We start from the raw sequence: 57671 nt of genomic DNA on the forward strand, positions 1-57671 counted from the left end.
GTTGGAAGACTGCCAAATGATTGACATCATTGCATCGTATATACCCAACGAGCAGTATCTGGCGCACTACTGGCGTGGGGCTGTCAAGGTGAATCTGGATGCGTTTTATGCGCCATGGCTTTTTCGCAATCCTTGGACGAAATGGCTAAAAGGAAAGCGTGTCGTGGTGGTTCACCCATTTGTGGAGAGCATCAGGCACCAATATGAGAATAACCGCGAGCGGCTGTTCACCAACCCCGAGGTGCTGCCCGAGTTCAAGGAGCTTATCTGCATCAAGGCCGTACAGACGCTGGCAGGGGAGCCATCTCAGTTCAGAGATTGGTTTGAGGCCTTGCACTACATGGAGGACGAGATTGACCGATGCGAATACGATGCGGCCATCATCGGATGTGGTGCCTACGGCATGAGCCTGGCAGCGCATGTGAAGCGCCGGGGAAAGGTGGCACTCCACCTCGCAGGATGGACGCAGATGCTCTTTGGAGTTTACGGCGAACGGTGGATTTCCCAGCAGCCTAAGTACAGCAGTGTGATCAACGAATATTGGATACGTCCGAACAACAACGAGAGAATCAAGAACGGCTCCAAGGTTGATAACGGATGTTATTGGTAAGAACACGCTTTGAGGAATGGCAGAATCGCTGAAAGATAAGACGGTAAAGGGCTTAGGCTGGTCGGCACTGGATAATGCCGCACGCTATGGCATGCAGTTCGCGGTGGGCATTGTGCTGGCCAGACTGCTGTCGCCCGATGACTATGGGCTGTTAGGACTCGTGGGCATTGTCACCGTGGTATGCACGGCCCTTGTCAATGGTGGCTTCACCACGGCCTTGATACGCAAGAAGGATGCCACCGACGATGACTACAACACCGTATTTATCTGCAACCTCGCGATGAGCGTGCTGCTCTACGGGGTTACATTCCTCTGTGCGCCCCTGATAGCCGGCTTTTTCGAGCGCGAAGAGCTGACGGTCTTGGTGCGCGTAGCTTCCATAGGACTGATTATCGGAGCTTTGGGCATGGTGCCGCAGACACGCCTGACCAAACGCATCGACTTCAAGACACAGACAAAGATTACGATTGCTGCCACTGCGTTGAGCGGCATTGTAGGCATCGGCATGGCACTGACGGGCTTCGGTGTCTGGGCACTGGTAGCCCAGCAACTCACTTCACAAGCCGTGACCACCATGTTGCTACATATATATAATAGGTGGTTGCCCAAACTGCGCTTCTCTATGGATAGTTTCCACGACCTTTTTGGCTTCGGGTGGAAAATGATGGTGAGTGTATTGCTTGATGCAGTGTGGAAAGAGCTGCACCAGGTGGTGGTGGGAAAATTCTACAGCCCTGCAACGTTAGGGCAATATACCCGAGCAAAGCACTATGCCGGGCTGTGCTCGTCGAACCTGACAAGCGTAGTAGAACGAGTCACCTATCCTGTGCTGAGCAGTATTCAGGACGATAAGGAACGTATGACATCTGCCTACCGCCGCATCATCCGTATGAGTATGTTCATCACCAGCGTAGCCTTGTTCGCTCTCGGTGCTGTCAGCGAACCGCTCATCTACTGTATGATAGGACCCAAATGGCATGAGGCCTCCACCTATCTGCCGATTATCTGCATCAATTACAGCCTCTATCCGCTCCATGCCATCAACCTGAACATGCTACAGGTGCAGGGGCGCAGCGACCTGTTCCTCGGACTCGAGGTCATTAAGAAAATCATCCTCTTGGTGCCCCTGTTCATCGGCGCTTTCGTAGGCATCATGCCCATGCTCTTGACCAACACCGTGATTGGCATCATAGCCTACTTCCTCAACTCTCATTACTCAGGTCGTATGTTAGGCTACAGTTCTTGGATGCAGTTGTGCGATATTGCCCCCTCCTACGCTTTGGCTATAGCCATCGCCCTGCCGGTCTGGTTCCTGAAGTTCCTTCCACTGAGCTACTGGATTGTGCTTCCCATTCAGATTGCTGTAGGGGCGACAGTGTTCTTCACCTACTGCAAGCTGTTCAAGATGAACGAATATAAAGAGATAAAGGATATACTGAAGAAGAGATAGTATAATGGCACAAGCTCAAATTATAGATAACAAAGTAACTACTCCCCTCTCCAACCGGAGAGGGGCAGGGGGTGAGGCTTCCTTTAAGGTGTCTGTGTGGTGCAACACTTACAACCAGGCATCCTATATCAAGGATACCATGGATGGCTTTTGCATGCAGCAGACGAGCTTTCCGTTCGTCTGCCTCATCATGGACGATGCCAGCACGGACGGGGAGCCAGAGGTCATCAAACAATACCTGAACGACCACTTTGACACAGAGTGGACAAAGGAAACCGAAGACTACCACCTGACACTGGCTCGCCATCAGGAGAACAGGAACTGCTACTTTGCAGTTTATCTGCTGAAATACAATCATTATAGTATTAAGAAGCTAAGACTGAAATATTATCGGGAAGTGACTGATGAGATAGACTATGTCGCCCTATGTGAGGGTGATGACTATTGGACCGACGCGCATAAACTGCAAAAGCAGGCGGATGCCTTGGATGCCAATCCCCAGGCGACATTGGTCTATACCAACTTTCAGGCCATTGATGGTGAAGGGAATCCGATAAGCAGACCATTTATAAAAGATTATCCTGGCCGTTCCCATTCCGGTGACAATCTGCCTACGCTGCTCCGTTACGGCAACTACATCATGGTGCTCACCAGCATGTACCGCTATAAGGTATGGAAATCAGAATCCTTCGCCAACTGTCCCATAAAGATGGATTTTGCCCTTACATTGAGTGCCGCCATGATGGGTGACTTCATCTGGTTGCCGGAACAAACGGGCTGCTACCGTATATTGGAGAGCGGAATCATACTAACAGGGCGGAGGAAAGGCGATGACTGGGGGGAGGATATCTACCGCTACTATGCCGGGTTTGTGATGAATGGGCAATGCAAGCCGCTGTCATTAGGCCAGCACATTCATTACACGATTCTTATCCTCATAATGGCGCTTAACAAAAAGGATGTTCAGCTTATAAATAACACGCTGAAATCCAATTGGCTGTCTTGTCTTTTGCTGCCAGTGGCTTATGTAAGACTGAAGTATGAGAGGTTGAAAATCAGAATCAATAAAATTGTAAAGTAATGAGGATAGTTGCTATCATAGTCACACTGGTGTGCTGTGGCCTGATGTTCTACGTGAAGCGAGAATGGAAGGCGGCCATGCTCATCATGGGGGCTATGACGCTGACGCTGGTAAATATACCCGTTATCCCTTTGCACAAGGCTAACTTACTGCTGCAAGTGGCTTTCCTGCTGTCAGAATGGAGAGATATGCCGCGACATTTCAACAGATTGCGAAATACGCCCTGCCTATGGATTCCACTCCTGATAGTTAGTTTCTCGGCACTGTTGGCAGCATTGACAAGCCCTTATACAAGCATAAAAGAAACGATTGAGTACGAACTCCTGTTCAAATACTTTGCCATCGCTTATGCCTTCTGGGCTGTCAGAAAAGAAAAATCACTAAAGCCTATATTGCAGGTTTCATTGTATTGCCTGATTGTGCTGACTTTTTTTGGCGTGCTCAATTATATAGACAAGAATGCCATTTTTGTCAATGCCTTGACCGAAGGCCAGACAACAAGATATGGGGATGTCGCTTTGGGTGATATTTATACGGAAAGTGACCGGTTCAGGGTTCAGTCGATGTTTAATTATGCCTTTGATTATGGCTATATGTGCGCTGCCATATTGTTGCTTCATTTACATGGATGGTACCGGCACTTGGAAAGCAAGAGGGATTTTATTATCGCCATTGCATGTTGTTCAATAGGAATATTGATATGTGGATGTCGCACAGTATGGGTGAGTGCAGTATTGTCAATTGCATGTTACTATATGTGGGCTTTCCAACTAAACAGGAATGTGGTGTATGGCATTATTGCCATGATGCTCATGGTAATATCATATCATACCATTCCTGCGGTGGAGGAAAAAGTCAACCAGGTGACAGACTTTTTCGCAGAAAACAGTGAGGTAAGTGGAAGTTCTTTCCAATTGCGAATGTCCCAATACATGACTGTAGCTATCCACATAGAAGGACATGAATGGTTAGGGCAGGGGAAAGGATATTGGGAATATATATACACTGAGGATCAAGAGTCAGTCCGCGATCTCTATGGCGTGGAAAGTGTTATCCTGCAGACTTTGCTTGAACGAGGCATCATCGGTCTGTTTTTATGGGCGGCTTTCTATACCGCGATTTTCCTCTATTTCTGGAGGAATCGTAAAAGACGGAAGAAACTGACAGGCTTGGGAGTGTCTATCCTTTCTCTGTACCTGTTTTACTCAATAGGTACGGGAGAGTTAGGATCTGTTTATCCCACGATGCTGCTGCTTGGCATAACCATGAAGATGATAGAGTCTAAAGAGCGTAGGCTCAAGCTGAAAGCCATATTACGGAGAATGACGAGACGTAGGAAGCTGACTCGCAGGCAACAACTTATTGTGATTCTGAAAGCAATGAGTAGATGAGTGAACGAGTATCTGACATGACCCACCGACTTGCCATCATCATTTCTGCCTATAAGGTCAATCATTACTGTCAAATTTGAAGTTAAAGAAACCGTCTTTGCATGATTTGCACGTTGAAAAGTGCAAAAAACAACTAATCCTGCACTTTTTCCAGTGAAATTTTATATCTTTGCACTGTTTCATTAAAAGAGAATGCAATGAATGTCCAATTAACCCAGTTTATGCAAAGTCAGGTGGCGCACGTGCCGACAAGCTTCCACCGTTATCTCTTCACCCATATCAACTGGCACCGCCAGATGTTCGCACTGGTAGGGCCGCGTGGAATTGGCAAGAGCACCATGTTCTTGCAGTACATCAAGGAGCACCAGGGGGGAGAAAAGCTGTTTTATGTGTCGGCAGACCATACATATTTCTCTAACCACACATTGACAGAACTGGCTGATGAGTTCGTGCGTGAGGGCGGCCAACAACTCTTCATCGATGAGATACACAAGTATCCCGGGTGGTCGCGTGAGTTGAAACAGATTTACGACGGTCATCCCGATTTGCGTGTGGGCATCACTGGGTCTTCCGTCCTTGACATCACGAAAGGAGAAGCTGACCTTAGCCGTCGCGTGCTAATATACACCTTGCAGGGGCTTTCATTTCGTGAGTATCTACAGCTGTTCCACCAAATAGAGACGCCGATATGCTCATTAGACCAGATTCTGCAAGGACAGGCTGGCATAGAGGGTGTCAACCATCCACTACCATTGTTCTATGACTATTTGCAGCACGGCTATTATCCCTTTGGGAACGACCCAGACTTTCAAGGTCTCATCAACCAAGTGGTGGGTCAGACAATGGAAACCGACATTCCACAGTATGCCAATATGAGTCCTTCGACTGGTCACAAACTGAAGAAACTGCTTGCCATCATTGCTCAGAGTGTGCCATTCAAACCTGTTATGGACAAGTTGGCAACGATGGTGGGAACCAGCCGCAATTTGCTGCCTGACTATTTCCTTTATATGGAGAAAGCCGGCATGATAGGTCAGCTTCGCGACACGACAGGTGGCATCCGAGGGTTGGGGAAGGTGGAGAAATTATATATCGACAATCCGAATTTGGCATACGTTCTGGGAAGTGAAAACACTGACGTGGGCAACATTCGGGAAACGTTCTTCTATAACCAGATGCGCGTAAACCACGACGTGATTTCTTCCACCATCAGCGATTTTGAGATTAATGGCATGACCTTTGAAGTTGGTGGCAGGAATAAAGGGAAACGCCAAATTGCCGATGCGGCAAAAGGATATGTAGTGCGCGATGATATAGAATATGCTGCCGGCAACATCATCCCCTTATGGACTTTTGGACTGAACTATTGAGCATTGATCATTGAAGTGAAGAGACTTGCGATTATCATACCAGCCTATAAGGCTACTTTTCTGCCTGCTGCGCTCGATTCGATAACGGCGCAAACATGCAAGGACTTCACCTTGTATGTGGGTGATGACTGTAGCCCTGAGCCTATAGGCAGTATCGTGGAGCAATACAAAGACAAAGTAAATCTGGTTTATCAGCGGTTTGACACCAATTTAGGAGGCAAAGACCTTGTTGCTCAATGGGAGCGGTGCATCGCCATGAGCAAGGAAGAGCCTTATATTTGGCTCTTCAGCGATGACGATGTGATGGAGCCGAATTGTGTGGAGGAACTGTTGCGGCAGATAGAGAAGACGGAGGAATATTATGATGTCTATCACTTCAATGTGGATATAATAAACGAGCGTGGAGCGTTTAAAAAGCGGAAACAAGACTATCCGGCAGTGCTTCCGGCCTATCGTTTCTACCGTGGCAAGAATTCAGGGCGGTTGACAGCTTTTGTCGTGGAGAATGTGTTCTCACGAAAAGTCTATGAACAAATGGACGGTTTCCCGAAATATGATTTGGCATGGGGCAGCGATGTGGTAGCGTGGATTGTGTTCTCTGGCAGAAAGGGTATGTGTACTGTGCCCAATGCAAGAGTATGTTGGCGGCAAAGTTCACAGAATATCACCCCCGACTATTCACGCCAAATAGCAGAACGTAAATTGAGAGCTCAGATGGCACTCCTGAACTGGGCTTATCAGTATTTTGCAGAGAAAACGGATATCTACGCCACAAACAGAGCGTTCTTTATCCTCTTTATACATTATAACAGAAGATTTGTCAGCAAGGAAAGCATCAAGGAAGCCTTTGACACTTTCTTTGCCGCACACGGGCGCCACTGGGACAGGCCGCTGATCTATTTCTTCGCCTTCCTTATTGACGGGATTTACTTCCGAATCAGGAAATGGTCTGTATGGCTCTATGGAGATACTAAGGAGTGAAAAATGAAGATTATATATTATAGTTCCCCTTTTTATGCCGATTGCGATTTCCCGTTGATAGGGGAATTGCAACGCAGAGGCCATGACGTGAGATACTACATCTCTATTGCATCTTTTAGCAAGCGGTCAACACTCATTGACCTGAAAGAGTTGTATCCGCATACAGGCATCTATCCCGCAACGGAAATATACCCGGAGTTCAATGACTTCTGTAACATACTCGACCTTTCGCATGTTTACGTCGTCAATCAAAGGCACAAGCAGAAATTTCATCCTGTCAACTTACTTTTGATGGTGAGATTGGTCATCCATTTTTTGATGCAGAAGCCGGATGTCATTCATTTAACCCAACAGCCTTGCTTGACACAGAAATTATTATATCTGATAAAGAATAAGTTGGTGTTGACCGTTCATGATCCTTTCAGGCATTCAGGTTTTACAAACAAAATGACGGAGAGGGATAGAAGAATGGCCTTTAGGCTTATCCCAAAACTCGTCTTACTCAACAATAGGCAGTCTTCAGCATTCGCATCCTATTATCATGTCCCTAATAACCATATATATATCAACAAACTGGGGATGTACAGCAGCATACTGTATGTTGACCCACTGCCATTCCAGAGCGATAGGCCGTTCATCCTCTTTTTCGGACAGATTGTGGAATACAAGGGCGTAGAATACCTCTTGGAGGCCATGAAGATTGTGCATAGCCGCTATCCTGAACTCATGTTGGTGGTAGCCGGCGGTGGGAAATATTATTTTGACATTGAGCCATACAAGAAGCTGGACTATGTGAGAATCATCAATCACTATATAGGTACCAGGGAGTTAGCAGGCATGCTTCGGGCTTGCGAATTTGGCGTTTGTCCATACAAGGATGCGACGCAAAGCGGTGTTATTCAAACAGCCTTCACATTAGGTGTACCAATGGTTGTAACCAATGTGGGAGCGCTTGCAGTTTCTGTTCAACACAACATCACAGGGCTTGTTGTTAATCCTTGTGATGTGAACGATTTGGCAAATGGCATCATGGACTTATATTCAAACAAGGAAAAACGGAATACGATGAGAACTCATATCAAGGAAATATGGATGAAGGATATGGGTTGGGAGACGATTGCAGATGACTATCTGAAATGTTATGAAAATCCTTGAAGTTGTATTTAACCTTCGTCCTGGTGGCGCAGAACGTTTTGCCGTTGACCTGACAAACGAACTTTCGAAGGCCAATGAAGTCACTCTGATGGCACTGAAAGATGATTCTGTCGAGCCAGAACGAGATCTGTTTTATGCTTCCGATTTGGCCGCCCGAGTTACATACAAAAATGTCGGGATTGGCAAAGGCTATTCTGTACATACAGTCGTCAAGATCCACAAAGCGATAAAAAAGGAGAAGGCGGACATCGTTCACCTGCACGGCGATAAAATGCCACACTATTGCATTCTGGCCATCTTCCTTCTCCATCGGAAAATGAAGTTTTATCAAACCATTCATAGCGATATTCATAACGGATACGATTCTCTGTTCTACCGCTTTCTTGTCAAAACGTTTGGCTATCAACAGAGAATGGGTTTTATAGCACTGAGCGAAACCAATTACCGCGACATGATAGATGTTTATCCTAAGATCAAAGGAGCATGCATTCCCAATGGCAGGGCGCCTATAGTGCCCACGGACAGATTTGATGAAACGAGAGAGGAAATGGCTTCCTATAAAAGCGCAGCAGACAGTCGTATCTATCTTCATGTGGCACGATGCAATCTAGTAAAGAACCAGAGGCTTTTGGTAGAGGCTTTTGGCAAATTCGTGGAAAAGGGTTACCATGCAGATTTAGTCATCATCGGTCCCGGTTTTGAGAACAAATTAGGGGAATCCATACGGGCAAAGGCCGGGACTCATGTGCATTTTATAGGAACGCGCAAGAATGTGGGTGATTACATGCTCCATGCAGATGTGTTCTGCTTGTCATCGGATTATGAGGGTATGCCTATCACCCTGTTGGAGGCAAGCCTTGTGGGCCTGCCCATCGTGTCGACACCCGTTTGTGGCGCGGTGGATGTCGTTGAGAACAAAGTGAATGGTGTATTGAGCGAAGGGCACACAGTCGGGCAATACTTGGATGCTTTGGAATATTCGTATCAGCATTTATGTGAATTGCGACAGAATTCGCTCAAGATGAAAGATGACAGTGCTTATACGATAGAGAATTGTGCAAGAAAATATATGGATTTCTTCAATCGGTAATACTATTTAAAGTTTTTCAAAAATGTGGTTACACTCGATATTGAGAACAAACAGATTCGTCAGAGGTATTTATTTCCTTTATAGAGACTATTTCGGCAGTTGTAAGCGCAGCCGTTTCGGCTATATTGCCGATGACGTCACATTGATGCCTCCACTAAGAATCGACAACCCGAAGAACGTGTTCCTCTATGGTGACAACGGATTGCGAAATGCCGATATTATGGTCACAAATGCACGGTTCATCATGAAGCCACACTCCGGGGCAGCTGAAGGCCTGCGCGTAACGACAGGAAACCACGCCATGATAGTTGGCAGGTTTTACCGCACGATTACTGAAGAGGAGAAACCAAAAGGCTACGACAAAGACGTGATTGTGGAGTCGGATGTCTGGATAGGACGGAATGTAACCCTTCTTAGTGGCATTACCATCGGGAGGGGTGCCATTATTGGAGCTGGCGCTGTAGTCAACAAAGATGTTCCTCCCTACTGCATCACTGGCGGTGTACCGGCCAAGCCCATCAAGTTCAAATGGACAATCGAACAGATTATGGAACACGAATTAGCCTTATACCCTGAAGATGAGAGGTATTCAAAAGAAGAACTGGAATCAATTTTTGCAAATACAACACTGAAAAAAAATCAATAGGCAAATGGATGTTATCATCGTCTCACCTTCACTTGACCCAACGAAGAATGTTAGCGGTTTGTCCGCTGTGACGCGATTTATCATAGAGAACAACCCACATCACAACTATGTGCATTTTGAATTAGGACGGAAGGATGTCGAAAAGGGCGGCATTTATAGGGTAAATCCTATCATACGAAAATATAAAGACTGGAAGTGCCTCCTAAAGACCTACCCCGATGCTATCGTACATTATAACTTCCCATTGGAGAAACTTGGTATCACACGAGATACACCCTTTATGCGTGCGGCACTCAAGAATGGGAACAGGATGATTATTCACATTCATGGTGGCGCTTATCTTACATCCGAGAGCGTCCCATTCCCTTTCCGACAGATGTTGAAATACGTATTTTCCTGGAATGTGCCTTTCATTACACTGAGTGAGATGGAAGCAGAGGTTCTAAGAAAGAGATTCCATGCAAAACACGTGGTGTCACTGCCGAACTGCGTAGACCTGAAAGATGCCCAGACTTTTAAACGCAAATATAAAGATCATTCAACTCCTCTTACCTTGGGCTATCTTGGCCGTATCACCGAGACAAAAGGCATGGACTATCTCTTGCAGGCTTGTTGCCTGTTAAAAGAACGCCATATTCCGTTTTGTCTGAAAATCGCAGGAGCGGAAGAGTATGAAGGACAATATCTGCCGCAGTTCAGCAACCTGCTCGGAAATCAGTTTGTGTATGCTGGAATAGTCGGTGGAGAGAGCAAGAACGCCTTCCTGAAAGACCTTGATGTGCTTGTTATGCCCACCTTCTTCGAGGGACTACCAATGTCCCTGCTCGAATGTATGAGCTATGGAGTGGTTCCTGTCATTACGCCTGTTGGTAGTATTCCGACTGTTGTGACAGAATGGCAAAATGGACTATTCATCAAAGTAAAAGACACACAATCCATCGTGGATGCGATTACTTACCTGCATACCCACAGAGACAATTTAGAACAGATGAGTAAATCATCTCGTAACTACATACACGAGCACTTTAGCCCTGATTCCTATATAGACAAGCTCAATAATATTTATGACCTTTAACCTTCATGCTTATGTTACTTCAACTCAAGACGCTCGACATAATCTGCACAATGCCGGAACTTGACAGGATTCCTGCCGGGAAAATACTTATCAACACCATCAATGTCCACTCTTATAATACGGCTCAAGAAGACAAGGCGTTTGCTGAGGCACTCAGTAAGGGGGATTATCTGATTCCTGATGGTGCTCACCTCGTCAAAGCCTGCCGATGGTTGAAGGCGAAGAGCCAACCCGCCCTGCGCATTGCAGGATGGGACCTTTTCATCTTTGAAATGGAAAGGCTTGAAGGTAGATGTAAGAGGGAGAACGTAAGGGGTAAGGTGATGTTTCTTGGTTCAAGTGAAGAAGTGCTGGCCTTGATTCGGAAACGGGCGGCTGTCGATTATCCGCATCTGGACATTATAACCTTTTCACCACCCTTTAAGCCTGAGTTCTCGGATGAGGAGAATCAGGCGATGATTGGGGCCGTCAATCGTGCTGACCCAGACCTGCTCTGGATAGGCATGACAGCTCCAAAACAGGAGAAATGGGCATATCAACATTGGGACGAACTAAATATCCACTGCCATTGCGGAACTGTCGGTGCCGTGTTCGAATTCTATGCCGGCACCCAAAAACGCGCTCCCCTTTCGTGGCAAAGAAATTCCTTGGAATGGCTCCACCGACTGATTATGGAACCGAGAAGAATGTGGCGACGATATATCATCGGCGCCGTAAAGTTCCTTTATTATATAAGTAAAGAATTTATTAACGATTAAAAATCATATCATTATGTCAGACAAAGTAGAAATTGATTTGGAAGACCTCGACGACCTGAAAGACCTTATAGGCGACGAGAGAAAAGGAGCGAGTTTTAGCTTCCAGAAAGTATTTGCCCACGTGGTGCTGAACTGGCAGTGGTATGTGCTTTCTTTAGTGATCTGCATGAGTACTGCCTACATCTATTTGCGCTATGCCCAACCCATCTATCAGGTGTCGGCCAGGATGTTGGTAAAGGATGAGAACAAGAATTCGAGGACTTCGGTCAGGCAGATTCTTCCGAACATGGAAGATTTCGGTATCATGAACAACTCCAGCGGTTTCGATAATGAGTTAGAGATACTGCAGTCGCCGGTAACGGTGCTTGATGCCGTGAAGCGCCTGAAACTCTATACGGAGTATCGGCTCGATGGGCACATACAGAAACAGCTGCTCTATGCCAACCAGCCGGTCAGCGTAGATATCGACCCAATGTCACTCGACTCGTTGGACTACTATATGCTGGAGGGCATCCGTTCCATACAGATGGCTATCACAAAGAAAGGAGAGGGCTATCATGCCGACATTGGGCTGGTTTACAATGGGAAAGTCATGAAGGAGTACGGTGAAGACATAGATTCGCTTGGCACATCAGTCAAGACAGATTACGGTACAATCTCTTTCATGAGCAACCCAAAGTATAATACATACAAAGAAGACCGTTTCAATAAGGGATTCGCGCTCCATGTCACTATACGTCCGCCCATGGTGGTGGCACTCGGATATATGGGACGGATGGGCGTGGCACCGACATCGAAGGAAACCTCGATTGCTTCCATTGTTGTCAACGACGAGAACGTCAAACGTGGCATCGACTTTATCAATATGCTTGTGCTGTGCTATAACGACCAGGCCAATATTGACAAAAACGAAGTGGCAAGGAAGACGGAGGAGTTCATCAACCAACGCTTAGAGAAGATTGATGCTGAACTGGGAACGACGGAGAACTCTTTGGAGAACTACAAAAAACGCAACGCAGTGACCCAATTAGAGGCGGATGCAGCACAGTCACTGCAGCTCTCAGCTCAGTATGCAGCCCGTCTGGCAGACATCAACACACAACTGCAACTGCTCGACTATCTGCGACAATATGTTGACAACTCCGAAAACCGCTATAAACTGATACCGGCCAATATCGGCATGGACGACAGGGCATCAACGCAACTGATAGCCGACTACAACAAAACTGTACAGGAGCGCAACCGACTGATGCGAAGTGCCAGTGAGCAGTCGCCACAGGTGCAGTCGCTTACCAAGACACTTGACGACATGGAGATTTCTATCCGTCAGGCTTTCGCACAGGCCCGCCATTCCGCCGAACTGCAACGCAGCTCCATCCAGGGGCAGTATGGCAAGTACCAAAGTCGCATCGGCAGCACGCCGGAGCAGGAACGTGTGCTCAACCAGATTGGCCGTCAGCAGGAAGTGCGCTCAGGGCTCTATTTACTGCTGCTACAGAAGCGTGAGGAAAACAGCATTTCACTCGCAGCTACGGCTGACAAGGGAAAGCTCATAGCCATGCCTCTGTACATGGGACAGGTAAGCCCTCGGAAGGGCATGATTCTTGGAACAGCCTTCATTATAGGTCTGCTCATCCCGTTTGTCATCTTGTTTGTCATAGAATTGCTACGCTACCGCATAGAGGGCCGCGAGGATGTCGCCTCGCTGACCAAGGTGCCTATTGTAGCTGATGTACCCATAGCTAGCGAAAGTGTGAAGACTGCTGCGGGTATCGTGGTACAGGCCGACAAGAACAGTCAGATTGACGAGGTGTTCCGAGCACTGCGCACCAATGTGCAGTTTATGATGGCAGAGAACGAAAAAATCATCCTCTTCACCTCGAGCATCTCTGGCGAAGGCAAGACGTTCCTCGCTGCCAACCTCGCTGTGTCGTTTGCACTGCTCGGCAAGAGGGTGATGCTTGTGGGATGCGACATACGTAAGCCTGCACTCGGACGCCTGTTTGGTATGTCAAACTTAAAACAGGGCCTCACCAACCTGCTCAGGTCAGAGCATGTCACTGCAGAACTCCTGCACAACGAATCATGCAACTCTGGAGTGCACCCTGGGCTTGACCTCCTGCTGTCGGGTCCTATTCCTCCGAATCCTACGGAGCTATTGAGCAGAAAGACTCTGAAGGAGGTGCTCGACCTGCTCAGCGAGGAGTACGACTATATCATTCTCGATACTGCTCCCGTAGGACTGGTTACCGACACCCTGTTACTGGCCCACTATGCCAATGTTTGCTGCTTCGTCTGCCGTGCTGACTATACGCCAAAGGCGAATGTCTCACTGCTCGACTCTCTGGCTCAGGAAGAAAAACTACCCAATGCCTGCGTAGTTCTTAATGGAGTCGACATGTCGAAGAGGAAGTACGGTTACTATTATGGCTACGGCCGTTACGGAAAATATGGCCGTTACGGAAAATATGGTCGCTATGGCTATGGCAGTTATGGTTACGGCAACTATGCATCCTCCCATTACGGCGACAAAAATGATGGCAGTATAAAGAGATGACCATTTAGAGATATGGAGCCAAGACGCATGTGGCGACGCTATTTGATAGGCAACCCGCTGTTTCTGTGGAATATAATGAGAGAAAAATTTAATGGTGACCGATGACCTCAATTAGGAATTTTGTCATTCTGTTGCGTTGTGGTATGGGACTGAAGACCAAAGAGGGTCAGCGGCCTATGCCGGATGTTGACGGCGAACAAGAGTGGCAACAGATGATGAGGATAGCCAAGAAACAGGCCGTACAAGGCGTGGTTGAGCGTGGCATACGTATGATGCCGGAAGAGCAACGCCCACCGCGAAAGATAAACATGGCTGCCATGATGTTGAGTGATAAGATTGCAATGCTCAACAGAAGGGTTGACACAGCATGCGTCAAGGTAGCTGCCATGATGGAGGAGGCTGGGTTGCCTTGTTGCATACTGAAAGGGCAGGGCATAGCCCTTACCTATCCAGACCCGACAGCTCGTGTGCCGGGTGACATCGATGTGTGGGTGATGGCTCCGCCAAAGCAGGTAATAGCCTTTGCACGAAAGGCTCAGCCCGATGCCTTTGCGTGCTATCACCATGTGGAGTATGTGAAATGCGACGGCATAGAGGTAGAACTGCACTATCGGCCGGCATTCCTCAATAATCTCATTTACAACAGACGACTGCAGCAGTGGTTTCTTAGCGAGGCAGCCACACAGCGGGAACACCGTGTGGAACTGCTAAATGGCGCTGGAGTGGTGAGCGTACCAACCAATGCCTTTAACCGCATATTTCTGATGGTACATATCATGAACCATGTGATACACGAGGGTATTGGCATGCGACAGATGATGGACTACTATTTCCTGTTGAGGCAGGGCTTCACAGAAGAAGAACGGCAGCATGACGTGCAATTGCTGCGACAGTTTGGCCTTTATGATATAACGGCTGCAGTCATGTTTGTGATGAGGCAACTGTTCGCCATGCCAAAGCGATATTTGCTTGTTCCGCCAGACGAGCAGCGCGGCATTTTCCTGATGAACGAGATTCTCTATGGAGGAAACTTCGGTCAGTATGATCCGCAGTCAATACAGGCAAACACACCATGGAGAAAGAACATGCTGCGATTGAAGCGAGACTGGAGACTGCTGAAAATATTTCCCTCCGAGTGCCTTTGGGAACCAATATTCCGTTGGTGGCATTTCTTTTGGCGCCAACTGCACCGTAGAATTAATTCTTAATTCACAATTCACAATTCATAATTCTTCGACGAGCGAAGCGACAAAGCCGAGCACACAATTGCCTTCCCTTGGCGATATGAGTATCGTGGGCCCACGGCCTCACATGCTGGCTCATACTGAACAATACGACAAGCTGATAGGTAAGTACATGGTGCGCCACTTTGTCAAGCCTGGCATCACAGGCTGGGCTCAGGTAACCGGTTTTCGCGGTGAGACCCGTGAACAGTTTGCGCAATATAGGCCCTGTGCGCTTCCACAAAATGTGATGTAAACATTACTTTAGCTATACTCTAGCCATACTCAAAGCTGCTTCTAGCCATACTCTAAGCATACTCTAGGCATACTCAAACAGTATGGCACGAGTATGGCTAAAGTGAGAGTAAACGCTCAGAAATGCGATTTTGATGACAGGAACCTATCCCCGTGTCTCCATAGAGAGATAAGAGAAAGATAAAAGATGAACAAGATACAACGTCAAAAGGCTTGGGAATGTGGTTTGCCAGCCTATTTGCAGCACGATTTGGATGCGTACAAGGAAGGGCTCCGTTCAGGTAGCACGTTGATTGACTGCCTGTGGTGCGAGTTATATGGCAGCATCAATGGTGCAGAAATCGACGACCAGGCTATTTCTCACGCCCCTGCAACGGCAGTTCTACATACAGTATCTCACACGTCGATGCCAGATCATGTTTCAATAACATTTGACAAAGAAACACCAAACACCAAGAGTGTCAGATGGAGCGGTGGAGAAAGGAATAATGATGACAGCAAGTTAATACAATCATAATGTCGCAGAAGAATCTTAAAAAGAAAGCTGCCGCAGGCATGATTTGGACGGCGTTGCAGAAATATTCTACAATGATTATCCGTTTTATCTCCGGCATCATCTTGGCGCGCCTGCTCACACCATTTGACTATGGTTGCATCGGTATGCTGATGATATTTATGGTGTTGGCCGAAGCATTTATCGATGGTGGCTTTGGTTCCGCCCTGATACAGAAGAAGCGTCCTACACAAGAGGACTATAGTACCATCTTTTGGTTCAATGTCGGCATGTCAGTGCTGCTTTATGCCGTCCTGTATGTCAGTGCCCCTGCTATTGCGCGATTCTACGATATTTCGCTCCTATGTGATGTTCTTCGAGTGCAGGGTGTGATATTGTTTATTTATGCCTTCAACGTCATCCAAAAGAACCAGTTGCGCAAGAAACTGAACTTCAAAGTTTTGTCCATCGTAACCGTTACAACGTCCATTTCTGCCCTGATTATAACCATTCTCATGGCCTATCATGGCTTCGGCGTCTGGGCGTTGGTAACCCAGAATATTATTACTGCCGCCATTCCTGCCCTCATATTCTGGTTTTACATCAAGTGGAGGCCCATTTGGACTTTTTCTGTCAAGTCATTTCGGGAACTGTTTAGTTTTGGCATCTATATGTTCCTGACCCATTTGGTCAACCGTTTCGGGCAACAATTGCAGGGGCTGCTGATTGGCAAGTTTTACAATGCATCCACTATGGGCTATTATTCCAAGGCAGACGGAACTGAAAGACTGGCCTCCACTTCCATCAGTGGAGTTATGACCCAAGTGACTTATCCGCTTTACGCCGAAGCACAGGATGAAAAGGAAAAACTGACCAACATGATTTGTCGCATTACGATGACACTCTCTTATGTTACATTTCCATTGATGTTCATTCTTTTGCTTTGCGCTAAACCTATCTTCGTCTTTCTTTATTCCGACCGATGGCTACAAAGTGTCCCGTATTTTCAAGTATTGTGTATAGCAGGGCTGGCTGGTTGTTTGCAGTCTGTCAATTTGCAATCCATTGCTGCTATTGGAAAAAGCAAAGAGATGTTTCTATGGACGATATTTAAGCGAATTGTTGGCATAGGAATAGTTGTGTCTGGATTGGTATGTTTTGGCATGAAAGGGCTTTTGGCGGGTGTTGTTTTTAATTATTGGTTCTCTTGGTTTGTCAATATCAGTCTGGTCTCAAAATATATTGGATACAAATGGTACAAGCAGATTGTGGACATCTTACCCGTCACGATAGTTTCATTATTTGCTGCATTAGTCAGTTTTGGCGTTGGCTATCTGTTGCATTTGGACATGTATCCCGATGGCATCGTAAAATTCACCATCTATGTGATTATTTATTTAGGTTGGTCTTTTGTATTTAAGCCGGAAGCATACACCTATTTCCTAACTATTATTCCATCAAAGCTTAAAATCTGGAAGAAGAAAGTCTAAAATACGATGAAAATAGCTTTAATCAAAGAAACCAAGAATCCTGTGGATAATCGCGTGGCACTTACTCCAAAGCAAGTGGCAGAATTGAACAAACTGTATCCTCAGCACAGAATTGTAGTTCAGTCCAGTGCTATCCGTGCTTTTTCTGATGACGAATATCGTGCAGAAGGTGTCCAGGTGCAGGACGATATCAGCGATGCTGACATCCTTGTTGGCATCAAAGAAGCTAAGATAGACACACTGATACCTGACAAGCATTATTTTTTCTTTGGTCATATAGCTAAAATGCAGGAATATAATCGCCCGTTGCTTCAGGCTATGTTGGCTAAGAACCTCACTTTCTCTGACTATGAATATCTTGTAGATGAGAATGGTGAGCGTGTTTGTGCCTTCGGTTGGTGGGCTGGTGTAGTCGGTGTATATTACACCTTGCGAGGCTATTTTCTCCATGATGGTCGTCATTCACTACCCCAACCAGACCGTAAGTTCACATTGACTCAGATGCGGACTATATTAGCAACAGCACAGTTGCCAAAGGTGAAGATTCTGATTACAGGAAATGGACGAGTGGCTCAGGGCGCTACATACGTGATGCGCGAATGCCGTGCTCAGGAACTGACCTACGAGCAGTTTATGAGTGATGAGCCAGTAAACACGCTATCTTTTTACCGAGCATCTGTCAATGAACTAGTAAAACGGAAAGACGGAAAACCATTCAACCGTGGTGATTTCCGCAGCAATCCTGAGAATTATGAGAGCGATTTTATAAAATTTGCTAAGCATACTGACATCTTAATTTCTTGTCATTTCTGGGATCCTAAGGCTCCCGTTTATTTGGAGCAGGAAGATTTTCAGAAATATGATCTTCCTATCAAGATGATTGGCGACATCACCTGTGACATTTGTGGAAGTATAAAGTCTACTATCAGACCGACTACCCATGCCGAGTCGTATTATGACTTCAATCCCGTTACTTATAAGGAGGAGTTGCCCTTCTCGTCTAAGAATCATATTACGGTTATGGCTGTTGACACTTGTCCCAATGCTCTGGCAATCGATGCCAGTGAGTATTTCGGTGAGATGTTGACAGAATACGTATTCAAGCCCTTGCTTAGTGGAGTGCATTCCGATGTGATTAGCCGCTCAACGATTTTGAAAAACGGGCAACTGACTCCGAGATTTGACTATCTGAAAGAATTTGCTGAAAACTGATTATAGGGGGCTGAAAATTTAAAATTTTAAGAAATTGTATAAAACGGTATTCAAATACTTGAAAAGGTCTCGTGGATGTTTGTCCATGATTTGGCATAGATCTGAATATGTTAATCATGTTTCCTATTATCCGGAATGCACGCATAAAACATCTTTTCAGATTTTGAAGGATCAGTCGCATTATAAATGGAAATACGGATATGTTGAAGCTTCAAACAGTCATGGATAAAGATGGTAATACCATTTGGCCCTGGGGTTAGAATCGGACGAGAAGGAAGTATTGTTGATAATTGGGCTTTTGGAGGAGTCTTTGTTGGAATTGATGCAAAAACTGGAAGGCTGATGGATAAGAGCATTCTTAAACCTAAATCAATTGGGTGGGATATTGCCATTACGCCACAAGGCCCTATGGTTATTGAGGGAAATGACAGATGGGAAATCACTTTGATTCAAGCCGTCCATGGAGGAATGGGTTATTTAATGAAGTTTTAAATAAGTAGTCTAAACATAAGCATTTTATGGTTCGAATAATAATCAATGCTGATGATTTCGGAAAAAGTCCGGGACGAAATCAAGCTATTAATGACTCCTTTGCACAAGGTATGATTCGTTCTGCCGGACTGATTGTTACAGGAAAATATCTACCTGAGGCCATAGAACTTGCTAAAGCGGGGAAGTATATGGACAAGTTGCACCTCCATTTCAACTTATCTGCCAACCAACTGCAAGAAGGTTCCGAAGATGCTCCCCTGACTGAGGCGATGAGAAAAGACCCATTTTTCTGCAAAAATCAGAAGTTTTTGAAGTATCATGGATTGCCAAAAGAACTTACCAGCATCAGAAAATGGAGGCTAGTCTATGATGAGTTGGTTGCACAGTATAAGAAATTCAATGAAGTTACTGAAGGAAAGGCTGACTATAAGCATGTGGACTTTCATTTATGGTATAATCTGACATGGTCGGTAGCCGTTGCCTTAAACCTTTTTACACGAAAATACAAGATTGAGTCCGTTCGATATTGGGGATTACATCAAATGAACAAACGAAGATTCAAAATTTATAGATTTTTAAGTTGGAATCATTTAGTAAAATCTATACCAGCGACAAATATCGATTATTTCCTCTCAAAAAGAGATTCCTTTAAGCAGTATAATGTCGTTGAATTATATTGTCATCCGAATTATAAGGATGGTGTATTCTTAGATGACAGTCCATCTTATCTCAAGCACGATCGTCAGCCAATGATGAAGCAGATCCAAATGCTAAAAGAGTTAGGTAGTGTTGAATTCTTGTCGTGGGAGGATATCATTTAAAGATAGATAATTGATGAATAAGCAAATTAGAATTTTTTTTGCAGGAGATTTCTGTTCCAAGCCATCCACATCAAAGATTACGGTTTCGGACGAATTGAAAAGTCTGATACAGTCGTGTGACTTGAAGGTTGTGAACTTTGAAGTCCCACTTAAGCCAAATGTGGAATTACCGCCTCAGAAAAGGGAACGGTTCTTCCAAAACGATGATGCACCAAATTTTCTACGTAGTTTAGGCTTTAATCTTTTCCAATTAGCAAATAATCATGCTTTTGACTGGGGTGAGAATGGGTTCAAGAAAACAAAAGATGCATTAGAGAACCAATCGTTTGGCGCAGGAACATACGAGGAAGCATATAGAATCAAGGTCTGTGAGACAAACGGATTAAAGATAGGATTTCTGTCGTTGTCGTTCGCAGCCTATACAGGTGTGTTTAATAATGTGATGAACCACGAAGGGTTGGGTTGTGCTTATATCTATGATTTGAAAGTGAACCATGTCATCATAGAAGCGAAAAACGAAGTGGATTATTTGTTTGTTCTGCCTCATGATGGTATTGAATATATCGATATTCCATTGCCAGAAACCATTGCTCGCTATCGTGACTTTATAGACTATGGCGCAGATGGTGTGATAGGCACTCATCCGCATTGTCCGCAAGGTTGGGAAACATATAAAGATAAGCCCATCTTCTATAGCCTTGGCAATTTTCTATTCAACAGCAAAGAAAACTACGAGTTCAGAGCAAACCGCCCTCATTGGTACGAAGGACTTTGTGTGTTGATGACCATTGAAAAGAATAGCATCAAATGGGAAGTGTTGAACACTCGCAATGTTGACAATGTCAGACTCATAATAGACTCTGATAAAGAGAGGATTGAACATAATAGACAATTGTGCCGTTATCTTGCTGATAAAGATGCGTATGACAACTATCTAAACAAGATATGTACGACACTCGGTCAAAAAGAACTGTCTATCATTGATAGAGTGTTTCATCCCCAAACCCTAAAGGAATGCTCAGGATTGTTGTTGAAATATTGGATAAGCAAGCTAAAAGGAAAGGATATTATAAACGATTATAGGTTGCTACGCTTACTTACGCATGATGCAAGAAGAGACTTACTTATGCAGACTTTACATCGAAATAACAGCAAATAAACATGTTTGAAAAACTAAAAAGAAAACTCGCCAAGAAACGTGAGATGAAGAAGTGGGAGGTGCGTATCACCAAGAACTTCAAAGACCTGAAGAATCGCCGCAAGCTTACTAAGGAACAGATAAAGGAGGTGGACGATTTTTACATCAGTATGATAGGAAGAAAAGTACCTCTTTATTGCCATGAGTACTTTTATTCACGTACAGGGGTATTTACAAAAGAATATATCCCTAACAATTTCTATCATTGCGAATTGGTTCCAAGAGCAAATGTTCATAAGCTTCAAGGGGCTTTTGGCGACAAGAATATGTGCGACTTTTTATTTCCTGGTGAGAATATCGCTCATTCCATCCTCAAAAACATGAACGGCTACTACTTTTTTGAGGGACAGCCCGTATCCGAAGAAGAAGCTGTAAGACTTTGTGGGAACTTGGAGAAAGTAATCATCAAACCGTCGCGCGAATCGCATGGTAGTGGTGTGCAGATGTTTTCGTCTAAGGATGGTATTACGGATATAAAAGGAAAAACCGTCCCCCAGCTTTTTAAAGAGTATAAACAGAATTTTCTGGTACAGGAGTGGGTTCGCCAGCATGAAAAGATGGCCGCATTGAATCCAACATCAGTCAATACCATTCGAGTCTTGTCCTACCGCTCAGGGATGGAAGTGCTAATCATTTATTCCGTTGTGCGCATTGGCCGCAGTGGGGCTATAGTTGATAACCAGTGTGCAGGAGGTATTAGCACCACTATTTCAAAAGATGGAAAGCTTGGTAAGGAGGCCTTCGGCGGCTATACCGAGGATAACATTGTCAAGACCGATACAGGTATAACGTTGGATGGCTACCAGCTTCCCTCGTACGATAAGGCAATTGAATTTGTTAAACGCCTCCATTTAAAGCTGCCTTTCTTCAATATCGTTGGATGGGATGTGGCCATTCAGGAAGATGGAGCCCCCGTGCTTATTGAATTTAACACTAATCCAGGCTTGAGCCAATCGGCGTTTAAGTCTGGTATGGGCGAATATACTGAAAGAATAATCCGTGAGTTATGGCCAAGACCTAACACTTGGTTCCCAGATTGACTTTTTTTATTATGTCATTTATTATGTCAGATAGATTTCAAATAATTGAAAAGCCCGAATGGGTGTCGTGGGACGAAATCCATGAGGTGGTATGGGAAGCTCACGCAAATAATAGAGAGAAAGGTATTATCATGTCATACCCTTCACTTTCTGGTGAAGAAATAAAAAAAAGGATAGAGAATAATGGCAAAATGTATGTTGCAATAGATGGGCAAAATGTAATAGGTACTTTAGCATTAATAATAAAAAAAGGGAACAAATGGTATAATAAGGGATCTTATGGTTATCTCTGTTTTGGGGCAGTACTTCCCAATTATAGCGGTAAAGGAATATATCGTTCATTGTATAAAGTCGCAGAGACTACTGCTATAAATATGGGAATTTTCGTTATTACGAGAGATACAAATGAGAAAAATGCCAGAATGCTAAAAATATCAAAGCAAGAAGGTTATCATTTTGTTGAATGCAAAGCATACAAAGATCATTTCAATATAGTCCGTGCTAAATGGTTAGATGGTTGTCCTTATTCCTCATGGTATATCAAAATGAGGTTTCTTCTGTCAAAATTCAAGCAGAAAACTCGTTATAAAATGGTTCCAGGAAAGGGACGGGTAAAGCGTTTTGGAATATAATCAGAATGAGACAAAAGGTTGTCATCATAGGCCACAGCTATTCTTCGCGACTGAGCATCATCCGTTCTGTAGCGCAAATCGGCTGTGAAGTGAGTGTCATTGTGATGACGGGTTCTAAACGAGACGGGAAAACACTCAATAATAAAAAGCCCATTGACTGCTACAGCAAATACGTCAGCCACGTCTATTATTGTCTGCGAAAGGATAAGGAGGAGCTAATTAGAATACTATTAGAACATTGTACAGATTCTCAGCAAAAGGTCGTGTTGTTTCCCGACAGTGATGATACCGTAGCTACTATTGACAACTATCGAAATCGCTTGGCTGAACACTTCTGTTTCCCTCACATTTGCAATGGTTCTGGCTCTATTGCATACTGGATGGATAAGATTCACCAGAAGGACATGGCTCGAAGCGTGGGACTGAACATCGCTGACGGCATAGTGATTAACATCAAAGATGGAGAATACGTCATTCCCGATTGCGTAGCTTACCCTTGCTATACGAAACCGTTGGCCACGATGAATGGAGGGAAAGGTGGCATGCATCGTTGTGACAATGAAACTGAACTGAAAAAAGCGCTCAACGAATATATTACGACAAGGACCAGAACAGGTAATGTGTTAGTTGAAGAATACAAAGAGATAGAAACTGAATATGCACTACTTGGCTTCTCCAATGGGAAGGAGGTCGTGATACCCGGTATGATGCTACTTTTGGTTATCTCAAAGAAGAACAAAGGTATAGCGCTTCAAGGTAAGGTGATGCCTGTTAATGGTTTTGAAGAGGTAATATATAAATTCAAGCAGTTGGTTCTTAGCATTGGTTTCGTAGGCGTTTTCGACATCGATTTCTACAAAAGTGGCAATCTGATATACTTCTGCGAAATGAATCTCCGTTTTGGCGGTTCTGGCTATGCCATTACAAAGATGGGATGTAACCTGCCAGCGATGATGGTACAATATTTTTCTGGTGGGGATATGGACAGCTGGACAAATCATATTACGGGCGAAGCCATCTATACTAATGAACGAATGTGTTTGGACGATTGGACGAACGGATATATTACTTTGGATGACTATCAGCGATACATGAAGACAGCAGATATTCACTTCATTCAAGATGATGATGACCCACAACCCCAGAAAGCATACCAAAGGACATATTTCTCACGTAGATTGTCTATGCTTGTCAAAAAATATTTAAGCTCTTTTAATAGCAACAGGATATGCAGAGAGTTATTGTCATAGGGCATGGTTATAGCATCAGGTTAAGTGTTATAAGATCAGTTGCCTCCCTTGGCTGTGAGGTGACAATCATACATATTGGGGCTCCGACAAAGCCTATTGATGGCTATAGTAAGTATGTAAATGACATTTTGTACTTCAATCGGCAAGAAGGGACGGAAGGCTTGGTCAAGCTTCTTTTGGAGAAATGTACGGTGGAGGGGCAGAAGCCCATCATTTTCCCAACGAGTGACTTCTCTGCCCTGGCCATTGATGATGATGAGATCAAAAAACATTTTGCTGTTCCATACATCATCAATAATAATTCTCAATTCTCAATTCTCGATTCTCAATTATCTATCGCCTATTGGATGGACAAGGCTCATCAGAAAGCATTGGCGCTATCCGTAGGGCTAAACACCGCAGGCTCAGTGGTCGCAGAAAGAGGACGGGAGGGGTTCCAGATTCCAGATGGCATCAAATATCCGTGTTTTACCAAACCTGTGTCATCCTTTGGAGCTGGAAAGAAATGCCAGCGGCGTTGTAATAATCCTGAGGAGTTAAAGGCTGTTCTTGCAATCGCTGATAAGAATGACATCACAAAGGTTCTCGTAGAAGATTTTATTGACATAAGCCATGAATATGCCGTCCTTGGATATTCCGATGGAACGATTGTTATCATACCTGGCATTATTAAATTTCTTAAAGAAAGTAAGAGACATAGAGGTGTGGCTTTGGCTGGCGAGGTGTTGCCCACAGCTGGCTTTGAGGACTTGATTGGCAAGTTTGCCGAGTTCATCCGCCAGATGGGATTCGTAGGTGTCTTCGATATAGATTTCCTCGAGAGCAATGGCGTATTCTATTTTGATGAGATGAACCTTCGTATTGGCGGTTCTGGTATGGCCATCTTGAAAGCTGGTGTCAATCTGCCAGCCATGTTTGTGAAAGCGATGTGTGGAGATAGTACGGACGGCATGGCGCAAGCGGTCACTCATACTGCCACATTTGTGAATGAGAAGATGGCCTTGGATGATTTTGCTGAAGGATGTATATCGTTCCGTGAATACAGTAGGCTGCTTGCCACAGCAGATATTCTCTTTATCAAAGATGAATCAGATGCTGCTCCTTATCAGGAGTATGAGAAACAATTTAGAGAACAATTATTTAGCTATAAAAGAATAGCGAAACGAGTGCTTCAATTATTTTGAGAAATGGGAAAAACAATTTTGACAGTTGGTGTCTATGATATGCTCCACATTGGCCACATACTCCTGTTCAAGCGGGCCAAGGAATTGGGCGATCGCCTTGTCGTGGCAGTACAGGATGGTGAATATATACAGAAATACAAGCCTGGCACACCGATGGTTTATACCACAGAAGAGCGTATGTATATGGTCAGTACCATCCGTTATGTCGATGAGGTGGTTCTATACAGAGATGTGGACAAGGACCTGCCAAACTTTAAATTTGACGTATTTGCAAAAGGACCCGACCAGACACATGCAGGTTTCCAGCGGGCTGTTGAATGGTGCAAAGAGAACGGCAAGGAAGTCGTGGTAATCCCGCGTACGGAAGGTATCTCTTCCACACTGCTGCGCGAATACTCTAAAACGCGTTAGAATGATATATAGACCACGGTAGAGAAGAATTACAATTAAAACATTGACAAATGAAAGAAATAGAAAAAGAAGCATATAAAAGAATCCCTTTTGAGATTCTCATTCATTTTGCTGACTTCTGCGAAAAGAACAATATAAGATACAGTCTGGCCTACGGCACATTGCTTGGGGCAATCAGACATAAGGGGTTCATTCCTTGGGATGACGATATTGATGTTATCATGCCAAGGTCCGACTATGAACGATTCAAGACATTGTATCATTCAGAGCGTTACCCCTTCTCTGATATAACCATAAACAAGTATCATGCCACGGGTATGGGAAAGATATATGATTCTCAGACCTTCTTCTATTTCAATAAGATTAAACGAAGTTACGGTCTGTTTGTCGATGTTTTTGTCGTCGACAATTTCCCAATTAATGTGAAGGAAAGATTAAGATGGCAAAAGTGGACGCGATTCTTCATTTCTCTCAATGCCATAAAGCAGGCAGATCTGAAAGGTATGCTTCATACCAGAAAGTCCTTTTTAGGAAAGGCAAGGATTCTCTTGTATAAGATGCTACCCATTCCCAAATTATTCATTCAGAAAAGGATTTCCTTCCTGTCACAGAAATACAACGCTTCCCCCACTGGTCTTGTAGGAATCACCATGTCATGCGACAATCCCTTCGATACCTATCCTGCCAACTTTTTCGAAGAATATGTTGATGTAGAATTCGAAGGACGTACTTTTAAGGCAATTCGGCAGTATGACAAATGGCTCCGGATATGCTATGGCGATTATATGCAGTTGCCGCCTGTTGAGAAAAGGATTGGCAGACATCATATAACAGCTTATTATAAATAGCTACACTATTCGAATTAAATGATAGGTACACGATAAAACTTTATAGGCATGATAGAAATAATAAGAGTAGCCAAACATATTCTCCCGTTTTTAGCTGTAACACTCCTAAAGATGTGGCAAGATCTTTGGTATAGCTGTACTGTAAAACGAGGACAAAAAGAGAATTTGGCCGAATTGATGATGGCTAATCACACCTTGGAAAAGGGCCTCACCATGCCAAACCGCAAATTAGGTTTTGGATACCCTAAAGTGAGAGGTATTATCGACAGATGTAGAAAATACATCAAGGATTACTCGCCTAATCATATCGAAATACAATGCTCGATTGACATTCTGCAACAGTATTATAACTTGCATGTTGATAATCTTTTTGAGTTGCCAGATGATATTATCAAAGGGATACAGGAAGTGCAGAAGAGCAAGTTATATGATACAAAACTATGTTATGAAACCACAAAGTCCGATTACTTTACCCCTACAGATAATTTCAAGGAATTTGCGCTTTCACGTCATTCTGTGCGATGGTACTCTGATGAAATAGTCCCTAATGAGGACATTATCAACGCCATCCAACTAGCTCAGACTGCCCCTTCTGCATGTAATCGGCAGGAAATCAAAGTTTATGTCGTATCAACTGACGGAAAAAAGAAAGCACTTTTAGAATTACATAAAGGGCACACAGGGTTTGGAGATCAAGCTGATAAAATTCTGTTAATTACTGCAGATATGGGCTTTTGGCAATGCAACAACAGGACTTCTGCGTTTCTTGATGCCGGTATATTCACGATGAACCTGCTCTATGCTCTCCACTATTATGGGATATGTGCTTGTACGTTGAATGCTCATCTTTCCATCAAGAAGCAGAAAAAGCTTAAAAAGATTGTTGGTTATTCAGAGAGTGAAATTCCAACTGTATTTATCTCTATTGGCAAAGCACCAGAGAAATTCATGGTTACAGGCAGCCAAAGAGTTGAGCACGAAACAATATACAAAATAGTTTAAGGATGATATTATTAGCCTGTATATTCATACTGTTATACGGACTGGTCCAATATGCTAAAGGTAGGAAGGGACGAGGGGCGTTCGTGTTCTTCTTCTTGCTGACGGGTGGTTTCCATTTCCTGAGTCTGGATTGGTGTCCTGTAAAGTACACCGACTTTGCCGTGGTGTATTTGGTCGCAGTTGCTCTTTTGAACATACATAAAGGTAATCGAAAATTCTTTAAGCCACAGATTAAGATTTATAAGGTTGCAACAATTCTTGGAGTTTATTTTGCTTTGGAATTTGTCCGTACTATTATCCTTAAAGAGGAAATTTTATCATTCGCTCTTGCGAGCTATCGAACCTATATACTCGTCTTCTCTTTCTGGCTTGTTCAGGAACTGAAAGAATGGGAAATAAAGCGTCTTTTGAAGCAAATAGCCTCCATTACAATAGTTTCAACAGTGCTTTTTGATTTGCAACCACTTCTTGAAATCAAGATTCTCCAACACGCATCCGTCAGTGAAACTCGCTATCGCAACATCCCCTATCTCGCCTATTTCTTTATGCTTTTAGCTACCATTAGGTTAGATTTCAGCAGATGGAAGAGTGTTGCCCTTGTCTTAATGTTTTTGATTGCTATATTCCTTACCCAGCACCGGGCAGTGATGATGGCATACGTCTTTTGTGTCGGTCTGCATCTGCTTATGACCAAGAAAAGAGGAAGATTTTTGCAATATGGTTTGATAGGATTGGTATTCTCACTGTTTGCGGGTGAAGCCATTTTATCCCGTTTTGAAGACGACAAAAGTAACCGTTCCACGATTGAGGACATTAAAGCTGTTGTTAATTTGGATTACGAAACTGCCGTCAACGATGAATTTGCAAATGAGAATGGCACATTTTCTTTCCGTGTTCTTTTATTGACGGAGCGGCTCAACTATATGATCAACCATCCTCGTAATGCAGTGTTTGGGTTAGGCACACGCCATGAAGATTCCCCGAAAACACAGCGGCAGTTTGATTTCTTCTTAGGGACCAATAATCATCGAGGAGGTATTGGCCAAATCTCTTCTGCAGACCTTGCCTGGGTGAATCCTCTGATGCACTTTGGTTTCTTTGGTATTGCACTCTTACTATATCTTTCATGGGTTATTAGCACATTCTTTTACAGGAACCGAAATATTTCAGACATGACTATGGCTGCGTTCCTGTATTACATTTTCTTGTTGTTGACTTCGTTCAAGAATGACCACCTCTATGGCAATATGCAGATGTTCTATGTTTATCTGCTGATAGAATATATACGCTATTCTAATGTTAAATTAAGAGTTAAGACTGAATAATCAATGAAAATATCCATTTTAACTTTCTCAAAAGAGACAAACTTCGGAGCCAACCTGCAGTGCTATGCTTTATGTAAGACATTGCAGGATATGGGGCACGATGTCAAGATAATTGATATTCAGTTACCAGAAAGGAAGGCATCGTGTATTTCCAGAATAATAAGGCTACCAGAGAAGTTTTTTTTCAAGGTCTTCCAAAAGAAACATCTTGATATATTCACTCGAAAGTACGTGAGCGTAGACGACCTCAAGTACAATCCGCCAAAGAGTGATTTATGTATCGTAGGGTCTGACCAAGTTTGGAGTCCTCAATTGACACAGCGTCTTGACCCTCTGGTCTATTTCTTCTCTTTCCTTCCGGATGGTACCCGAAGAATATCATACGCTGCAAGTTTCGGAACAGAAGTGTGGAACAATCCGGAACTTACAGAAGAAGTGAGACGTCTATTGAAAAAGTTTGATGTAGTCAGCGTGAGGGAGGAAAGTGGAGTGAAAATCTGCCGCGATGTGTTTGATATAGAAGCTGTAAAAGTAGTTGATCCAACCCTCCTACTTTCTTCTTACGACAATCTTTGCGGAACGTACGACTGCAAAAAGGAAACAAAGAGTCTTGTTTATTTTCCATTCCATCGTAATGATAAAGAACAGGCCATTCTTGCCGATTTCGCCAAGTCTCATGGTCTGAAGGCTGTTTCGCTTCTTTCCTTCCGTCGTTCTCCAGGATTCACCCGCAAGATGTTTGTTCCACTTCGCCAATGGCTTAATAGTATAAGGTATGCCCGGCTGGTAGTGTCACATTCGTTCCATTGCATGGTGTTCTGTATCTTGTTCCATCGCCATTTCATTACCATCCCTATAAATGGACGCGGCACTCGACAACGCAATTTACTGACTATGCTTGGCATGGAAGACCATATCTGTGAGGATAACGATAAGCTGTCTGACTGCTTGGAGAAAATCTATACTAAGAAGATTGATTACGAACATATCGACGGAAAAATAAAAGAACTGAGAGATCATTCTTTGGATTTCCTAAGAAGTAGTATCTCGATGATTAGTGCAAAAAAGCAATGATATTGATATGAGAATAGCTCATTTGAATTGGACCTTAGCATATGGTGGCATTGAGACAATGCTTGTCAACATAGCAAACGAACAGGCTATGCAAGGTGCTGAGGTGTATATTATTGTAATAAATAACCGTATTAAGGAGGAACTTGTCAATAAGCTTAATTCTGAAGTTCATCTTATATTGATGAAGAGAAAGGCAGGTACAAGAAGCTTTTCTTCAATAAAACAACTTGACGCTGTTCTTTCTGACATCAATCCAGAAGTGATACATATTCATACAGGCAGTTTGTATGATGTCATCCCCTCAAAGTGGACAAGAAACAAATCATGCATTATTTGCAGGACTGTTCATGCCATTCCTCATGGCTCTTTCTGTTCGCCTTTCAGACTGATACGTTTGTTTCAACGGCTTATCTTGCATAAAGGTGGCAATGTTATGAATGTGAACCGGGTGGATAAAGTTTTTTCTATTAGCAAAGCTGTTGCCGCAGATTTGAAAAATAAATTCGGGGTTGATTCAACGGTTGTATGCAATGGTATTCTGTCGGATACTTTTAAAAAAAGAGAATACCGAATGTTTGATGGCGAACTGAAAATAGTCCAGGTGAGCCGTCTCGTACACGAGGAAAAAGGACAAGACCTGCTGATACAGGCGGCTGGTAAATTGACCGTCAAAGGCTATAAGTTAAAGATTGATTTCATCGGTGAAGGAAAGTCTCGTGATTTTTTAGAGTCATTAGTTCGGCAACTTGGCTTAGGCAGGAAAGTGTCATTTCTTGGACTAAAACCGCAAGAGTATATAAAATGTCATCTTAAGGACTATGATCTTTTTGTTCAGCCTTCGCGTGTTGAGGGCTTCGGCCTGACTGCTGCAGAAGCCATGGCTGCAAATGTACCGGTGTTGGTTTCGGCAGGCCAAGGACCGGCAGAAGTTACTGAAGACGACCTTTACGGCTGGATCTTCGACAATGGAGACAGCGACAGTTTGGCAAATCAGATAGAATACATTATTAACAATTACAACCAATGTCTGGGCAAGGCAAGGAAAGCTGCGGAGCATGTTGCCGCCAATTACGATGTAAAAGCTACAGCTCGTAGATATCTTGAAATGTATAAAAACATTTAAGAGGAAATAGCATCATGAAAAAACAAACTATAAAATCAATAACTCGCAATCTGCTTTATCGCTTTCGTCAGATTAAAACTGAACGGTTTTACCTCCTTATCATGCGCAAAAATGGCATTGCCAATAAAAAGGTTGTTGGAGAAAAGGAATGGGTTGAAAAATGGTCACAATTCGGACTGAAAGCAAAGCCTACACAATATAGGGTGTTTAGTCATTATATTGGTAATGATATAAACATCGTACCCGAAGATATTTGTCATGACTTCATTGAAACCATTTTAAATCCCATGCGTTTCCGAGGTTATTATGCAGATAAAAATGTTTTTGATAAACTGTTTCCTGAAAGTTACATGCCGCGGACTGTTCTGCGTAAAATGAATGGCACGTATTATGATGAAGCTTATCGACCAATTGAGATGACGGAATCAGTGTTTTTTCAAATCCTTAATCAATCAAAAATAGATAAGATTGTCATAAAGCCTAGTGTGGGAGGTATGTCTGGGCATGATGTCAGACTCTTTTGCAAAGACCGGGATGCTTCTCAATCGTGGAGGGATTCAAGCACAAAGACGTTATTGGATTTATCATACATTGAACATTATTACGGTTCAAACATGATTATTCAAGAAGTAGTGCAGCAAAGTGATTATATCAGTATGTTTAATTCTTCTTCAATCAATACATTGCGATTAAGCGTTTACCGTTCCGTTTCCGACAATGAGTGCTATGTTACGGGAGCAATAATGCGTATTGGAGGGAAAGGAAGTGTAGTTGATAATGCACATGCTGGTGGTTGTTTTGTTGGCATTCATCCAGATGGTTCTTTCTGCCACGAAGTCTGCAATCAATATGGACAGCAACAATCTACCTTTAATGATATTGATTTTACCAACAATTATCAATATCCTAACTGGTATAAAGTTATAGAATTTGCAAAGTCAGTTGGTAAGCATGTTCTTCATCATCGTCTGTTAGCATTAGATATTGTATTAGACAAAGACAATCATCCTCATTTGATAGAGTTTAATATTGAAGGTTACGCTTCATGGCTTTTCCAATATACAGTTGGTACTGCTTTTGGAGATTTTACTAATGAGATATTGCGCTATTGCCTGAAGAAACAAAAGGAAATAGAAGAAGTTATTTGTTTATGAGTAAATTATATAAATTATTGAAGTACCCCTTAAAGCCGTTCGCTAAGATTCTGGAGCGTCTATCGCCATACGTGAGAAACGACGAAACCTACCTGCGTTGGTATTACTTCTTTTGTATGAAAAAGAGACTGAATCTGACATCACCTACCACATACAATGAAAAGATAAACTGGCTGAAGCTTTACAACCGCAATCCTTTTTATACCACATTGGTTGACAAACTAAAGGTAAAGGATGTTGTGGCGCAGAAGATAGGTGACGAACATGTGATAAAGACTCTTGGCGTTTGGAAGCATGCAGAAGATATTGATTGGGACAAATTGCCCGACCGTTTTGTGTTGAAGACAACGCAAGGTGGGGGCAATGTCGGAATAATGATTTGTCGCGATAAATCCTCTTTCGACAAGGCGAAGGCCGTATCAAATATGAATGCTGCATTGAAGCAGAACCTCTATTATTCTTCTCGCGAATGGCCATATAAGGACGTAGAACCGATGATCTTTGCAGAAGAGTATATGGAAGACGAACATGGAGAACTGCGCGATTACAAATTCTTCTGCTTCAACGGTAAATGCAAGATGCTTTTTGTTGCCACAGAACGGCAGACTCGCGAAGAACCCTTTTTCAATTTCTTTGATGAGAACTACAATCCATTGCCTTTCAAACAAGAGCACCCTGTGAATCCCGTCATTCCCGAAAAGCCTGAAGGCTTTGATGAAATGAAGCGCATTGCAGAGGAATTGTCTAAAGGACTTCCCCATGTCCGCATGGATTTATATGTAATCAACGGAAAAGTCTATTTTGGAGAATATACGTTCTATCATTTTGGAGGTGCTATGCCTTTTGAACCTGCGGAGTGGGATTACAAGATAGGCGAGTGGCTGCAATTGCCTTCTTAATCCATGTATACATTGTAGAATAATGATACAAACAAGACAAGACTTAAAGCGTTTTCTTTATACGGAGGACGCATTGATGAGGCATCCCAACATGTTTCTAAAATGGTTGGGGCGTTCTGACGATTATCTTCCATTCCTATTGGTGAAATGTCTAAGGAAGTACGAATACTATAAGAATAAGAAAAGAAACTTCTTGGATATTATTCCATACGCTTGGTATATGTGGAATTTCCGCAGACTGAGAGTAAAGACTGGAATTATGCTTTTTCCTAACACTATTGACGAAGGGCTACTTTTGGTTCACCCAGGATTTAGACGAATCGATAAATTTGCTCATATAGGAAAGAATTGCACCATACTTCCCAATGTCCTTTTTGGTCTGAAGACTCCTGAAGGTGGATTTCAAGATATTAAAATTGGTGATAATTGTTATATAAGCACAGGAGTGACAATCTTGGCACCAGTAACAATAGGCAACAATGTAACTATAGGTGCAGGAGCCGTAGTTAACAAGGATGTTCCCGACAATTGTGTGGTAGGTGGAGTACCTGCCAAGATTCTAAAATACAAGGAATGATAATTGTGATCTGAATGCACAAAAACTTAATGTTCATATTCCAAAGCAAATGATAGCTCATCAAGAAAAAAGACAAGAGTATGTAGATGTCATCAAGGGATGGGCAATGTTGCTCATTGTCGTATTCCACTCATCATCTGGATTGTTTCCGAAGATGGTTCATTCACTCTTAGGTGGTGGAATGGATGTCGTTATATTCTTTATCGTTGCCGGCTTTTTTATTAAAAGTGAGCGCATGGTGAATCCTAAAAGCTTTCTGCAACCTAAATTGAAAACTCTTTATATTCCAGCAACAGTTATCTATGTCTGTGCGGTCTTGCTACATAATGTATTTGTTGACATTGGCTGGTATCCTCTTGGCGAAATCCACCCTGGCAACGGACAGCCTTTTCACTATTACGATGTGAAAGATTTCGCACTTGGTGTATTGAAGGCTCTTTGTTGTGCAGGAAGTGGTGAACTTGCAATGGGTGCAATGTGGTTTCTCTATACATTGCTTTATGCGATGACGGGACTAAGTTTATTGGCTTGGACGACAAAGAAGTTTGTTGATGATGAAAAACAGAGAGAAAAGATACTTATCATTATCTTGCTTACAGGTTTGATTGCCAGTTGTGTTTTAACACAGATTATTGGTTTAACCATCAACCGATTAAATGTTTCCATAACAGCTATGGCACTTATTTATCTTGGGAAGAAGGTTTATCAGGATTATCATTGGACTTTCGATAACACTTTCTATTTCATTATTAGCAGCTTGATATTTGTTTCTGTGGTTTTCTTGCAAAAGGATCATATTACGATGGCAAGGAACAAATACCAGGATATATTACAGTTGTGTATTGGGGGGTGTACTTTGTTGTATATGTGGGGGTATATTGCAAAACGGATAGTTTCGACCTGTGTGGGAAAGCTGTTAGCATCGATAGGTAGAGAGTCCTTATATGTGATGGCACTTCATATTGTAGGCTTTTTCATTTGTAATAGTCTTATGGAATTGTTAGGGGTTTATCAACAAGGTGATCCAAAAGGCATGTACACATATAAGATGCAAGGCAATATACTAATATTTATTTGTTATATGGTATTTGCCATAGGATTCTCTTTGACATCTATTAACCTGTTTCGCCGACTAAAGTCTATTATACTCCCAAACCGATGACTCCACGCATCTATTTCTTTGCTAATTTCGGTAACTGGAACCGCCAGCCATACGGCGGAGGTGAGATAGGCAACCGCCGTACACTCGGAATGATGCGGCAGGCTGGATATGATGTACACTTGATTGAGAAATATAATCGGGTGTATAAGCATACGCGGACGGATACAATTATTATTTCTTGTCTGATGATATGGGATATCGTCAAGTTTTTCTGTATTCTGTTATTTGGCCGGCGCAAGAACAGTTTGGTTCATATTGTTGGATTTTATGGCAGCACCATCTACTTTGAGCGTATTTTGGTCGGTATTTCTCACTTGTTGGGCTATCAGACGGTTTATGAGATGCGAGGTGGGGGCGCAGTCTTTCATTACCAAAACGATTCTGAACGTTATAGACATTGGTTTGCTGCTACCATCAGACAAGCGGATTACATCTTCAGCCAGGGGCAGGAAAATAAATCTCTCATAGACAGCATCGACCAGGGTAAACATTTCTTTTACTATCCTAATTGCGTCATGCGCGATTTCTGTCCCAAAGAATATCCTAGTAAGCCAACCAACCGCATCAATCTGCTTTATTTCGGGCGTGTGGCTAAGCGAAAGAATGTGGATGTCGTTGTTGATGCCTTCAATCTATTGGCTGCAAAATACAGTAACATCTATCTTGACATAGTAGGAAACTGTACAGAACCCACATACGCAGAGGAGATAAAAAGGCGTATAAGTGCCTCGGAATTTACCAACCGGATAACGATGCATCCTGCCTGCAGTCATGACAGGCTGAAAGAACATCTTGCCGACAAGCACTTTTATATCTTTCCGACCTCTGAACCACGAGAAGGACATAGCAATGCCCTCACCGAAGGAATGGCATGGGGACTAATTCCAGTAGCTACAGATATAGGCTTTAACCGAGCAATTGTTGGTGACGATATGTTAATAGTTAAGCAGCTTTCGGCAAAAGCCTTTGACGATATTGTTGCAAATGTTGTAGATAGCGGAAAGATTCAGGAACAATCAGAAAGAGCCTATCACCGCATACAAAGTAACTATACAGAGGATATTGTCTATAACAGATTGAAAGAGGAATACAATACTCTTTTCAGTTTGTGTCATACGACAAGAGAATCATGACTTCGTGACACAAAAATCATAAAGATGAGGTTTTACCCATACTTTACCCATACTCTATGCTGCTTCTAGGCATACTTTAGGCATACCCAAACTCTATGGCATAAATATGGCTAAAGCGAGAGTAAACGCTTTGAAAAGTGAATATACTTTGTGGCGCAACGATCATTCGTTTGTTGATATGCTCAGCAAGAAGTCGTGAATGAAAGATTTGGAGAATAAAAAAGAATGATGTATTTTTGCAATCGAAATGGATATTTCGGAAATGGCTGTTGCGATAATTAAGGTACAATAATTCAAAAGTTTATACAATGAGATTCTACGGCAGAGAACAGGAAATCGCCTTCCTGAGAGAGACTCGGGACACGGCTGAACGGGTGGCCCGCTTTACGGTGGTAACCGGTAGGAGGCGTATCGGCAAGACAACACTGATTAAGGAGGCTTACAAGGATGAGCCTTTCGTGTATTTCTTTGTGGCCAGAAAGGCGGAATCGGACCTCTGCGAGGTGTATCTGGAGGAGGTCAGCGAGAAGTTGGGCATTCCTACACTGGGCAGTAGCAGGCACTTCAGCGAGATATTCCGCTACCTGATGCAACTGTCGCAAACCCGGAGCTTTACGCTGGTGATAGACGAGTTTCAGGATTTCTTCAGAGTGAACAAGGCCTTTTACAGCGAGATGCAGGACATCTGGGACGAGTATGAGAAGACATCGAAGATGAACCTGGTGGTGTGCGGCAGCATCTACTCGCTGATGCAAAAGATTTTCAAGCAGAAGAAGGAACCTCTATATGGACGACAAACAGCAGAACTGAGGGTGAAGCCTTTCAAGCCTTCGGTGCTGAAGCAGATTATGGCAGATGCGAAGCCCGGATACACAAAGGAGGATCTGCTGGCCATGTTCACATTTACGGGTGGTGTGGCTAAATACGTGGGACAGTTGGTGGATGGTGGTGCGTTGGACAAGGATGCCATGATAAGGCACATCGTGAGCCCCAACTCGACATTCCTGAACGAGGGCAAGAATAATCTGATAGAGGAGTTTGGCAAGGATTATGGTATCTATTTCTCCATCCTGTCGTGCATTGCCAGGGGCAAGAACACTCGTAGCGAGATAGAGGATGTGATAGGCAAGGAGGTGGGGGGATATCTGACCAACCTGGCCGAGGATTATGAGTTGATTAGCAAGCGGCAGCCCCTGTTTGAGAAGAGCGCCAACAAGAACGTGCGCTACGAGCTAGACGACGTGTTCTATAGTTTCTGGTTCCGGTTTATCTTCAAATACAGCTATATTATCGAGATTGAGAACTATGCCAAGCTGCAGGAGATCATCGGGCGCGACTACAGCACATTCAGCGGACTGATGCTGGAGCGGTATTTCCATCGTGTGGTCATGGAGTCGGGTGAGTTTACACGTATTGGCCGTTGGTGGGACCGCAAGGGCGAGAACGAGATAGACATGATAGCCGAAGACGGGCTTTCGGATAGCGTGACGTTCTACGAGATTAAGCGTCAGGCGGATGAAATCAGCATGGGTGTGCTGAAACAGCGGGCTGAGGTGATGCTGCAGGCCACGCACGAGTGGAAGAAGTACGACATCCACCACAAGGGACTGAGTATGGAGGATATGTAACATTTCTATAAGGATGCTGAGACTTCAAGAATTGGACATCGTAGAATCTAAAGAGCAGTTGGCGCTTATCCCTGAAGGGAAAGTGCTGATTAACACCATTAATGCCCATTCCTATAACACAGCGCAAAGAGATGATGCGTTTGCTGAGGCGTTGTGTAACGGAGATTATCTGATTCCCGATGGAGCAAGCATCATCAAAGCTTGCCGATGGCTGAAAGCGAAGTCGCAGCCAAAGGAACGTATTGCTGGATGGGACCTGTTCGCCTTTGAAATGGGGAGAATTAACGTTAACCTTAACATTAACGATAACCATAACGGAAAAAAACGAGTGATGTTCCTCGGGTCAAGCGAGAGGGTGCTGACACAGATCCGGGAGTGTGCTGCCGTTGATTACCCGAATCTTGAGGTGGTGACCTATTCTCCGCCTTACAAGCCAGAGTTTTCGGACGAGGACAATCAGACGATGATAAGGGCCATCAACGATGCCAACCCCGACCTGTTGTGGATTGGCATGACGGCACCGAAACAGGAGAAATGGACCTACCAGCATTGGAATGAGCTCAACATTCACTGTCACTGCGGCACCATTGGGGCCGTGTTTGACTTCTATGCTGGTACTGCTAAACGTGCCCCGATGTGGTGGCAAAAGCATGCGTTAGAATGGCTTTACCGCCTGCTGATTGAGCCAAGACGCATGTGGCGACGCTATTTGATAGGCAACCCGCTGTTTCTGTGGAATATAATGAGAGAAAAATTTAATGGTGACCGATGACCTCAATTAGGAATTTTGTCATTCTGTTGCGTTGTGGTATGGGACTGAAGACCAAAGAGGGTCAGTGGCCTATGCCGGATGTTGACGGCGAACAAGAATGGCAACAGATGATGAGGATAGCCAAGAAACAGGCCGTACAAGGCGTGGTTGAACGTGGCATACGTATGATGCAGGAAGAGCAACGCCCACCGCGAAAGATAAACATGGCTGCCATGATGTTGAGCGATAAGATTGCCATGCTCAACAGAAGGGTTGACACAGCATGCGTCAAGGTAGCTGCCATGATGGAGAAAGAACATGCTGCGATTGAAGCGAGACTGGAGACTGCTGAAAATATTTCCCTCCGAGTGCCTTTGGGAACCAATATTCCGTTGGTGGCATTTCTTCTGGCGGCAACTACATTAGCATATAAAAAAACGAGCATCCACATTTGGGTGCTCGTTTCTTTGGTATTGGTATTGCTTATTCAGCAGTTTCCTCGTCGTTTGCCTTGAAGTTCTCGAGGTCCTCTACCTGGAAGGCCTTGATGTAAGCGGCCTTACCAAGGATATCCTCCTCGGCCATGCGAACATATACGTTAGCGCTCTTTGCGAACATCTCAGGTGCCTTAGCAGCATCGCGGAGGATGAGCAGACACATCACGAGCTCGGCTGTCATGTCGTAGAGACGGCGAGCCAGGAAGTCGTGAGCATCCTGATTGTCGAGAGCCTTAACAGCGGCGAGAGCCTCCTCGTAAACGGGGATGAGTTTCTCAACACGGGCCTTGAGAGCAGCGTTAGCCTCAGCAGGCAGTGCAGCCAGCATATCCTTGATGTTGTTGAGCATAGTGCCGTTGGTGATGTAGCGGATAGCAGCTACAACCTGCAACTGAGTGGTACCCTCGTAGATAGAGAAGATACGTGCGTCGCGGAACAGGCGCTGGCTCTTGTACTCCATGATGAAACCTGAACCACCGTGGATGCTGATAGCATCGTAAGCGTTCTGGTTGGCGTACTCGGAGTTCATACCCTTGGCCAGCGGTGTGAAGGCGTCGGCCAGGCGCTGGTACTTCTTGAGCTCCTGCTTCTCCTCGGCGGTGAGGGCACGGTCGCGGGCAATGTCCTCGAGGCACTTGTAGACGTCGACGTAGCAGGCTGTCTCGTAGAGCAGCGTACGGCCGGCATCGAGCTTAGCCTTCATACGACTTAGCATGTCGTACACGGCGGGGAAGTTGATGATCTTGTCACCGAACTGCTGACGCTCCTTAGCGTAAGCCAGACCCTCGTTGTAAGCCTCCTGTTCGACACCTACACTCTGTGCGGCGATACCCAGACGGGCACCGTTCATCAGAGCCATCACGTACTTGATAAGACCCAGACGTGTGCTACCGCAGAGCTCGGCCTTAGCGTTCTTATAGGTGAGCTCACAGGTAGGTGAGCCGTGGATACCCAGCTTGTGCTCGATGTGACGTACGTCAACACCGCCCTGGCGCTTGTCGTAGATGAACATTGACAGACCACGTCCGTCCTTGGTGCCCTCCTCAGAACGAGCCAGCACCAGGTGGATGTCGCTATCACCGTTGGTGATGAAGCGCTTAACACCATTCAGGCGCCAGCAGTTCTCCTTCTCGTCGAAGGTGGCCTTCAGCATCACACGCTGCAGGTCAGAACCGGCATCGGGCTCCGTGAGGTCCATCGACATACCCTCACCAGCGCAAACGCGGGGGATATACTTCTGGCGCTGCTCCTCAGAACCGAACTCATACAGGGTATCGATACAGCTCTGCAAGCTCCAAATATTCTGGAATCCGGCATCAGCAGCCGAGATCATCTCAGAGAGCATGGAGAATACTGCGTTAGGCAGGTTCAGACCGCCGTAACGGCGAGGCATTGATACACCCCACAGACCAGCCTTACGGGTGGCGTCGAGGTTCTCGTAAGTCTTAGAGGCGTAGATCATACGACCATTCTCGAGGTGTGGACCTTCGAGGTCGACGCTCTCAGAGTTTGGCTCGATGATATTGGCAGCCACGTCGCCAGTGATGTCGAGGATCTGCTTGTAGTTCTCGATGGCATCGCCCAGGTCAACGGGGGCGTAGTCATATTCTTTCGCATCAGCGAAACCCTTTTCTTTCAGCTCAACGATACGAGCCATCAGGGGGTGGTTCAAGTAGAACCCGATCTCAGGATGATCGCTATAATAATTAGCCATAATATTATTCTTTCTTTAATTCTTTATAGTCGTCATAAATATTCCAAGAAAACAGAAAGGCAAGGCTGGCACCCATGATTCTCAAGAAAATAGAATTGTCGGGAAAACATGCCACGCCAACATTTAATATCGCAGCAATTGCATCAAGGAATAATTTAATCTTAGCCTTCATTTATTTCGAGTTCTGCTTATAGTACTTAATGAGCTTAGGAACTACCTCTTCTACAGTACCAACAATCACGTAGTCAGCAATCTTGTTGATGGGCGCATCGGGATCGCTGTTGATCGAGATGATGATGCCCGAGTCCTGCATACCAGCGATGTGCTGAATCTGTCCGGAGATACCACAGGCGATATATACCTTTGGATGAACGGTAACACCTGTCTGACCAATCTGACGGTCGTGATCCAACCAGCCAGCGTCAACAGCAGCACGGCTACCACCAACCTCACCATGAAGCACCTTTGCCAGGTCGAACAGCAGGTCGAAGTTCTCCTTGCTCCCCATACCGTAACCACCGGCTACAACGATAGGCGCACCCTTCAGGTTGTGCTTGGCAGCCTCTACGTGGTGATCGAGCACCTTTACTACGAAGGCCTCGGGACTTACATACTTGCTTACCTCGGGGTAAACAACCTCCTTGCGGCACTCGCCATTGTACAGGGCCTTCTGCATTACGCCAGAGCGTACAGTAGCCATCTGTGGACGGTGGTCGGGGTTCACGATGGTAGCTACGATGTTACCACCGAAGGCAGGACGAATCTGATAAAGCAGATTGTCATAATGCTTACCAGCTTTATTGTCGTCATAAGGACCAATCTCCAGCTCTGTGCAGTCTGCAGTCAGACCAGAGGTGAGTGATGACGATACACGTGGACCGAGGTCGCGACCAATCACGGTAGCACCCATCAGGCAGATCTGTGGCTGCTCCTCCTTGAAGAGGTTAACCAGAATATCAGTGTGGGGAGCTGAGGTGTAAGGGAACAGGTCCTTAGCGTCGAAAACAAACAGCTTGTCAACACCGTAAGGCAGAATCTGATCCTCAACCTTACCAGAAATACCGGTACCGGCAACAACGGCGTGCAGCTCTACGTTCAGTTCATTGGCGAGCTTGCGACCCTTGGTCAGCAACTCCTGAGAAACTTCTTGAACAGTTGTTCCTTCGATTTCTACATAAACAAAAACATTATTCATATCTCGTTATCCAATGATTTTCTCTTCCAACAATTCTTTGATCATTCCCTCGATATCAGCATCAGAAGCCGTCAAAGTCTTCGACTCCTTAGCTTGGAACACGATGTTCTTGATGGCCTTAACCTTGGTAGGTGAGCCACTCAGACCGCACTGGTTTACATCGCCATCCACGTCGGCCACGCTCCACTGGTTGAGTGTGAGCTCGGGGCGCTCATCGTACAGATAGTCGTAGGCAGTACCCTCGGCAGGACGCTCCATAGGACAGGTAGCGCGCTTGTACTTCATCACCAGCTTAGCATTCTGGGGGCGACAAGGAGCAGCGCTTCCGTTCACGGTGATTACAACTGGCAGAGGAGCCTCCACAGTCTCAACACCACCGTCGATCACACGCTTGATGGTAGCCTTACCATCCTTAACGCTGAGTACCTCCTCGGCGTAAGTAACCTGATTGAGGCCCAGTTTCTGAGCCACCTGAGGACCTACCTGAGCGGTATCACCGTCGATAGCCTGACGACCACCAATCACGATGTCAACATCGCCAATCTTCTTGATGGCAGTAGCCAGAGCATAAGAAGTAGCGAGGGTATCAGCACCAGCGAAGAGACGGTCGGTAAGCAACCAACCTGTATCAGCGCCACGATAAAGTCCCTGACGGATAATCTCACCTGCACGTGGAGGACCCATCGTGAGGATTCCTACTGTTGAGCCTGGGTTCTGCTCCTTCAGGCGAAGGGCCTGCTCCAGGGCATTTAAGTCTTCGGGGTTGAAGATTGCGGGTAGGGCAGCACGGTTAACTGTGCCTTCGGCTGTCATGGCATCCTTACCCACATTTCGGGTGTCTGGCACCTGCTTGGCCAGAACAACAATTTTTAAAGCCATATTATATAATAATGTGTAAATAAGATATTTCTTTTTTTTGCGGGTGCAAAGTTACTTCTTTTCTATCATTTGGCAAAGTAAAAAGTGTAAAAACTGCACATTTGCGCTTTTTGCGTGCACATTTTAAGCTGTTTGTGCAACATTAAACAGCACTTTTTTGCATATCACGAAAACTATTCTTAACTTTGCACCATTGTTACTGCTATTATCCCAGCACAGAACTAATAACTCTACAAAAAATAACAAACCAACTAAATGAAACATCTACTTTCAACAATTACCATGGCGCTGCTTGCACTCTCTGCAAGTGCCCAGAACTTTGATAATCTTCCTGATCCTATAGAGGATGTTAACAAAGTTGTTGACAATACCCCCGATTCCATCGCAAAGGCATTGATGTCACGTCCTAAGCCGGGAACAAGCCGTAAGGGACAGAACCCCGTGCTTTTCCTCGTTGGTAACAGCACCATGCGTAACGGTACTAAGGGTAATGGCTCTAATGGACAATGGGGCTGGGGCTATTATGCCAACAAATATTTTGATGAGTCAAAGATTACCGTAGAGAATCAGGCTCTTGGAGGCATGTCAACACGCACTTTCTATACCGACCTGTGGCCAGCTGTTCGTGAGGCATTGAAGCCTGGTGATTGGGTGATTGTATCAATAGGCCATAATGACAATGGAGAGTTCTTCGATGCCAAGAGAGCGCGTGCGGTTATTCCCGGTGTTGACCCTGATACGTGTTATGTGGGCTTCAACCAGCGCACACAGCGACAGGATACCGTCTATAGCTATGGTACCTACCTGCGGAAGTATATCAGTGAGATTCGCGCGAAGGGTGCAAATCCCATCCTGATGTCGCTCACGCCTCGCGATGCCTATGACAACAAGGGACTTACTATCCGTAAGCCTCAGACGGAGTGGGCTGCCTATGTTGCTGCCATTGAGGGCGTGCCCTTTGTTGATCTCAACGAGCGCAGCGGACAGAAGCTCGACTCATATAGCATGTGGAAGAAGAAGTACCACTTCTATGGCGACAAGATCCATACGTCAAAGTATGGTGCTGAGATGAACGCACGTTCAGCGGCTGAGGGGCTGTGGGAAAGCAGCAATCCTGTTCTGAAGCCTCTTCAGGCAATGATGAAGAATGTTGTGCCCGACTGTTTCGTTGTCAATCGTGAGGGTGGTAAGCCGGTGGTGTTCTTCACTGGTGACTCAACGGTTAAGAATGTTGATAAAGACGATGATGGCATGTGGGGATGGGCATCGCAGGCGTTTACTGTCTTCGATGAGTCGAAAGTCACGCTGGTGAATGCAGCGCGTGCGGGTCGTTCTACACGCAGCTTTATCCGTGAAGGACTGTGGGACAAGGTGTATAATTCTCTACAGCCAGGCGACTATGTAACTATAGAGTTCGGTCATAATGATATCTGTCCTATGGATGACCAGAAAGCTCGCGGTGTCATCAAGGGTAGCTCTGATACCTGTCATGTATATCATCTGGCTAACGATACCTATGAGCTTGTCTATTCCTTTGGCTGGTATCTTCGTAAGATGATTGACGACTGTCGTGAGAAGGGTGCCACTCCTATTCTTGTCAGTCTTACTCCGCGTAATGAGTGGCCTGGCGGAAAGATAGAACGTCGCGATGGCTCATATGGCAAGTGGTATCGTGAGGTGGTTGAACAGACCGGCGTAGAGTTCGTTGACCTTCATAACATCTCAGCTGACTTCCTTGACAAGAAATTTGCTGTGAAGAGCCTTCCTGCCGACAAAGAGAAAGCTAAGGCAAAGATGGAACAGCTGAAGCAGAAGGCTGGCAAGTATTTCAAGAAAGACCACACCCATACTTCAAAGATTGGTGCACAGATGAATGCGCAGTCGTTTGCAAAAGGGCTCCGAGCAAACAAATCAGAATTGGCAAAGTATCTTAAAAAGTAAATAGCATAAAAAATGAGTGTAGCGCTCGCAGCGCTACACTCATTTTTTATGCTATTTGCTTATTGCATGTCATACACAACCTGCATCAGTTTCTTGCCTATCTCGTCAGCTTCTTCCATAGTCTGTGCCTCACTATAGACACGGATGATTGGCTCGGTGTTCGACTTGCGCAGGTGTACCCACTTCGTTGGGAAGTCAATCTTCACACCGTCTATGTCGTTTACAGTTGCCTCAGGATCCTTTGCAAACATCTCCTTCACCTTCACGAGGATTGCATCGACATCGGTCTCAGGTGTGAGGTCTATGCGGTTCTTCGCAATCTGATAGTCGGGGAATGTAGCGCGTAGCTGTGTGGCTGTCATTCCCTTCTGTGCCAGTGATGAGAGGAACAGGCCTATGCCTACAAGAGCGTCGCGACCGTAGTGGCTCTCAGGATAGATGACACCGCCATTGCCTTCGCCGCCTATTACAGCGCCTACCTCCTTCATCTTTGTCGTTACGTTTACCTCGCCTACGGCAGCAGCGCTATAGGTGCCGCCATGTTTCTGTGTAACGTCACGCAGTGCGCGTGTTGAAGAAAGGTTCGAGACTGTATTCAAACTAGTAGCACTAGTCTGACTAGTAATACTAGTTTTACTAGCCCCTAGCACATAATCCGCTACGGAAACCAGTGTATATTCCTCACCAAACATCTTGCCGTTCTCGCATATGAATGCCAGACGGTCCACGTCGGGGTCAACCACGATGCCAAGGTCGAAACCGCCCTGGCGCATCTTATCCATGATGCCCTGAAGGTTCTTCTCCAGAGGCTCTGGGTTGTGTGCGAACTGACCTGTGCACTCGCTGTTCAGAATCTCGAAGTCAACGCCAAGGGCTTTGAACAGCTCAGGGAGGATGATTCCGCCAACGCTGTTGATGGTGTCGGCGCATACGCGGAACTTACGCTTGCGTATTGCTTCAACATCAACTAAGCGCAGGTCGAGGACCGACTGTACGTGGCGCTCGTTCATGGTGTCGTCCTTAACTACATGTCCCAGTTTCTCTACTGGTGCATACTCGAAGTCCTCTTTCTCTGCAATGGCGAGCACTTCTGCACCATCGGCAGCTGTGAGGAACTCTCCCTCGCGGTTCAGCAGCTTCAGCGCGTTCCACTGTGTGGGGTTGTGCGATGCTGTGATGATGATGCCGCCATCGGCCTCATGCCAGCGTACTGCAAGCTCTGTAGTAGGAGTGGTGGCAAGACCAATGTCTATAATCTCATAGCCCATGCCGACAAGTGTGCCGCAGACTACGTCGCGAACCATGGGGCCAGAGATACGTCCGTCGCGTCCTACAACGATCTTCTTGCCGCCAATGAACTTAGCGTATGCTGTTGTGAACTTAACAATGTCTAATGGGTTGAGCGTGTCGCCCGTGCGTCCGCCGATAGTACCGCGGATGCCAGAAATAGATTTTATTAAAGTCATAATCCTGGTGCTTTTTGGAAACTAATTTCGTAATAATATGGATTTACATTTCCCGATGCTACGGTGTGTCCCTGTGTGTGGGGCACTATGAGTTTCACGTAGGATATCATCTCCGTCTCTGTGGGAGAACCTACGTTGATGTATTTCAGGGGTACGAGCCAACCCGAAGGAACAGAGGCACCGTATGTGCTGAGCATGGTGCCATAGGTGAACGATGCCGTATAGGTGGTGCCGGTACGGGTGACGTTCATGATATCGGGGTCGTAGGCTGTTGCTCTGTTAGATACCACTGTCGTGGTGTCAAACACGTTATATTCTGCAAAGCGAATGAACAGCTCGCAGGTCTCACCGTCCTGCAGTGGCTTGTCAGCACCACGTCTTGCTATCTGCATATAGACGCCAGAGTTGTTCATATAGACATACTCATTGTCGTTTGTCACGTCGTTCTGTGCATGGAATGTCTCCTCGCTAATCACCTTTATACCACGGGCGTTAATGAAGTTGTTGATGGCATTACGCTCCTTCTCTTTCTGGTCAGCATAGGTCTCATAGTTGTTGCAGGAGAAAAACATCATCACTCCTGTAACGGCCATGAGAAAAAACAGTATTTTTTTCATTCTAAATGCTTTGTTGTCAAAAATCGGGGCAAAATTACGAAAAAAGGCTGACGCTACAAAGTAATTTTATTCATTTTCAACCTTTTAGCATATTTTCGAAGGCAAGGATGGCTTTCTCTGCCACTTTTACAGCTTCCTCGATAGAGCAGTTCAGTCGTCCGCCCGACGCGTTAAGGTGTCCTCCACCGTTAAAGAACTGTGCCGCCATCTCGTTGCATGGGAACTGATCAACAGAGCGTAGGCTCACCCATACGACATTCTCTTTTTCTGTATCCTCGCGTAGCGATATGCTAAGCTTGTGGCCTTTTATCTGTAGTGGCATGTTCACCAGTCCTTCGGCATCGCCTTTCACGAAGTTAAAACGCTTCAGGTCGTCGCGGCTCAGCGTGAAATATGAGGCATGTCTTGTGTTGTCAACCACCAGCTTCTGATATAATACATATCCCATCAGTCGCAAACGGTCTTCTGAGAAGTTGTGATACACGTTACGGTATATCTTGTCTTTATTGATGTTCTTCGTAAGCAGCTGGCTGATGATGAAGTATATGTCGCACGAGTCGCTATTGTAGGTGAAGGCTCCTGTGTCGGTCATCATACCGCAGTATATATGTGTTGCGAAAAACTTTGTCTGCTCCTCGAAGACATCCAACTGCCATGTCAGTCGGAACACCAGCTCGCTTGCTGAGCTTGCCTTTGGGTGCGAAATAGTGATTTCAGCAGGTACATCGGGGTTCAGGTGGTGGTCTATGAGCACCTTTTTTGCAGGCGAATTGTCGAGAGCCTGTTGCATGGCGTCCACGCGCGATGTGGTGTTGAAGTCGAGGCAGAAGATAAGGTCTGCATGCTGGAATGTCCAGTCGCATCCCTCTTTGTGCTTGTCGTAGCGTATGATCTTGTCGCTGTTAGGCAGCCAGTGCAGATAGTCTGGATACTGGTCGGGCACTATCACCTGTGGCTCTTTGCCGAAGCTTGTTTTTAGCACATCAGCCCATCCGAGTGTTGAGCCCAGGGCATCGCCATCAGGGTTTTGGTGACAAACACAAATTATTGTCTCGCTTTCTTTTATCAGTGTCTTCAGCTGTTCTAACTGCTCCTCTGTTATAATCTCTTTCTGCATAAATAAAATGTAGTGATCTTACGCTATGAATAATCCTCTTTTTTGAAGCGTGCAAAGTTAGCAGTTTTTTTTCAGCTGTCAAAATAAACGCCCGAAAACTTGTTGTCGTAAAGTTTTAATTCTGAGTAAATGCGATTGGATTTATATTGCTGTCCGTTATAAAATGTATTTCTGCTTGTTTTGTAATCTGTTGCTGGCAGTTCTGCAATCCAATTCTTACTAAGCTGAAAACCAAACTCGTCGAGTTTGGCGACCAAAGTCGACGAGTTTGGTCATCAAAGTCGACGACTTTGTAAAATAGTGTAGTCAGAACTACATCGACATTCTGTTTATGCTATGTTGCAGTTTTGTCTTAACAATATCATGCCTCTATAAGAGAAGTTCAATATCTCACTATGGCTTCCGCAGTTTTTACAAAAAAGATGCCCGAAAACTTCAATTTAATGAGCTTTCGGGCATTGCTATTTGATAGCGTTCTTTGTCAGCTTTTTTGCTGACGCAGATGCTTAGAACAGCTTATTGGGATAAACGCCGTCGTCAACGAGCTTCTTGATGCGCTCTACGGTGGCCATCGACGTGCTGCCCTCATCTCATGGGATGTCGGCATGGGGCTGGGCATCCTCCTTGGCGGCATCAATATGAACGACGGTCTCATTTGATACTGATTGCGCACGGGCCAGTATTCGAACGCTAATTAATGGGCAAATAGCCTTGTCATTTATCGTTATTTTGTGGTGATTTTTGGTATATAAATGGCGAAATACTTGGAAATGTTGTGAAACTTGCTTAACTTTGCTGTCAAAAATGGGGTACAGTGCAAAGAAAACGTGCTTCCGAGACCAGTAGTCATGATATTGTCAAGCAACTGATGCATCGAGGAGTGACTGCCGAGCAACTGCGCAGTCTCCAGAAGAAATACGAAAAGCAGACAAACGGCGAAATACTGGGTGCCAAGAACTAAACGAGAAAGACATGAAAAAAAAGAAGGCGATTTTTTTTACTAATTAATATTTTTTCAAATGAGACAATTTTTACTTTTCGCAATGGGTGCCATGATGGCTATGTCATCGTTCGCACAGGTTGAGGACAAGACGCACCTCATCAAGAATGCCGGTTCCGGTGGCCAGCCTATCGTAGCCCTCGACGGCATCAAGCTCTACAAGATTGACGAGGCCAATCCAACAGAAATCCTTCAAGCCATGATTAATGATTGCAACGACCTGGCAGGACAGGCCACCGCATTAGGATACGATGGTTTGGCTGGTCAGATTGGTGACTACAGCTTCGAATTGGAAGGCATTGACACAGAGGATCTCGATGCTTTCTCCGTAGCCGTCGACGCAGCCAATGCCGTCATTGAAAAGTTCAGGGCTGCCATTGCCGAGTCAGCGAACGTGGATGCCATGATGGCTAAGATGGACAAGATCATGCAGACCACCGACTATTCTGGCAAGGCCGACTTCCAGACCGTATTTGTGAAGCTTCTCTACTACAAGGAAGGCCCGTACACCGGTGAAGGCGAAGACTTTGCTGCATGGATCCTGGGCGCTGTTGAGGAAGGCAATGCTGCCATCCGCGCCTACTACTTCACTCAGGTGGCTACTGTTGACAATCCTGCCGACTACACCTTATTAGTGAAGAGCCCCTGGTTCATCAAGGAGACCGCACAACCCGAGAACGTGGACGGTGAGTACATCTTCCCGAACGCAGAGACCTATGAAGAAGGCAAAACAAACAACGACCTGACCAGCGAGGGCTGGAAGGTGACGGGCACCTACACCGGCGGCGACCAGCGACTGAACTGGCAGCGCAACCGCAGCTGCTGGAACGCATGGGGCAGCAACATCAGCGGAACAATTGCCGTAGGCCAGACCATCGAAGGACTGCCCAACGGATACTACACCGTGAGTGCCGACCTGATCACGCAGACAGAATGCCTGACCGATCAGCACGTCTATGCCGAGAGCACAATCGAGAAGAATATCTCGTCAAGCCTGACCAAGGAAGGATGGGACGGATATGAGTGGGAGACCCTGAGCATGACTGCCGACCAGAAGGTGCTCGTGGTGGACGGAGTCCTCACCATCGGTGCCGAGGGTACAGGTACTGGTTCGGGCTCAGCTGGCTGGTTCCTCGCCACTAACTTCAAACTGAACTATCTGGGCGAGGCTGGCCCCGATGCCTTGAAGGCTGCCTACGACGCAAAGGTGGCTACCGCCAACGAGCTGGCTGGCAAGATGCACTTTGCCGCCGACAAGAAGGCGCTGAACGACACTATCGCCAAGTATAGTGCTACGACCGACTACATTCCTGCAATGGTTGCCCTCAAAGCTGCCATCCAGACGGCTCAGGAGAGTGAGGCCAAGTACAAGGAGTACATGCAGGAAGGCAAGACTTTGCCCACCATCGCAGAGACACTGGCCAAGAACGGCGGTGATGGCTACGGGGCTGCCGAGGAAATTGCAGAGTTCGCCTACGACTTCTCAATCAACTGGATTGGAAGCGACGCTGCCACCTACACCAAGATCGACAGCATCGTGAAGCACACCTTCAACTATTTGTACACCTACATACCGGCCTACAACACTGCCAACACTGTGGCCAGCGAAGCTCTTCCCACCGGAAAGGCTGCCTTGCAGGCATTGATGGACGAGCAGAAAGATGTGCTCGTGACCGAGATGCAGACCGAGGCTGTCGTCAAGGAATACGTGGCTGCCCTGGACTCACTCATGCTGAAAGTGAAAAAGCAGAACATCATTGACGACGAGAACGCCACCGACTTCACTACCTTCATACTGAACCCCAACCTCGAAGAGGAGAGCGGATGGCACTTCGTTCTCGGCAACGGCGACAGGAACACAACCAGCGGAGAGTGGTTCGACGACAGCAACACACGTTACATCGACTCTTACAACTCTGAGGACCTGAAGGATCCTGAGACACAAGAGGTGATTGACCACATCGGTCTGGTGGGCTTCATGGGATGGCAGGAAGTGACCGACCTGCCCAACGGAACCTACGAGGTGGGCGTCTATACCCGCACTCCGGCTGAAGGGGCCTATATCTTCACATCTGTGGCCGAGGCCGACACGGCATTCGTAGAGATTCCTCTCGACTACTACATGGACGGCGAGACGCAGGTCATTGCTTCCAACAAATACGGTGCGCTGTGGGAAAACGCTAAAACCGTCATTGAAGGCGGATTGGAAGAGACCGATCCTCAGTACGCTTTCTATACAGCTGTCTACAACGCCAACAATGGTGAAGGACGCGGCTGGAAACATCAGATCATGACAGCTGTAGTGACCAACCACGTGCTGACCATCGGAACAAAGACCGGCGTTGCCGAACTGAACGAGAAGGCATTTACGGGCAACTGGTACTCTGTTGGCGGCTGGACCCTGAAGCTCGTCGCCAAGGGCGACAACTCCGACTGGGGAGGTCCTATCACTACCGGCATCGACAGCGTCAGGAACGCCAAGGCTGAGATGGAGGGCATCTTCACCCTCACAGGCGCAAAGGTCAGCAAGATGCAGCGCGGACTGAACATCATCGTTCGCAACGGAAAGGCCACCAAGGTCATCGTGAAGTAAAAAACAAGTATTCACTACCGATCAAGTCCTGCATTCCCCCAAGAGGGGAGCGCAGGACTTTTTTGCAGCCCCAAAGCCTGGCCCCTTTTTTTAAAATTTGCAGCCCTGAAGCCTGGCCTTTTTTTAAAAATTTCAGCCCCAAAGCCTGGATCTTTGTTCAAGAATCATCAATGACATCTGCTCCGTCTGCTCCCTTATCTGCTCCCCGTAAACGCCTGTTAGTCAGCAAGGGAGCAGATGGAGCAGATGTTTTTTTTCTTACTGTATTGCGAGTAAATTCCTGTCTTGTCTTACTGTATTGCGAGTAAACATATATTTAGTGTAGTCCCGTTACCCTTGTCATGCGTGGTCTGCGAGTAAAAAAAGATTTCTGATAAAACAAAGAAAAAGCCCGAAAACTTTTGTTGGATGAGTTTTCGGGCTTGGTTATTAAAAGAATAGTCGGCTTAGAACAGCTTGTTGGGATAGACACCCTCGTCGACGAGCTTCTGGATGCGCTCTACGGTGGCCTGGCGGTCGGCAGCATAGGTTACGCCGAACCACTTTGAGGTGGTGTCGAGGACTTCGCAGGTTGCGGTGCCTTCGGTGATGAGCTTGTTGACCATCAGGGGAATGAAGAACTCAGCCTTCAGGTTCTCCATGTTCTTCGGGTCGCTGAGGAACTCGCGGAAGTAAGCCTCAGAGTGCTCGAAGTAGTCGGGTGTGAAGCCCCACATGTTCATTGACACGGGAACGTTCTCGCCCAGAGCCTGCCATTTGCCGTTCTCGTCCTTGTAGCGGATGGGCTGGTCTGCCTCACCTGCCTTTGAGCCGTCCTCAGCGCAGCGAACGATCTCTGTGCGTTCTACTACGTCGGTGAGATGACGCTTCTCATTGTAAGCGCATACGCCACGAGCCACTGTACCGTTCTCTGACAGGGTGTTGCTTACGCGGAAGCCCACCATGGCATACTGGTTCTTTGCACCTTCGGGCAGGTTGCTCAGATACTTGCCGATCTGCATGAAAGCGTCGCGACCATAGAAGTCGTCGCAGTTGATGACGCAGAATGGCTCCTTGATGACATCCTTACCCATGAGTACTGCGTGGTTTGTACCCCAAGGCTTTACGCGACCTTCGGGAACCTTGAAGCCCTCTGGCAGTGCGTCGAGTGCCTGGAAGCAGAGCTCGCAAGGAACCTGTCCCTGATATTTTGAGAGAATCTGTGTGCGGAACTGCTCTTCGAAATCCTTACGGATTACCCATACGATCTTTCCGAATCCAGCCTGAATTGCGTCATAGATGCTGTAGTCCATGATTGTTTCGCCGTTTGGTCCCAGACCATCGAGCTGTTTCAGACCACCATAGCGGCTGCCCATGCCGGCAGCGAGTAAGAATAGCGTTGGTTTCATTGTTGCATATAATTTAAGGGTTAATATACTAATGTCTGCAAAAGTAGTAAAAAAAGTGAATAGTGAAAAGTGAAGAGTAAAGAATTTGCTTCCGCTCTACAAAAATTAACAGAATAACTCATCTCTTACCTCTCACCTCTCACTTCTCACCTCTCACCTCTCAATTTAGAACGGATATCCTATTGCGAGGTGTAGCGTGTGCATGTCCTTGAATCGTTCTATGTTGAAATAGCCCGACTTACTCGTCTTGTAAGGCACGTGCAGTCCGAAGCCCCAGTCCACACGCAGGATGAGGAACTCCAAATCGTAGCGAAGACCCAAACCTGTGCCTGTGGCAAGCTGTTTTACGTGTTCTGATAGCTTGAAGCTTGTCTCTCCGTAGTTTTCGTCTCTGTTCTTTGCCCACACGTTACCTGCATCAAGGAAGATGGCACCGTGGAGCTCTCCGAAGAGGCGGCGACGGTATTCGAGGTTAAGTACCAGCTTCGAGTTACCGTGCTGATAGAGGAACGCGTTCTGGCGGTCCATGTCGCCATGGAACTGACCCGGACCTATGGTACGTGCTGAGAATGCGCGTACACTGTTGGCACCGCCCACGTAGAAGCCCTCTGTAAATGGGTAGTCGGTGGCGTTGCCGTAGGAATGAATGTAGCCGATGTTGATATGTCCCACAAGCTTTGATTTTGAGTCGAGAGGCCATGTCTTCGTATAGTCGGTCTCTATCTTCAGAAACTGTGAGTAGGGCGTGTTGAACATCCGTTTGTTCTTCTGGTTCCAGCTGTCGCCGCGCGCCATGAACAGAAGTGACACGAAGTTACCCGACTCTTCTAACGTTGTCTCCCATGTATATGGGTGAGTACTATTCTTACGGCTCGAATAGGTGTAGGTGTAGCGCATCTTCGGAATGAAGTAGTCGCTCATGGTCACCTGCAGATAGGGGTGTTGCTTAAGTATGTTTATGAACTTCTCCGTCTGCCTGTTCTTGTACTGGTATTTCGCTGTAAGAGGCGAGAACTGATGCTTCTCCTGTTCTGATGTCTGCCACTTGTAGCTCCATTCGCCTGAAACAATGTGCATCTTGTAATAGCCCGGGCGCTGGATGATGTCGGCAGACAGCTTTGCCACGGTCCATGGGGTAGAGTAGAAGCGGCGTGGCAGTTTTATACGTCCGTCCTTCTTCTGCTTCAGGGCATTGTTGATGATGAACGATGGCGCGATGATACGTGGAAACTCCACTGAGGCATCGGCACCGTAGGAGTAGTAATTTTTGTCGCTGCCTCCGCCTCCGGTCTGCCATTCATACGAGCCGTGCAGGTTAAGGTCGATCTTCTCGCCGCCTCGGAAGGCGTTACGACGTGTGAAGCCCACCTTGAGTTCTGGGCCCACTCGTCCGATGGTGCGGTTCTTCATGTTCCCTTCTATATAGAAGTCCCATGGCTTGTCAAACGTACAAGTGAGGTCGAGGTCGAGCGTGTCGGTACCAGCGCGTGGCGTGAACTGGAAGTCAGTAGAGCTGAACAGTCCGGCACCGTTGATGTTCTGTATCGACTCTAAGTAGCTGTCGTAGCTGAACGCCTGTCGAGGGCGCAACTTTATATCGCGAAGGATGACTCGCGGACGTATAGGAGAGCGCTTGCCCGTATAGAATATCTTCAGGAATCGCTGGCCGATGCTGTCGGTAGGCTCTTCGCGCGATGAACGACGCATCTTCATCCTTATCTGTCCGATGTACCACTTCTTCAGCACATCCTCTGGCAGCGAGTCAGCCAGTTGCAGGCGCAGCTTAGCACGATTAGGCACGTCGAACGTGTCAGCAAGATATGACGCATAGCCCGACGAGTAATAGTAGTAGCCGTTGTTGCGGAAGAGCATCGACAGGCGTGAGCGCTCAGCATCGAGCGATGACACGGCAAAGGGGTCGCCCTTTTTTATCTCGGCATCTCTCATCGTTGAGTCAATGAGTTCCTGCATCTCCTCTGGGAAGTTCACGTAAGCCATGCTGTCAATGAGGAACAGCGAGTCGGGATGTACGGTATAGGCTATCTTAACCTTCTTAGGGTTGCGTTGTGTTATCTCTTCGAATGTCACGTTGCCGTGCACATATCCATTATTGCGCAGCACCGACTTTGCCACTGAGGCACGCAGACGAGGGTTCACCTTGCTCATAAGAACAGGCGCCTTGCCAAACGAGCTGTTAAGCCATTTCTTGAACTTTCCGCTTGAGCCGTCGGCCCAGTTCCATATCCATAGTCCATAGGGGAACGGCGTGCGATAGTATGGCGAGCCGAAGAGTGCTCCGTTGGGCGCTGTTGCCAGTGCCGCCTCTATCTCAGTCTGTGTGGCAATGAAGTGGTCTTTGTATGTGTTCTTGTCATAGCCTTTATATTGTATCTCTTTCAGTCCTATGAAGAGCTGGTCATCGTCAGGAATCTTGCTTGTCGTGGAGCACGACGAGACAATTACTCCTGTCATGGCGATTAGTAAGATCACTTGGAGCGTTCTTACTAATCGCTTCCAGCGTTTAGTCTGATTGCTATATGTGAAGAATTTCGTCATTTCTTATTGTTCGTTCTGATAGAGTCGGTCTTGTTTGTTCTGATAGAATCAACCTTGTTTGTTGATCTCACAGCAGGTATGGCTGTCGAGTTGTCGTTACCCCAGATGTGGAATATCTCCTTGAACTCGTTGAGCTTGCGTTTCCATATGTAGCCACCGCCATACTCGCCTGTGTAGCCCTCCAGCCAGTCATACACGTTCTGGTTGTAGAACAGCTTTACGTACTGGTTCGACGTGGGCGTTATGCGGTATTCCATCGCCACGTTGTCGAAGAACGATTGTCCTTGTCCTTCCACCTCGTTGCCTGACGATACCTTGCCGCCTATCTGTACCTTCATTCGGTTGTTCCAGAAACGCTTGGCGAACTTGAACGAATAGTCGGTATGTGTCTGTCCTGTGGCATCGGTAGAGTTGTCGAGACCTACGCTGAGGTCCATTGTCTTCAGCGCATTGCCAGTGATGTTGTTTATCTCGCTCTGCAGGAACGAGCTTAGAGCTGTGTTCATGGAGAAGGCATTGGTGTTACCATCGGCGAGATACATGCCTGTTGTCAGCATAGTTACAGCCAGCTTGCCTCGTTGCTCCTTGGCCATGGCGTTAAGCTCTGATGATACGCTCATGTCTTCTGGAGCGTCGATGATGAACTCCAGTCCCATGTCGTTCAGCGTCTTCGTTATAACCACGCCGCAGTCGAACGTTACGTTGCGGCTCTGCTCGCCCTCGCGTCCTACGGGGGCCTTTGTGCGTTCCGTTGCCGTGAGGTTCAGTCGTGGGTTCATCATGTCGCCAGTGAACTCCACATAGCTTCCGTCCTGAATGGTGAAGGTCTTCAGTGGTATCACTGGCAGCGAGTATTTCATTGATCCGCTGCTTATGGTATAGCGTCCTGTCATGTTGATACCATCGTTGGTATATTTCATGTTCAGGTCGCCGCCGCCGAGCAGGTCCACATAGTTAGTCTTGTCAACGTTCAGTCCGCAGAGCACGTGCACACCAGGGTCTATACTGATGCTCATATCAACCTTAAGACCGTCAGGGGTGGGCTTCTGTACCACTGTTGCCGTAGAGTCGCTGAAGTCGGTGAACTTTACCAGTTCGTCAAGAAGGTTGTCTGTTGACAGAGGAGAGTCGAGCAGCAGATAGGTAACATCGGTTGTTCCGAGCACGTCGAGTTTGCCACGCATGCGAAGCTGCTCCAGTCGGCCACTCATCATAGCATAGAAGTTCACGAACGCCTTTCCGTAGGCTATTGACTCCTTCGTCTGTTTCGAGTTTATCAGCTGGAAGTTCGTTGCCCTCATGCGCATATCTACTGTTATGCGGTTTGTGTCGTGGAAGTCAATCTCGCCCATGATGTTCAGAGGGTTGTTGTTATGGGCATACATGGTGAAGTTCTCGAGCAGCAGTTTCGAGTTTATCACTCGTACAGGGTCATCGTCGAAGCGCAGGCGTACACCATAGGGCTTACTTACCAGATAAGCCTGGTCGAGATACACCTCACCATCGACCTGTGGCTTGTCAAGCGCTCCCTTTATCGAGACATTGCCCTCAGCATAGCCTTCCAGACCCATCAGCTGGTCGGGTACAAAGCCGTTGACGATGTCCATTGGTGTGCGAATGAATGCCAGATTTGCGTCAATATATCCTGGTCCTTCGTTTTTGTAGCTTCCTTTCAGCTCAATAATCTCGTTATCATCGAGCATCATGGTGCCTTGAACGGCATGGGTGCCGTCCTCGCGCTGCATATAGACGAACTCTGTGCTGAGGTTGCCTATTGGACAGTCCTCATAGACCATCTTTGCCACCTGCATGTCGCTTGCCACAGATATTTTCTCGTTCTTGTCCATCATCAGGTGGTAGTCGCCATCGAGGATGCCTGAGATATGAGGCACGTAAGGTATTGAAGATGTAAGCTTGTCGAGGTCCATCTTATAGAGAGTCACCGTGAGGTCTTGCAACAGCGTAGAGTCCTGATCTTCAGAGTAGATCTTCAGACCCGTACCATCGTCGGCTATGAGGTTCACCTTTGCCTGTAGCTTCAGGTCCTGACGCAGGAACAGGTAGTTGTCGTCGTTGAGGTTGAACTCACGATAGCCCAGCGTAGGACGTTTTGGCAACAGGTTTACTCTCAGTCCGTCGTCTTCTATCGTAGCTTTTGCTCCCAGTC

At 45.9% G+C, this 57671-nt stretch carries 50 protein-coding genes and 1 pseudogene (2 of these 51 only partly in view); 41 read left to right on the forward strand and 10 right to left on the reverse strand.

The genetic code is table 11. The features are described 5' to 3' along the window. The 38 genes and pseudogenes from M1L52_RS06525 to M1L52_RS06710 all read left to right on the forward strand — a co-directional run. On the forward strand, positions 1-610 hold the 3' portion of the coding sequence (locus tag M1L52_RS06525) for a hypothetical protein (RefSeq protein WP_248614126.1). It extends 338 nt beyond the left edge of the window; 610 of the gene's 948 nt are visible here — the last part of the coding sequence; its start codon lies beyond the left edge, outside the window; the stop codon is at positions 608-610. A 16-nt stretch (positions 611-626) separates the two neighbouring features. After that, positions 627-2060: a lipopolysaccharide biosynthesis protein gene (locus M1L52_RS06530; protein ID WP_248614127.1), complete on the forward strand. Its 1434-nt coding sequence runs from the start codon at positions 627-629 to the stop codon at positions 2058-2060. Positions 2061-2064: 4 nt separating this feature from the next. After that, a complete protein-coding gene (locus M1L52_RS06535; RefSeq protein ID WP_248614128.1) occupies positions 2065-3141 on the forward strand; it encodes a glycosyltransferase in 1077 nt (358 codons plus the stop codon). Then, the gene (locus tag M1L52_RS06540; RefSeq protein ID WP_248614129.1) at positions 3141-4532 is read left to right on the forward strand and encodes an O-antigen ligase family protein; all 1392 of its coding nucleotides are present in this window, start codon (positions 3141-3143) and stop codon (positions 4530-4532) included. The genes M1L52_RS06535 and M1L52_RS06540 overlap by 1 nt, the downstream gene beginning before the upstream one ends. 197 nt (positions 4533-4729) lie before the next feature. Further along, positions 4730-5902, forward strand: a complete 1173-nt coding sequence (locus M1L52_RS06545) for an ATP-binding protein (protein ID WP_248614130.1) — start codon at positions 4730-4732, stop codon at positions 5900-5902. 15 nt (positions 5903-5917) lie between these two features. Then, positions 5918-6883: a glycosyltransferase family 2 protein gene (locus M1L52_RS06550; RefSeq protein ID WP_248614131.1), complete on the forward strand. Its 966-nt coding sequence runs from the start codon at positions 5918-5920 to the stop codon at positions 6881-6883. A gap of 87 nt (positions 6884-6970) precedes the next feature. Continuing rightward, positions 6971-8038, forward strand: coding sequence for a glycosyltransferase family 4 protein (locus tag M1L52_RS16460; RefSeq protein ID WP_248614132.1), 1068 nt, complete (start codon positions 6971-6973; stop codon positions 8036-8038). After that, positions 8025-9128 carry a glycosyltransferase gene (locus tag M1L52_RS06560; RefSeq protein WP_248614133.1) on the forward strand — a complete coding sequence of 368 codons (1104 nt, stop codon included), beginning with the start codon at positions 8025-8027 and terminating at the stop codon, positions 9126-9128. Before M1L52_RS16460 ends, M1L52_RS06560 begins: the two co-directional genes overlap by 14 nt. A 40-nt stretch (positions 9129-9168) precedes the next feature. Further along, positions 9169-9774 (forward strand): hypothetical protein, encoded by a 606-nt coding sequence (locus M1L52_RS16465; RefSeq protein ID WP_317231475.1) that lies wholly within the window; start codon positions 9169-9171, stop codon positions 9772-9774. A gap of 4 nt (positions 9775-9778) precedes the next feature. Continuing rightward, entirely contained in the window at positions 9779-10849 is a 1071-nt protein-coding gene (locus M1L52_RS06570; protein WP_248614134.1) for a glycosyltransferase family 4 protein, read from the forward strand. 11 nt (positions 10850-10860) lie between these two features. Beyond that, entirely contained in the window at positions 10861-11607 is a 747-nt protein-coding gene (locus M1L52_RS06575; RefSeq protein WP_248614135.1) for a WecB/TagA/CpsF family glycosyltransferase, read from the forward strand. Positions 11608-11620: 13 nt separating this feature from the next. Next, the gene (locus tag M1L52_RS06580; RefSeq protein WP_248614136.1) at positions 11621-14164 is read left to right on the forward strand and encodes a GumC family protein; all 2544 of its coding nucleotides are present in this window, start codon (positions 11621-11623) and stop codon (positions 14162-14164) included. A gap of 101 nt (positions 14165-14265) precedes the next feature. Next, positions 14266-15372, forward strand: coding sequence for a nucleotidyltransferase family protein (locus M1L52_RS06585; RefSeq protein WP_248614137.1), 1107 nt, complete (start codon positions 14266-14268; stop codon positions 15370-15372). A 67-nt stretch (positions 15373-15439) separates the two neighbouring features. Continuing rightward, positions 15440-15595, forward strand: a pseudogene (locus M1L52_RS06590) (sugar transferase); the annotation flags it as partial. A 234-nt stretch (positions 15596-15829) separates the two neighbouring features. Next, complete coding sequence (locus M1L52_RS06595; RefSeq protein ID WP_248614138.1) at positions 15830-16159, forward strand: hypothetical protein; 330 nt, start codon at positions 15830-15832, stop codon at positions 16157-16159. Further along, positions 16159-17625, forward strand: a complete 1467-nt coding sequence (locus M1L52_RS06600) for a lipopolysaccharide biosynthesis protein (protein ID WP_248614139.1) — start codon at positions 16159-16161, stop codon at positions 17623-17625. Before M1L52_RS06595 ends, M1L52_RS06600 begins: the two co-directional genes overlap by 1 nt. A 6-nt stretch (positions 17626-17631) precedes the next feature. After that, complete coding sequence (locus M1L52_RS06605; protein WP_248614140.1) at positions 17632-18837, forward strand: NAD(P)-dependent oxidoreductase; 1206 nt, start codon at positions 17632-17634, stop codon at positions 18835-18837. Positions 18838-19068: 231 nt separating this feature from the next. Beyond that, entirely contained in the window at positions 19069-19329 is a 261-nt protein-coding gene (locus tag M1L52_RS06610; protein ID WP_248614141.1) for a hypothetical protein, read from the forward strand. 26 nt (positions 19330-19355) lie between these two features. Beyond that, positions 19356-20150: a ChbG/HpnK family deacetylase gene (locus M1L52_RS06615; RefSeq protein ID WP_248614142.1), complete on the forward strand. Its 795-nt coding sequence runs from the start codon at positions 19356-19358 to the stop codon at positions 20148-20150. 13 nt (positions 20151-20163) lie between these two features. After that, positions 20164-21309, forward strand: a complete 1146-nt coding sequence (locus tag M1L52_RS06620) for a CapA family protein (protein ID WP_248614143.1) — start codon at positions 20164-20166, stop codon at positions 21307-21309. 2 nt (positions 21310-21311) lie between these two features. After that, entirely contained in the window at positions 21312-22388 is a 1077-nt protein-coding gene (locus tag M1L52_RS06625) for a sugar-transfer associated ATP-grasp domain-containing protein (RefSeq protein WP_248614144.1), read from the forward strand. A gap of 23 nt (positions 22389-22411) precedes the next feature. Then, on the forward strand, positions 22412-23020 hold the full coding sequence (locus M1L52_RS06630) for a GNAT family N-acetyltransferase (protein WP_248614145.1): 609 nt from the start codon (positions 22412-22414) through the stop codon (positions 23018-23020). Positions 23021-23025: 5 nt separating this feature from the next. After that, positions 23026-24270, forward strand: a complete 1245-nt coding sequence (locus M1L52_RS06635) for an ATP-grasp domain-containing protein (RefSeq protein ID WP_248614146.1) — start codon at positions 23026-23028, stop codon at positions 24268-24270. Between the two features lie 59 nt (positions 24271-24329). Further along, positions 24330-25454: an ATP-grasp domain-containing protein gene (locus M1L52_RS06640; protein WP_248614147.1), complete on the forward strand. Its 1125-nt coding sequence runs from the start codon at positions 24330-24332 to the stop codon at positions 25452-25454. 3 nt (positions 25455-25457) lie between these two features. After that, complete coding sequence (locus M1L52_RS06645) at positions 25458-25865, forward strand: adenylyltransferase/cytidyltransferase family protein (RefSeq protein ID WP_248614148.1); 408 nt, start codon at positions 25458-25460, stop codon at positions 25863-25865. A gap of 50 nt (positions 25866-25915) precedes the next feature. Continuing rightward, positions 25916-26713, forward strand: coding sequence for a phosphorylcholine transferase LicD (locus M1L52_RS06650; protein ID WP_248614149.1), 798 nt, complete (start codon positions 25916-25918; stop codon positions 26711-26713). A gap of 48 nt (positions 26714-26761) precedes the next feature. After that, a complete protein-coding gene (locus M1L52_RS06655; RefSeq protein WP_248614150.1) occupies positions 26762-27715 on the forward strand; it encodes a nitroreductase family protein in 954 nt (317 codons plus the stop codon). Positions 27716-27717: 2 nt separating this feature from the next. Then, positions 27718-29040 (forward strand): O-antigen ligase family protein, encoded by a 1323-nt coding sequence (locus M1L52_RS06660; RefSeq protein WP_248614151.1) that lies wholly within the window; start codon positions 27718-27720, stop codon positions 29038-29040. 3 nt (positions 29041-29043) lie between these two features. Further along, complete coding sequence (locus tag M1L52_RS06665) at positions 29044-30114, forward strand: polysaccharide pyruvyl transferase family protein (RefSeq protein WP_248614152.1); 1071 nt, start codon at positions 29044-29046, stop codon at positions 30112-30114. Positions 30115-30121: 7 nt separating this feature from the next. Next, complete coding sequence (locus M1L52_RS06670; RefSeq protein ID WP_248614153.1) at positions 30122-31237, forward strand: glycosyltransferase family 4 protein; 1116 nt, start codon at positions 30122-30124, stop codon at positions 31235-31237. A 14-nt stretch (positions 31238-31251) separates the two neighbouring features. Further along, on the forward strand, positions 31252-32391 hold the full coding sequence (locus M1L52_RS06675; protein WP_248614154.1) for a sugar-transfer associated ATP-grasp domain-containing protein: 1140 nt from the start codon (positions 31252-31254) through the stop codon (positions 32389-32391). Continuing rightward, on the forward strand, positions 32388-33290 hold the full coding sequence (locus M1L52_RS06680; RefSeq protein WP_248614155.1) for an ATP-grasp fold amidoligase family protein: 903 nt from the start codon (positions 32388-32390) through the stop codon (positions 33288-33290). The genes M1L52_RS06675 and M1L52_RS06680 overlap by 4 nt, the downstream gene beginning before the upstream one ends. A 22-nt stretch (positions 33291-33312) precedes the next feature. Further along, positions 33313-33867 carry a serine O-acetyltransferase gene (locus tag M1L52_RS06685; protein ID WP_248614156.1) on the forward strand — a complete coding sequence of 185 codons (555 nt, stop codon included), beginning with the start codon at positions 33313-33315 and terminating at the stop codon, positions 33865-33867. A gap of 49 nt (positions 33868-33916) precedes the next feature. After that, the gene (locus M1L52_RS06690) at positions 33917-35029 is read left to right on the forward strand and encodes an acyltransferase family protein (RefSeq protein WP_248614157.1); all 1113 of its coding nucleotides are present in this window, start codon (positions 33917-33919) and stop codon (positions 35027-35029) included. Continuing rightward, positions 35026-36162, forward strand: coding sequence for a glycosyltransferase family 4 protein (locus tag M1L52_RS06695; RefSeq protein WP_248614158.1), 1137 nt, complete (start codon positions 35026-35028; stop codon positions 36160-36162). Before M1L52_RS06690 ends, M1L52_RS06695 begins: the two co-directional genes overlap by 4 nt. A 308-nt stretch (positions 36163-36470) precedes the next feature. Further along, positions 36471-37790 carry an ATP-binding protein gene (locus tag M1L52_RS06700; protein ID WP_248614159.1) on the forward strand — a complete coding sequence of 440 codons (1320 nt, stop codon included), beginning with the start codon at positions 36471-36473 and terminating at the stop codon, positions 37788-37790. Positions 37791-37803: 13 nt separating this feature from the next. Further along, complete coding sequence (locus tag M1L52_RS06705) at positions 37804-38562, forward strand: WecB/TagA/CpsF family glycosyltransferase (RefSeq protein WP_248614160.1); 759 nt, start codon at positions 37804-37806, stop codon at positions 38560-38562. After that, positions 38559-39056 (forward strand): hypothetical protein, encoded by a 498-nt coding sequence (locus M1L52_RS06710; RefSeq protein WP_248614161.1) that lies wholly within the window; start codon positions 38559-38561, stop codon positions 39054-39056. The genes M1L52_RS06705 and M1L52_RS06710 overlap by 4 nt, the downstream gene beginning before the upstream one ends. On the opposite strand, the gene M1L52_RS06715 is transcribed toward M1L52_RS06710, so the two are convergent. The 4 genes from M1L52_RS06715 to M1L52_RS06730 are packed head-to-tail and all read right to left on the reverse strand — an operon-like array spanning position 39025 to position 42826. Further along, positions 39025-40752, reverse strand: a complete 1728-nt coding sequence (locus M1L52_RS06715; protein ID WP_248614162.1) for an acyl-CoA dehydrogenase family protein — start codon at positions 40750-40752, stop codon at positions 39025-39027. The genes M1L52_RS06710 and M1L52_RS06715 overlap by 32 nt on opposite strands. Positions 40753-40756: 4 nt before the next feature. Further along, positions 40757-40924 carry a hypothetical protein gene (locus M1L52_RS06720; RefSeq protein ID WP_248614163.1) on the reverse strand — a complete coding sequence of 56 codons (168 nt, stop codon included), beginning with the start codon at positions 40922-40924 and terminating at the stop codon, positions 40757-40759. Next, positions 40925-41947 (reverse strand): electron transfer flavoprotein subunit alpha/FixB family protein, encoded by a 1023-nt coding sequence (locus tag M1L52_RS06725; protein ID WP_248614164.1) that lies wholly within the window; start codon positions 41945-41947, stop codon positions 40925-40927. Between the two features lie 6 nt (positions 41948-41953). Beyond that, the gene (locus M1L52_RS06730) at positions 41954-42826 is read right to left on the reverse strand and encodes an electron transfer flavoprotein subunit beta/FixA family protein (RefSeq protein ID WP_248614165.1); all 873 of its coding nucleotides are present in this window, start codon (positions 42824-42826) and stop codon (positions 41954-41956) included. Positions 42827-43081: 255 nt separating this feature from the next. Between M1L52_RS06730 and M1L52_RS06735 the strand changes: the two genes are divergently transcribed. Beyond that, entirely contained in the window at positions 43082-44767 is a 1686-nt protein-coding gene (locus M1L52_RS06735; protein ID WP_248614166.1) for a GDSL-type esterase/lipase family protein, read from the forward strand. Between the two features lie 59 nt (positions 44768-44826). Here the strand turns inward: M1L52_RS06735 and glmM are convergent, their stop codons facing one another. The 3 genes from glmM to M1L52_RS06750 form a co-directional block, all read right to left on the reverse strand. Further along, positions 44827-46233, reverse strand: coding sequence for a phosphoglucosamine mutase (glmM, locus tag M1L52_RS06740; protein WP_248614167.1), 1407 nt, complete (start codon positions 46231-46233; stop codon positions 44827-44829). Next, on the reverse strand, positions 46230-46850 hold the full coding sequence (locus tag M1L52_RS06745; protein WP_248614168.1) for a DUF4827 domain-containing protein: 621 nt from the start codon (positions 46848-46850) through the stop codon (positions 46230-46232). Before M1L52_RS06745 ends, glmM begins: the two co-directional genes overlap by 4 nt. Before the next feature lie 76 nt (positions 46851-46926). After that, positions 46927-47967 carry a DHH family phosphoesterase gene (locus tag M1L52_RS06750; RefSeq protein ID WP_248614169.1) on the reverse strand — a complete coding sequence of 347 codons (1041 nt, stop codon included), beginning with the start codon at positions 47965-47967 and terminating at the stop codon, positions 46927-46929. An 814-nt stretch (positions 47968-48781) separates the two neighbouring features. Here M1L52_RS06750 and M1L52_RS06755 point away from each other — a divergent pair. Together M1L52_RS06755 and M1L52_RS06760 are read left to right on the forward strand one after the other, a co-directional pair. Beyond that, on the forward strand, positions 48782-48928 hold the full coding sequence (locus M1L52_RS06755; protein WP_248614170.1) for a hypothetical protein: 147 nt from the start codon (positions 48782-48784) through the stop codon (positions 48926-48928). Between the two features lie 58 nt (positions 48929-48986). Further along, positions 48987-51560: a hypothetical protein gene (locus tag M1L52_RS06760; protein ID WP_248614171.1), complete on the forward strand. Its 2574-nt coding sequence runs from the start codon at positions 48987-48989 to the stop codon at positions 51558-51560. Positions 51561-52006: 446 nt separating this feature from the next. On the opposite strand, the gene M1L52_RS06765 is transcribed toward M1L52_RS06760, so the two are convergent. From M1L52_RS06765 to M1L52_RS06775, 3 genes are all read right to left on the reverse strand, one after another. Continuing rightward, complete coding sequence (locus M1L52_RS06765; protein WP_248614172.1) at positions 52007-52948, reverse strand: nucleotidyltransferase; 942 nt, start codon at positions 52946-52948, stop codon at positions 52007-52009. Between the two features lie 165 nt (positions 52949-53113). Next, complete coding sequence (locus M1L52_RS06770) at positions 53114-55420, reverse strand: BamA/TamA family outer membrane protein (protein ID WP_248614173.1); 2307 nt, start codon at positions 55418-55420, stop codon at positions 53114-53116. 80 nt (positions 55421-55500) lie between these two features. Then, positions 55501-57671 carry the 3' portion of a translocation/assembly module TamB domain-containing protein gene (locus M1L52_RS06775; protein WP_248614174.1) on the reverse strand. It continues 2476 nt past the right edge of the window, so only the last 2171 of its 4647 coding nucleotides appear in the window; its start codon lies off the right edge, out of view; it ends in the stop codon at positions 55501-55503.

It is taken from the genome of Prevotella sp. E13-27 (assembly GCF_023217965.1).
Classification (GTDB): Bacteria; Bacteroidota; Bacteroidia; order Bacteroidales; family Bacteroidaceae; genus Prevotella.

Excerpts from the sequence above, each read along its gene's own strand:
- M1L52_RS06530 (WP_248614127.1), top strand. The coding sequence starts at position 627 with ATGGCAGAATCGCTGAAAGATAAGACGGTAAAGGGCTTAGGCTGGTCG.
- M1L52_RS06535 (WP_248614128.1), top strand. The coding sequence starts at position 2,065 with ATGGCACAAGCTCAAATTATAGATAACAAAGTAACTACTCCCCTCTCC.
- M1L52_RS06540 (WP_248614129.1), top strand. The coding sequence starts at position 3,141 with ATGAGGATAGTTGCTATCATAGTCACACTGGTGTGCTGTGGCCTGATG.
- M1L52_RS06545 (WP_248614130.1), top strand. The coding sequence starts at position 4,730 with ATGAATGTCCAATTAACCCAGTTTATGCAAAGTCAGGTGGCGCACGTG.
- M1L52_RS06560 (WP_248614133.1), top strand. The coding sequence starts at position 8,025 with ATGAAAATCCTTGAAGTTGTATTTAACCTTCGTCCTGGTGGCGCAGAA.
- M1L52_RS06570 (WP_248614134.1), top strand. The coding sequence starts at position 9,779 with ATGGATGTTATCATCGTCTCACCTTCACTTGACCCAACGAAGAATGTT.
- M1L52_RS06575 (WP_248614135.1), top strand. The coding sequence starts at position 10,861 with ATGTTACTTCAACTCAAGACGCTCGACATAATCTGCACAATGCCGGAA.
- M1L52_RS06580 (WP_248614136.1), top strand. The coding sequence starts at position 11,621 with ATGTCAGACAAAGTAGAAATTGATTTGGAAGACCTCGACGACCTGAAA.
- M1L52_RS06585 (WP_248614137.1), top strand. The coding sequence starts at position 14,266 with ATGACCTCAATTAGGAATTTTGTCATTCTGTTGCGTTGTGGTATGGGA.
- M1L52_RS06595 (WP_248614138.1), top strand. The coding sequence starts at position 15,830 with ATGAACAAGATACAACGTCAAAAGGCTTGGGAATGTGGTTTGCCAGCC.
- M1L52_RS06600 (WP_248614139.1), top strand. The coding sequence starts at position 16,159 with ATGTCGCAGAAGAATCTTAAAAAGAAAGCTGCCGCAGGCATGATTTGG.
- M1L52_RS06605 (WP_248614140.1), top strand. The coding sequence starts at position 17,632 with ATGAAAATAGCTTTAATCAAAGAAACCAAGAATCCTGTGGATAATCGC.
- M1L52_RS06610 (WP_248614141.1), top strand. The coding sequence starts at position 19,069 with ATGGTAATACCATTTGGCCCTGGGGTTAGAATCGGACGAGAAGGAAGT.
- M1L52_RS06615 (WP_248614142.1), top strand. The coding sequence starts at position 19,356 with ATGGTTCGAATAATAATCAATGCTGATGATTTCGGAAAAAGTCCGGGA.
- M1L52_RS06620 (WP_248614143.1), top strand. The coding sequence starts at position 20,164 with ATGAATAAGCAAATTAGAATTTTTTTTGCAGGAGATTTCTGTTCCAAG.
- M1L52_RS06625 (WP_248614144.1), top strand. The coding sequence starts at position 21,312 with ATGTTTGAAAAACTAAAAAGAAAACTCGCCAAGAAACGTGAGATGAAG.
- M1L52_RS06630 (WP_248614145.1), top strand. The coding sequence starts at position 22,412 with ATGTCAGATAGATTTCAAATAATTGAAAAGCCCGAATGGGTGTCGTGG.
- M1L52_RS06635 (WP_248614146.1), top strand. The coding sequence starts at position 23,026 with ATGAGACAAAAGGTTGTCATCATAGGCCACAGCTATTCTTCGCGACTG.
- M1L52_RS06645 (WP_248614148.1), top strand. The coding sequence starts at position 25,458 with ATGGGAAAAACAATTTTGACAGTTGGTGTCTATGATATGCTCCACATT.
- M1L52_RS06650 (WP_248614149.1), top strand. The coding sequence starts at position 25,916 with ATGAAAGAAATAGAAAAAGAAGCATATAAAAGAATCCCTTTTGAGATT.
- M1L52_RS06655 (WP_248614150.1), top strand. The coding sequence starts at position 26,762 with ATGATAGAAATAATAAGAGTAGCCAAACATATTCTCCCGTTTTTAGCT.
- M1L52_RS06660 (WP_248614151.1), top strand. The coding sequence starts at position 27,718 with ATGATATTATTAGCCTGTATATTCATACTGTTATACGGACTGGTCCAA.
- M1L52_RS06665 (WP_248614152.1), top strand. The coding sequence starts at position 29,044 with ATGAAAATATCCATTTTAACTTTCTCAAAAGAGACAAACTTCGGAGCC.
- M1L52_RS06670 (WP_248614153.1), top strand. The coding sequence starts at position 30,122 with ATGAGAATAGCTCATTTGAATTGGACCTTAGCATATGGTGGCATTGAG.
- M1L52_RS06675 (WP_248614154.1), top strand. The coding sequence starts at position 31,252 with ATGAAAAAACAAACTATAAAATCAATAACTCGCAATCTGCTTTATCGC.
- M1L52_RS06680 (WP_248614155.1), top strand. The coding sequence starts at position 32,388 with ATGAGTAAATTATATAAATTATTGAAGTACCCCTTAAAGCCGTTCGCT.
- M1L52_RS06685 (WP_248614156.1), top strand. The coding sequence starts at position 33,313 with ATGATACAAACAAGACAAGACTTAAAGCGTTTTCTTTATACGGAGGAC.
- M1L52_RS06690 (WP_248614157.1), top strand. The coding sequence starts at position 33,917 with ATGATAGCTCATCAAGAAAAAAGACAAGAGTATGTAGATGTCATCAAG.
- M1L52_RS06695 (WP_248614158.1), top strand. The coding sequence starts at position 35,026 with ATGACTCCACGCATCTATTTCTTTGCTAATTTCGGTAACTGGAACCGC.
- M1L52_RS06700 (WP_248614159.1), top strand. The coding sequence starts at position 36,471 with ATGAGATTCTACGGCAGAGAACAGGAAATCGCCTTCCTGAGAGAGACT.
- M1L52_RS06705 (WP_248614160.1), top strand. The coding sequence starts at position 37,804 with ATGCTGAGACTTCAAGAATTGGACATCGTAGAATCTAAAGAGCAGTTG.
- M1L52_RS06710 (WP_248614161.1), top strand. The coding sequence starts at position 38,559 with ATGACCTCAATTAGGAATTTTGTCATTCTGTTGCGTTGTGGTATGGGA.
- M1L52_RS06715 (WP_248614162.1), bottom strand. The coding sequence starts at position 40,752 with ATGGCTAATTATTATAGCGATCATCCTGAGATCGGGTTCTACTTGAAC.
- M1L52_RS06720 (WP_248614163.1), bottom strand. The coding sequence starts at position 40,924 with ATGAAGGCTAAGATTAAATTATTCCTTGATGCAATTGCTGCGATATTA.
- M1L52_RS06725 (WP_248614164.1), bottom strand. The coding sequence starts at position 41,947 with ATGAATAATGTTTTTGTTTATGTAGAAATCGAAGGAACAACTGTTCAA.
- M1L52_RS06730 (WP_248614165.1), bottom strand. The coding sequence starts at position 42,826 with ATGGCTTTAAAAATTGTTGTTCTGGCCAAGCAGGTGCCAGACACCCGA.
- M1L52_RS06735 (WP_248614166.1), top strand. The coding sequence starts at position 43,082 with ATGAAACATCTACTTTCAACAATTACCATGGCGCTGCTTGCACTCTCT.
- glmM (WP_248614167.1), bottom strand. The coding sequence starts at position 46,233 with ATGACTTTAATAAAATCTATTTCTGGCATCCGCGGTACTATCGGCGGA.
- M1L52_RS06745 (WP_248614168.1), bottom strand. The coding sequence starts at position 46,850 with ATGAAAAAAATACTGTTTTTTCTCATGGCCGTTACAGGAGTGATGATG.
- M1L52_RS06750 (WP_248614169.1), bottom strand. The coding sequence starts at position 47,967 with ATGCAGAAAGAGATTATAACAGAGGAGCAGTTAGAACAGCTGAAGACA.
- M1L52_RS06760 (WP_248614171.1), top strand. The coding sequence starts at position 48,987 with ATGAGACAATTTTTACTTTTCGCAATGGGTGCCATGATGGCTATGTCA.
- M1L52_RS06765 (WP_248614172.1), bottom strand. The coding sequence starts at position 52,948 with ATGAAACCAACGCTATTCTTACTCGCTGCCGGCATGGGCAGCCGCTAT.
- M1L52_RS06770 (WP_248614173.1), bottom strand. The coding sequence starts at position 55,420 with ATGACAGGAGTAATTGTCTCGTCGTGCTCCACGACAAGCAAGATTCCT.